We start from the raw sequence: 57671 nt of genomic DNA, 5'->3' as shown, positions 1-57671 counted from the left end.
TGGCAGAAGTGGTAGAAAATTGGTCAGTGAAACATCGTAAAAATATATTTGGCGAACCAGTCAAGGTTGTAAATATGCAATCAGAAGCAGGAGCAGCAGGAGCGGTACATGGGTCGCTAAAGGCTGGAACATTAACCTCAACGTATACAGCATCTCAAGGATTATTGTTAATGATACCAAATATGTATAAAATAGCTGGCGAGTTGTTACCGACAGTGTTTCACGTGGCATCTCGAGCAGTTACAACAAACGCGTTAAGTATTTTTGGTGATCATGGAGATGTGATGGCAGCAAGACAAACCGGTTTCTGTATGCTAGCTGAGAGCTCTGTTCAAGAAGTGATGGATTTATCTGCGGTAGCTCACTTAGCTTCCATCGAAGCAAGTTTACCATTTATGAATTTCTTTGATGGATTTAGAACAAGTCATGAAATTCAAAAAATAGATGTGATTCCTTATGAAATGCTGGGAGAACTAGTAAATCAAGATGCGTTAGCTACTTTTAGAGATCGTTCGATGAACCCAAATCATCCAAGTGTTTCAGGTTCTGCGCAAAACCCAGATATTCATTTTCAACAAAGAGAAACAATCAATCAATATTATGACCGAGTGCCAGACATTGTTCAAAAATACATGAACGATATTAATGCAACTCGTGGAACGAATTATGATTTGAGTACTTATTATGGTCATGAAGAAGCAACAGAAATTATCATTTCAATGGGGTCAGTTGCGCCAACTGTTAGACAAACAGTTGATTATCTAAATAATCAAGGTCGTAAAGTAGGGCATTTAAATATACATTTGTATCGCCCATTTCCAACTGAAAATATTTTAAAAAATATTCCAGGTACAGTAGAACGAATTGCTGTTTTAGATAGAACAAAAGAACCAGGGGCTGATGGCGAGCCACTTTTACTAGATATTCAAAGTGCGATGTATCGTCATAAAAATCGTCCAATCGTCATTGGTGGACGATATGGATTAGGTTCTAAAGATGTGCCACCGAACCAAATTAAAGCGATTTTTGATCATTTAAGTGGACCGGTGGATAAATTATTGTATCGTTTTACTGTTGGTATCAATGATGATGTCACACATTTGTCATTACCAGTGGGACCATTGCTTGATTTAACACCAAAAGATACTTACCAAGCAAAATTTTGGGGATTTGGATCTGACGGAACAGTTGGTGCTAATAAGCAAGCCATTAAAATCATTGGAAATCACACTGACCTATATGCACAAGGGTATTTTTCTTATGATTCAAAAAAATCTGGTGGGTTAACGACCTCTTATTTACGTTTTGGAAAAGAACCAATCAATTCCCCTTATTTAATTGAAACAGCAGACTTTATTGGCTGTCATAATGGGTCATACATTCATCAATACGATTTGTTGCGTGGACTTAAAAAAGGTGGGACATTCCTTTTAAATACGACGTGGGATAAAGATCGAGTGTTACGTTTATTGCCAAAACGTTTGAAAAAAGAATTAGCTAAAAAAGAAGCAAACTTTTATATCATTGATGCGATGTCCATAGCACAAGAAGTTGGTTTGGGTCGACGTATTAATCAAGTCATGTCGACAGCGTTTTTTGAGTTGAATCAACTTATGCCAAAAGATGAATACATTAAATATTTAAAAGAAGAAGTAGTCGCAAGTTATGGTAAAAAATCGCAAGCAATTGTGGATAAAAATCATGCAGCTATAGATTTGACACTCTCCGATTTGGTAAAAGTAGATATACCTAGTAATTGGTTAGATATTGAAATAGACAAAGCAGTCGTTGATATGACCAAACCAAAATATGTCAGAGAAATATTAGAACCTGTTAATGCACAACAAGGTGATTCATTGAGTGTTAAAACACTTATTGATAATAATATGACAGATGGTAGTGTACCAATGGGAACGGCCGCTTTTGAAAAACGCGGCATTGCGTTAGAAGTTCCAGAATGGATACCTGAAGCATGTACGATGTGTAATGAGTGTGCGTTTATCTGTCCACATGCCGCGATTCGTCCATTTTTAGCGGACGATGAGGAGATGGCAGAAGCACCTGAAGGATTTATTGTACGTGAAATGAAAGGTGCAGATGGCTTGAAATATCGTATTCAAGTGTCATTGGAAGATTGTACAGGTTGTGGATTGTGTGTGGATGTGTGTCCAGCAAAAGAAAAAGCGTTAGTCATGAAACCTTATGATGAGCAAAAAGAAGAAGCAATCAACTGGGCATTTGCTATGACGCTAAAACAAAAAGCAAATCCTGTGAAGAAAAAAGAATCAATAAAAGGGTCTCAATTTGAGCAACCTTTAATGGAATTTTCAGGTGCGTGTTCTGGTTGTGGTGAAACAACTTATATCAAGCTATTAACGCAACTTTATGGTGATCGTATGTTGATGGCTAATGCGACAGGTTGTTCTTCTATTTGGGGTGCATCAGCACCATCAACTCCTTATACAACCAATTCAGAAGGACAAGGTCCTGCTTGGAGCAATTCGTTATTCGAGGACAATGCTGAGTTTGGTTTGGGGATGTACCTTGCTAATCAAACACAACGAGATGGCGTACAACATTTACTAGAAGAAGTGATTAAACAGCAAGTTGGAACCGACTCATTAAGAGAGTTGATGGCTGATTGGATTGAACACAAGGACGAAGGAAAAGGATCAAGACAGAGGTCAACAAAACTAGAAGCAGCTTTGTTAGAAGAAATGGATGGCAATGAATTACTCGAAGATATCTATCGTAAAAGAGATTTGTTTGTCAAACCTAGCCAATGGATTATTGGTGGTGATGGTTGGGCTTATGATATTGGCTTTGGTGGGATTGATCACTGTTTAGCTAGTGGTGAAGACGTGAATATTTTTATCATGGACAATGAAGTGTACTCTAATACTGGAGGTCAAACATCAAAAGCAACGCCAACTGGAGCAATTGCAAAATTCTCATCCGAAGGTAAGAGAACACCTAAAAAAGATTTAGGATTAATTGCCATGACATATGGTGGGGTGTATGTCGCACAAATTGCGATTAATGCCAACCCTACCCAAGCAATCAAAGCAATTGCTGAAGCAGAAAATTATCCAGGTCCATCCCTTATTATTGGATATGTTCCTTGTATCAATCATGGGATTCAAGGTGGAATGAGCCATGCCGTTGAAGTAACTAAACGAGCTGTCGAGTCAGGTTACTGGCCGCTTTATCGTTATAATCCTGAGCTAGTGGATAAAGGAAAAGAGCCACTAAAAATAGATTATAAAAAAGCTAATTTTGATAATCTAACAGAATTCTTTAACTATCAAACTCGTTTTTCTGCATTGGAAAATGTATTAGAAGATGAAGCAGAAGTAGCAACATTACTTGAAAAATCAGCAGATGATGCTATAGAAAAAGCTCAGACCTACAAAAAACTGTCAGGCAAATAAGTAAAAAGCATAGCAACACAAGTGAAAACCATTTCTATTATGTATAGACATAATAGAAATGGTTTTTTTATTCTAAAAAGGCGTTTCAATATGAATCACAAATTATTTATTGTAGAAGATGATTCGATTATCAGTTAAGGATTAACAACATATTTATCTTATCGATGATTTTTTTGGTCAACGTCAATGTAATTATACAAATTTTATTAAAAAATGATGGAATGAATTCTTTACTAGGAGCAGATTCAGCAAAATTATTATCTGACTTTGGCTCAATCGTCATCTTAATCTTTACAACTATTTTTTCATTGTACACCAATAGTTTTTTGCTCAAACAAAGAAAAAAAGAACTAGGGTTATACAATATATTAGGGATGGGAAAACGTGAACTTGGCAAGATTTTATTTATCGAGACCATGTTAGTGTCATTGTTTTCAATAGTAATTGGATTATTTTCTCAAAATTATCGTTTCTAATTTTGAAAAAATAACAGGATTCGGTGAAGGATGTACTTATAATTTAACGATGACGAGCCTAGGTTATGTGTTAGTATGTTTTATCGGTATCTTTTTATTATTTTATGCGATTAATATGATTCAGTTAAAACTAGTCAATCTTTTAGAATTATTAAAAGGTACTCAAACAGGGGAAAAAGAACCAAAAGTAAAATGATTAACAGGTATATCAGGCATTGATTGTATTGGTGCTGGATATTATATGTCAGTCACTATCGAGTTTCCTTTAAAAAGCAATTAGCTTATTTTTATTGCGATTGTACTTGTGATTTTTGGAACGTATGCTTTATTTATGGCAAGTAGCATTATGTGGTTTCTTATTTTTAGGTATGATTTTAGGACTTAGTTTCACTTTAGCCACAGGGTTAATCATCTACTACAAACAAATATCAGAAGGTATGCAGGATGAACATCGCTATGATATTATGCAAAAGGTTGGCATGAGTCATCAAGAAGTGAAACAAAGTATTAGAGGACAAATCATTATGGTATTCTTTTTCCCGATTATCCTCGCGACACTTCACTTAGCTTTTGCGTTTCCTTTGATGAGTAATTTACTGATGTTATTTGGATTGAGTAATAAAGTATTATTTATGATAATTTGTATCATTATGGTAGTAATCTTTTTACTAATTTACCTTGTGATGTATGCTCAAACATCTAAAGTGTATTATCGATTAGTTGAGAGAAAAGTAGTATAAGAAAAAACAGCGACGCAGAATCAAACTGTGTCGCTGTTTTAATATGTTAGTTTATAATCCCTTTTTTCCAATAAAAGGAAAGAATTTTGAAGTATGTTGTGCATAAGATTGAAAATCTTTTCTAGTTTTATATTTATTTTCTAGTAAGGGAACACCTGACACAAATAATATTAAAAAGGTAATAGTAATAGGACCAATGATAATCCAAAGATTAGTCCAATGTGATAAAGATAAAAGAAAAATCCCCCACCAACTTGTGACTTCTCCAAAATAATTTGGGTGTCTAGTAATAGACCAAAGTCCAGTTGTTAATAATTTTCCTTTATTACTAGGATTTTCTTTAAATTTAGTCAATTGATAATCTCCAATGACTTCAAATAAAAATCCAATAATCCAAATGAATACACCAAGTATTTGCCACCAACGTAAAGTATTATATACTTGTTGATTGGTAAAAGTATGTGTAACAGGTAGTGCAACAATAAACAATAAGAGGCCTTGAAGAAGAAAAACATTGATAAATGCTTTTAAGTGAACAAATTGATTTCCCCAACGTTGTTTGATTTTAACGTATCGATAATCTTCAGGAGCATTCCAATTACGTAACCCTAAATGCCAAGCAAGACGACCTCCCCAAAGTGTAACAAAGAGTAGAACAAGTATCTGTTGAATGGTATGCGGAGAGGCCATTAAAAAGCCTACCCAAGCTACCACAACAAATCCTCCCCCCCAAGCAATATCAACTAAGGAATAGTTGGATTTAATAGTTGATATAATGAACCAAATAATAAAATAAGCAAATAATGCTAGAATAATTGTAAGATACATTTAACTTTCTCCTTTTTTTAAAATACCTGCAATGGCGATACTATTTTTTCCGGCGCTGATAGCAATAGATGTTGAACTGGCTACTGAATAGTCAATTTTATCAGTATAATCTTTTAAATAATATTTTAGTAATTCAACTTGATTTTCCGAGTAAACATATGCGATAGCTAAACGATCAATTTGATGATGTCGAAATAGTTTTTTTATTTTGTTTGCTATTTTTTTAATACTTTGTTTTTGACTAAATGAAAGAGTCATTAGTTTTCCTTCGCCAAATGAATCCAGACTAACAATTGGCAAGATGTGGCAATTTTGAGCCATTTTTCCAAGAGATAAAGGAATTCGACCAGACTGTAACATCGGCGATAAATCAGCGACAGCTACATAGATAAATAACCGATGAATGGTATCTTTTAGATTAGTTATAATGTCATTAAAGCTCAAGGATTTTTCTACTAATTCTGCTGCTTTCATAACTAATAGACCTTGCGCTACAGAGTTAGCTTTTGAATCAATAACTGTTATCCATTGAGATGCCAATTTTTTAGTTTGTATTCTTTGGTTGACTAGTTGATAAGTACCACTGAGTTTTGAAGAGACTGTAATAACAATCACATGGTCATATTTCCCTTGTAAAAAAGATAGGAGGTTATCAATTGATTGAATAGTAGGTTGCGATGTACTGCATTGACTCGTATTTATACCCTTTTCAAAAATAAGCTGTGAATCAATACTTAATTTATCGAGATAATTATTAGACTCGCTTTGAACAGGCATTGGAATGACATGTATTTGGTGTTTCAATAGTAAGTCACTTGGTATATCAGCAATAGAGTCTGTCACAATAGCGATAGATGATACAGGCTTGGTATTAACTTCATATTGAAGAAGCATATCATCTATTTTTTGATAAGATATACGACCGTAGTGGTTTAATAATGATAGAACGTCTTTAGGGTTATTAGTATGTATATGAACTTTTAACTGTTGTTTATTTCCAATAACAATAACAGAATCCCCTTTATTTAATAGTTTACCTTTCAATTTTTTATCGGAAATACTTGGTTGAGTCATAATAAACTCCGAGCAGTATCGATAAGAAGGCTTTTCAGATATGATATGATCAGATGATATCAAGTTAGATGGATAGTTAGTTATAGAAGAAGGGATGGTTTCTTCTATCAACTCTTGTGGTAAATTTTGAGAGAAGGCTTCAGTCAAACCAGTAATAAAATAATAAAAACCTTTTGCTCCAGCATCCACCAACTTATTTTCTTTAAAAATTGTCATTTGAAATTGTGTCTCTAAAACGGCTTTTTCTGCTATCATCTGTGCTTGTGATAAAGATTCTTCTAATGATTGTGTTTTTTTATAAGTATCAACAAGTTTTTCAGACCAAGAGGAGATAACTGTTAGTATGGTTCCTTCTTTTGGATCTAGCAACGAATCATATACTTTAACAAGAGCTGTTTTAAAAGAAAAAACGAGTTGTTCTGTTGATAAATCACTTTGAGCATAATCTTCTGCTAAGGCATTTAAATACTGTCCTAAAATCATTCCAGAGTTACCACGAGCTCCAAGTAAAGCGGCTGATGCTACGTTAGTTAATAGAGAATGTACCGTGTCGTGATAACTAACAAGATTATCCATAATTGATTGCATAAGAAAGGCCAAATTACTACCAGTATCACCATCTGCAACAGGAAAGACATTAATACGATTTAATTCATTTTTATTCTTTATAACTAAGTTAGCACCTGATTTGATACTGTTAGCTAACTTTTTAATATCAACTTCTTCCAAATTAAATTACCCCTTCAAAAAATTAAAATTAATAAAATAAACAATTGCTGATGTAATAGCAGTGACGGATGTTCCCCATACTAAGTCAATAATTGTCATCGTTACTGACCAATTTTTAATAGTGGCTAAATTGGTTAAATCATAGGTACTATAACAAATAAAACCAAATAGAGCCCCAGAAGAAATGGTGTAGAAAATACTTTGTTTGTCAATACCAGGGATTAGGACAAAAAATACAACCCCAACAAGGTAGACAAAATAAAAAATAATAGCGGGAGTTACCTTTACATCACCGAGTAACTCTCCTATGAAAGTTTGGTACAAATTTTTTGATACAACTAATAGCCAAAATAGATCAAACATTAAAAAGATAACAGCACTTATACCAAACAATTTTAAAAACTGATTCATAATTACTCCTCCATTCTGATTAAATAAATAGTATCATGAAAAAAATTTTTATTAAAAGGATTTACCTTGATTAGCAAAAAATATACTTTAAAAAAGTATTTTTACCACTATTAACTAAAAGTGTATAGTTTATTATAAGATAGTTGATAGGAATGAAAATATAGGAGGAAAAGATGAAGAAGAAAATGAAAAAGTGGGCGTTATCTGCTCTGTTATTGACAGGGTTAATAACTTTTGGAGGATGTGTTGCTGATAAAACAGTGGAAACAAGTGATACATCAGTTTCATCAAGTGTTATAAAAGAAAGTACAGTAGATACATCAAGTAAAGAAAAAGAAGAATTAGCTAAAAGAGAAGCAGAAGAAAAAGCAAAACAGGATGAAATAGAAAAGAAGAAAAAAGAAGAGCAAGCCTCACAATTAAAAAATCAAGTTAGTGATTTGGCAAACTTAGAATACGAAGGAACTCAAACGATAAAGGTTAATGATGATGTACCAAGTTTTAGCGATGAAGAGCTATCTTTGAGTAATGGCGCTTGGGAAATTTATGGTGATTTAGATGGGTTAAATAGAGCAACAAGTGCAAATGCTATGCTAAATCAATCATTAATGCCAACTGGAAAAAGAGAAAGTATTTCGTCTGTTACACCAACAGGTTGGAAAAATAAAAAGATTGAAGGTGGGTATTTATTTAATCGATCACACTTAATTGGTTGGGCATTAGCTGGTGAAAATGCGAATTGGAAAAATTTAATTACAGGAACAAGACAATTAAACAGTCCAGAGATGTTACGTCATGAGATGGATGTTAAACATTATCTTGAACAAAATTCAGATAATTATGTAAGATATCGTGTGACACCAGTTTTTAGAGGGGAAGAGTTACTGGCGCGTGGCGTTCAAATGGAAGCACAATCTATTGGAAATGATACCATAAAATTTAATGTTTACATCTTTAATATTCAGGATGGGATTGACTTGAATTATGCAGATGGTAGCAGTTCAATAGGAGAGAGAGCTCAAGAAAATGAACCATCACAAGAAGAACACAATATCACGAATCATGAATCATTGGCTAATGATAATGATTCATCTGATGATATGAATCAAGTATTTGTTACACCTACTGGAAAAAAATATCATACTCATGCTCATGGGCGCGGTAATTTCACTCCTTCTACATTGGGTGAAGCCAAAAAGAAAGGGTTAGAACCATGTAACATTTGTTATTAAGTTAAAATAAAAAAGAAACGACTTTTTTGTCAGTTTCTTTTTTTGTATTTAGGGATGACTTTTTAGAAATAAAATCTAAAGATATAACAAAACATTGGAATATTTTTCTAAACTAATTGTTGAATTAGCTGACGAGTTAAGTTTTTTATCACGAAAAAAACACGTTGGTTACATGGTAAGATATTAGTTGATTATCAATATAAGAAATTAAAAAAATATGACTATGATAATTCATTCATTTACTTATATTTACATTCATTATCGAAAATTTAATTAATGATAGTTGTAGAAAAGAAGAAGTTATTACGATTAAATTAATTTTGTTGACAAGATTAAAGCCTGATGATAAAGTTGTTAAAAACCATGAACAGAAAAAGTAACTTAAATGACGTTTTATAGAGAGCCTTTGGTTGGTGGAAAAAGGTAGACGTGTTAAGTGAATCACATCTGGGAGTTAACTTTTTGAAATTGTTAGTAGAAAAGTTCGTTTGAGAAACGTTATGAGCTCGAAGTTATAAACTTCATGAGGTTATTGTTGTGAAACAATAACAAATAAAGGTGGAACCGCGAATTTTCGTCCTTTGGCTTTTATAAGCCAAGGGACTTTTTTTATACCAAACAATCAATGACTAGACAAGTAGTGTATTAAGTCCATTTTGACAGAGAATTTTTCAATAGGCTGAGAGAAAAATCAACATGCTTTTACATGAACACAACTAGAAAGATGTATTTCTGAACAACAAAGTAGGGAATAACGTTTTATCCGCGTTAAGGATGAGTGTTTAAAATATTAGTTTAAACATCATGAGATTGTTATTGTGAAATAGCAATAAATTGAGGTGGAATCACGGTTTATCGTCCTCTTGGGTTATACCAAGGGGATTTTTTGTACCAACAATTAAAAATAAACGATAGGTAAATAAAAAATTATCTTGTTTAATAATTGAAAATGGAGGGATTTACCATGGAATACATAATGAAAATTTTACCATCACTTATTGATGGGGCAGGTATGACGTTAAAAGTTTTTTTCTTTACACTATTAGGATCTATCCCACTAGGAGTACTCGTTGCGTTTGGTTTACGTGTGACATTTAAACCATTGACCTTTATATTAAATCTTTATATTTGGTTAATGCGAGGGACACCGCTATTATTACAACTTATCTTTATCTTTTTTGGTTTACCAGCAATAGGTATTGTCTTTGAACGATATGATGCTGTGATGATTGCCTTTATTCTAAATTATGGAGCTTACTTCGCTGAGATATTTAGAGGAGGGTTACAGGCTATACCAAAAGGTCAAATTGAGAGTGCACAAGTGCTTGGTTTAACACCGTTTCAAACAGCATATAAAATCGTTTTGCCACAAGTGATAAAAATTATTTTACCATCCATTGGGAACGAGGTGATTAACTTAGTAAAAGACACTTCGCTGATGTATGTGTTGGGATTAGGTGACTTGTTACGAGCAGGTAAAATCGCGACAAATCGTGATGTAACACTTGTACCACTCGTTATGGTTGGGGTGATTTATCTCTTTTTCACCGCCGTTTTAACTGGTTTAATGAAATACCTTGAAAAACGATTTAGCTATTATAAATAAGGAGTGATGAGAATGCTTGAGATAAAAAATGTATCCAAAAGTTTCGGAGAAAAGAAAATTTTAGATGAGGTATCTTACACGTTTCCAATGGGAGAAATTACTGTTATCCTCGGCCCTTCAGGTGGAGGAAAAACCACTTTATTGAGATGTATTAGTGGGTTAGAAACATTCGATGGTGGCACACTACTACTTGATGAGGAAGATTTAACAAAGAAATCTCATCAAGCTATTAATGGAAAAATTGGTGTGGTATTTCAAGATTTTCAGTTGTTTCCTCATTTAAATGTATTAGAAAATATTGTATTAGCACCGACAATGGTCTTAAAACAATCCAAAGAAGAGGCTGAAAAAACCGCTAGAACATTATTAATAACTTTAGGATTAGAGGATAAAGAAAAAGCTTATCCTTTTGAATTATCTGGTGGACAAAAACAACGTGTGGCAATTGCACGTGCATTAGCTATGAAGCCACGTGTATTATGTTATGATGAGCCAACAAGTGCTTTAGATCCAGGTCTTAGTGGTGATGTAGCAGAAGTCATTTTAAATTTAAAATCGCCAGATGTGACACAAATTGTGGTCACACATGATCCAACTTTTGCAGAACGTATTGCCGATAACACTATTAGAGTAGAACCAATAAAATAAAAGGATGGGATGACAATGAAAAAAAGACATATATTAATCGTGGTGTTAGGAATTATGTTATTAGCTGTATCAGCTTGTGGAAGTAAAAAAAGCAGTAATGACTCTAGCAGGACTAATAAAGATAAATGGAGCGAGATAGAAAAAAACAAAAAAGTTGTGATAGGGTTGGATGATACGTTTGTGCCAATGGGATTTCGAGATGAATCAGATAATATTGTGGGATTTGATATTGATTTGGCTAAAGCAGTATTTGCAGAATATGGAATTGATCCTGAATTTCAATCAATAGATTGGTCAATGAAAGAAAATGAATTAAACAATGGGACAATTGATTTAATTTGGAATGGGTATAATATTACGGATGAAAGAAAGGAAAAAGTCGCCTTTAGTGATCCTTATATTACTAGTCGTCAAGAATTAGTCGTGATGAAAGATAATGGTATAACATCATATAAAGACATGAAAGGCAAAATCTTAGGAGCTCAAAATGCGTCAACAGGACAAGATATGATTGATAAAAATCCTGAAGTATTTACAGATGTGATCGCCGATAATGAGCCAGTTTTGTTTGATACTTTTAATGAAGCGTTTATTGATTTAAAAGCCAAACGAATTGATGGATTAATTGTAGATAATGTGTATGCTAATTATTATATAGCGCAACAAAAAAATCCAAATGACTACGCCATTGTTGAAACACCATTTGAAAGTGCAGATTTTGCTGTAGGTATTCGTAAAAGTGATAAAGAGTTAAAAATAAAAATTGATGAAGCTTTTAAAAAATTAAAAGATGATGGAAAAATGAAGAAAATTAGTGAAAAATGGTTTGGAAATGACCAAGCGATTCAATAAAAAAGAGCCTATAATCGGGCTCTTTTTGCTTGTTTAATGGTCAGATAACTTGTATTGATTAATGAGAAGAGTTTCGTTGTATCATGCAGAGAGGATAAGTCAATGCTAATCCATTGTTCTTTATTCATGTGATAGGCTTTATAAAACCCTTCTTTTTGAATAAGGAACTCCGATTAATTCGGTGTCTAATTTAACATCAATGATGATTGTATCTGATGATTCATCTAATCATAATTAGGAGTATTGATATTAGTATCAGAAGATAATAGAAATATCTTTATTTTTTGGCACTTGGAAGATGATGTCAATACATGATGTGACGAATATTTACGTGATAAATAAAAAGGATTAAACACTGAGTTTCTTGAAAAGTATGCTTATTTTTATGATAAAAGATTTAAGCAAATATGGCGTTTAGAAGCAAGTGTGTTCTTTCAAAATTGAATCAATGGTATTTATCAACAAACGCCATATGATTGGATTTTATAATATAAGGTTTTTTCTGAAAATAGTAAGTAAATTAACATGTAAAGTTGTTTGCTTTCCCATAAGTATGATAAAATGTGCTATGTTTTAAATTTATCATTCGTTAATTCATAATGAACAGTTACTATAGATGAATTAACTTAAAAGGAGAGAAGTATGTCAAATCAAGAGGAAATTATAGTTGAAGATAGCAATCAGTTAAATCGAACGATGACGTTCTTTCCTGCTTTATCTACCGTTATGGGGACTGTTATAGGTGGAGGAGTGTTTTTCAAAGCAGCTAGTGTGACGCAATCAACTGGATCAGCTAGTCTAACGCTAATGTCATGGTTTTTAGGCGGTGTGATTAGTATCTGTGCAGGATTAACAGCAGCAGAACTATCGGCTGCTATCCCAGAAACAGGTGGAATGGTGAGATATATTGAACGGGCGTATGGTAAGTTATGGAGCTTTTTATTAGGATGGGCATTAATCATTATTTATTTTCCAGCCAACGTCGCAGCTCTTTCTATTATATTCGGTACCCAGTTTAAAAACTTATTTGGTTTATCCAACTCAGTGATTGTACCAATAGCTATTTTAGTTGGTGGTTCCATTATGTTGATTAATTTTTTAGGAGCCAGAGCTAGTGGAATATTTCAATCGATTACATTGGTTTGTAAGTTAATACCACTTGCCTTAATTGTGATTTTTGGATTACTGAGACAAGGTGACGTAAGCGTCAGTTTATTTCCAGTAACCGCAGGGGCACAAACATCTGGATTTTTCCCAGCGTTAGGAGCAGGATTACTTGCTACTATGTTTGCATATGATGGTTGGATTCATGTGGGAAATATATCAGGGGAGTTAAAAAATCCTGAGCGAGATTTACCAAGATCAATAGCCGGTGGATTGTTTGGTGTTATGGTGATTTATTTATTAGTTAACTTTGTTTATTTAAAAAGTTTACCCATCGAATCATTAGCAGGGAATGAAAATGCTGCGATGGATGTATCAAAACAAATATTTGGAGACTTTGGTGGGAAAATTGTTACAATCGGAATTCTAATTTCTGTATACGGTGCAATTAATGGCTATACAATGACTGGTATGAGAATCCCTTATACTATGGGATTAGATAAACAATTACCATACTCAAATCAATTAGCAAAATTAAATCGTAATAAAGTGCCTTTTATTGCAGGACTTTTTGAGTTAGCAGTAGCAGTTGTCATGATGTTATTAGGTGGATTTGATATTTTAACGGATATGTTAGTATTTGTTATTTGGATTTTTTACACATTGGTTTTTTGTGCTGTGATAAAACTTCGTAAGAAAGAACCTGATTTACCAAGGCCATATAAAGTTCCGTTATATCCATTTATCCCCATTATTTCCATCATTGGGGGAGTATTTATTCTATCCATGACGTTGATTAATCAATTATCTCTTGTCGTCACAGGTTTAGGACTAACAGCTTTAGGTATTCCATTTTATTTATATGCGAATAGAAAAAAAACTAGAAAGTGAGAGGCTTTCTAGTTTTTTGATTAATAAGAGTAACTTATAGTGGGGATTTATTTTTTTAATATCTATCTGGATATGTTATGGATAACTTGATTATTTTATGATAAACTATTTTTAGGTAACGGTTTCATAAAAATAGGAGGTCTGATAGATGGAAACAATAAAAGTAGGTATCGTTGGATTAGGGAGATTAGGTAAGGTTCACGCTCACAATTTAAAAGATAAAGTAGCTAATGCCACATTGTATGCTGCATGTAGTCCCGTTTCAGAAGAGCTAGAGTATGCTAAAAATAACTTAGGTGTACAAGTTACCTATACTGATTATGAAGAGATGGTTAAAGATGAACAACTTGATGCGATTTTTATTGTGTCACCATCAGGGTTACATTGTTCTCAAATACAACTTGGATTAAAATATGGAAAACATGTTTTTTCTGAAAAACCAATCGGACTTAATATTGAAGAAATTAATGAAACGATTCAAGTTGTTAATCAATACCCAAACCAAAAATTTATGCTTGGATTTATGCGACGCTTTGATACGGATTATATGTATGCGAAAGAACTTGTTGATAATGGTGAACTGGGTGACGTAACATTAATTCGTTGTTATGGAATTGATCCAAGTGAAGGTTTAGAAAGTTTTGTTAAATTTGCTGGAGCAAGTAATAGTGGTGGTTTGTTTGCTGATATGTCAATTCATGATATTGATTTAGTTCGTTGGTTTACAGGTCAAGAAGTAAGTAAAGTTTGGGCAATCGGAAAAAATGCTGCTTATAAAGAACTTGATGAAGTGGGAGAACTTGAAACAGGAGCCGCCATGCTTCAGTTAGCTGATAATACTATGGGAATATTAGTAGCTGGTAGAAATTGTCATCATGGGTATCATGTTGAAACAGAATTAATTGGAACAAAAGGCATGCTGCGTATAGCACAAGTACCAGAAAAAAATCTAGTCACTATTATGAATGAACATGGCGTTGTTCGGCCAACCTCACAAAATTTCCCAGAACGTTTTTCTCAAGCCTTTATTAATGAAGCAAATGAGTTTATTGAGTGTATTCTAACTGATAGACAGCCTAGTATTAATGCAATTGACGGATTAGAATCGACAAAAGTAGCACTTGCTTGTAAAGAATCATACGAAAAAAATCAACTAGTTACAATATAAATACAACAAAACAACGCCCTTGAAACATAGTGTTTCAAGGGCATTGTTTTGTGATATCTCATTTACAATTCTCCTGTTAAAAACTGCGCTTTACCAAATGCAAAGCTCCAATCTTCATCATCATTAACAACTAAGTTAATCATAACGTCTTCTTTTCGAATGCCTAATTCATCATTTAAAGCAGCCACTAAATTGTGGTAAAATTGTTTTTTTTGTTCAGTTGTTCTGGGGCGAGTAATAAGACTAAATAGAAGCACATCTTTTGTTCGTTCAAATCCTAAACCAGTATCTAATATTTGCATTTCATATGGTTCGTGTTGGTTGACTATTTGGTATCTATCGCCCACAGGTGCATCAAAGGCTTCTAACATCACTCTATAGGAAATTTTTAGAATTTCTTCTATTTCTTCTTGTTGTCGTCCTTTTATCATATCAATTTTCATTAATGGCATTAAAAGATTCCTCCCATAACTTAGTGATTAAAGTATCTCAAATTTAACCAACATAATCAAATTAAATGCACTAGTTTAGTAAAAGTTAATCAAAAATATTTCTTTTATACTTAAAAATATATGGTTAGATATAAAAAAATATATATTATGATTTGACATAAATGTATAAAAGTAGTATGATTTTTCCATAGAATGTGAAAAGTTAAACAATAGATCGAAAGTAAGTGATGATAGTGAATATTGAACGTTTTATAGAAGCAAGGAGACAAAAAGGGTTTTCGCAAAATGACTTAGCAGAAAATATTTGCACGCAAGCAACGTTAAGTCGGTTTGAAAATAACTCTCAAGTTCCAAATTTAAAGATACTAATTAAACTGTGTGAAAGATTGGATTTACCTTTGAGTGAGTTGTTTCCTAAAGTTGGAATTCGATACACTGATGTAATTGAAATATTAAATCAAGCAGAATTTTTATTAATAACCAGCGAATATCAAAAAGCAAAGAATTTAATGGAAACAATTGATATTTGCAAAATCGAAGACAATGATATTTTGTTAAGGTATCATTATTTGACAGGTTTTTTAATGGTTTTTCAACATGCTAAAATTACCGATATTTTGTTTAATTTTGATCAAATTTTATTAGACAATGGAGAAACTGAAGATATCTATCATCTACTGGCTTACACTGGAATTGGGATGGTATTTGCCAGAGAGAATGATGTGGAAAAAGCAGAGTTTTATTTTAATAAAGTGTTGGAAAAAATCTATCGTTATCCTATAAAAAAAGTAGAAGATACTTGGCGAGTATTAAATATTGTCTATCAATGTGGTGAGTTTTATGCTAGCATTCATGAGCTCGAGGCTAGTAATGTTTTATTAAATTATGCGATAAAAATATGCTCAGATAATCACGTGACGTATTATTTAGCTCGTGCTGCGGCACAGCTTGCACAAAATGCAATAGAAGAAAAGAAAGATAAAAATGACATTTTAGAATTAATTTACGATGCGAGAGCTTATGCCAAAATTAATCGTAATGAGATTAAGTTAAAAGAGTTAAAGCAATTAGAAATTGCTGTTAAGAAAGGATTGTAGGCCATGCAAAATAAAGTGGTCAAACAATTACATTTGATGGGAACAGTAATAGATATTACTGTAGTAGGAAATAAAGCGGAAGAAGTAGTTGAGAAGACAGTTAGAATGCTAGAGTATTATGAAAAAATGTTTAGTGCTAATGACGATACTTCAGAATTAATGAAAATAAACTTTAATGCTGGAAAAACAGATACCATGGTTTCCCCTGAGCTATACAATCTTATTTCCCTAGGCAAGTATCATAGTATTCAGGATGATAGTTTTTTAAATATAGCGATTGGCCCTTTAATAAAAGAGTGGAAAATTGGGTTTGAAGGAGCGTTAGTTCCATCAAAAGAAGTCATTGAAAGTCTATTAAGAAAAACCAATCCAGAAAAAATTATTTTAAGTCCTAATACACATAGTATTCATTTAGAGGATAAACAAATGGAGATTGATCTAGGTGCATTAGCAAAAGGATTCATTGCTGATAAAGTAGTTGAGTATTATAAACAACAGGATATAACGTCGGCTATTTTAAATCTTGGTGGTAATGTGGTGGTCTATGGAGAAAGTCATCATCCAGATGGTTATTTTAGAGTAGGAATCCAACATCCAACAGAACCACGCTCTCATTGTTTAGTAACTATTCAAGCTAAAAATGAATCGATTGTGACGTCTGGTATTTACGAAAGAACGCTAACAGTTGGAAAAACAATCTATCATCACATAATTAATCCAAAGACAGGATATCCAATCGAAACAGATGTCGCTAGTTTGACGATTATTTCTAAACGATCAGTTGATGGAGAAATATGGACAACACGTCTATTTGGTAAAAATACTAAAGATATTATTAGTACTGTGAATCAACTTGATGCTATTGAGTGTGTTGTTATAGATAAAACAAATAAAGTATTTACTTCAGAGATGATTAAAACAAAACTAATGTAAAGAGAGGAAGATTTTTATGGATAAGTATATAGCGATAGTAGGGACAAATTCTGATCAGTCAACAAATCGAAAATTATTGTACTTTATTAGAGATTACTTTAAAAACGAGGCAGATATTGAAATAATCGAAATCAAAGAGTTCCCTATGTTCAATAAACCTGACGATGGAAATTTACCAAGTATTGTAAAAGAAGTAGCGCAAAAAATAGAAGAGGCAGACGGTGTCATTATCAGTACACCGGAATATAATCATGCCGTTCCAGCAGCATTAATGAATGCATTGAATTGGTTATCTTACAATATTTACCCATTTGTGGATAAACCAGTTATGATTACAGGAGCTTCATATGGTACGTTAGGTTCATCAAGAGCACAAAGTCATTTAAAACAAATGCTTGATTCACCTGAGTTAAAGGCTAGAACAATGCCGAGTTCGGAATTTCTATTAAGTCACTCACTTCAAGCTTTCGATGAAAGTGGAAAATTAGTAGATGAGGATCAAATTCAAAAATTACATAGTCTATTTTTAGACTTTAAGCATTTTGTCTATATGACCAATCAATTAATGAGTGCTCACAAACAAAATAAAAAAGAAGCAGAAAACTTTTCATGGGAAAATATTTAAGGAGGAAGTCAAATGAAACTAGTAGGAATTGTAGGATCAAATGCTGATAAATCATATAATCGTACGTTGTTACAATACATAAAAAAACACTTTTCTGATAAATTTGATTTAGAATTAATCGAAATTAAAGATGTTCCATTGTTTAATCAAAGTAATGATCAAACAAATACGCCAGTGATTCAGTCAATAAACCGTAAGATTTTAAATGCAGATGGGGTTATTATTGCAACACCTGAACATAACCATACAATACCAGCCAGTTTAAAGAGTGTATTAGAGTGGTTATCATTTAAAATACATCCACTAGAAAACAAACCAGTAATGATTATTGGTGCTTCATACTATGACCAAGGTTCTTCACGAGCTCAATTACATTTACGACAAATACTTGATGCACCAGGTGTTCATGCTTTAGTCATGCCAGGAAATGAATTTTTACTTGGAAAAGTACGCGAAGCTTTTGATGACAATAATAACCTAAAAGACGCTAAAACTGTTGAGTTTTTAAGTAATGTATTAGATAAATTTTTACGATATGTTGAAGTAATATCTGAGTTAGAAGGAACGAAAAAGCCTGAACTGGAAAAAGAAGATTTATATTGCGAAGGGTCAATCGATACCACAATTGATGGAGTTGACAAGGGAGCTGATGACTGGGTTGAACAAGCATCAGAAAAAGTTCAAGCAGTAGAAGGTGATACTTATGTCAAATTAAATCGTGGTATATTAACGGTTAATCAGTTAAATCATTTCTTTGCCTCAATGCCTATGGAATTAACCTATGCAGATAATAATAATCAATTTTTATATTATAATTACACAAAAGAAGATAAAGATATGTTAGCCTCACGTCATCCAAGTCAAGTAGGGAACCCTCTAGCCTATTGTCATCCAGAAAAAGCATTAAACGGTGTGAATTGGGTTGTTCAGCAGTTACGATCTGGAGCTCAAGATTGCGTAAGAGTACATGTTCCAACGCATGGACCAGATAAATTTGTTGTACATAATTATCAAGCAATTCATGATGATGAAGGAAATTATGCTGGCATAAACGAATACATATTAGATTTTAAACCAATTGTTGATTGGTATTTAAAACAAACAGGTCAAACTTTAACACCAGGAACAGATACAGTCAGTGGAGCTTCAGAATCTTCCAAACATACTGCTTCATCTGATGCGGATGCAGTTTCAAGTGCGTCAAAAACAGAATAATAACTAGACAGTAAAAGACTAAGATGTCCTATCTTGGTCTTTTTTTTGTTCGCAAATAGTAAAGTTACTAGTATAAATTAGTTTATCCTATTGAAAATGAGAAAAAAGTTTATCATAATGAGAAAAACTTAATAAATAATAAACAATATTTTAATCTTATTGTTGTTATTAAATAATCAAAGGGGTAGGTAAATGAAAAAGTCGGTTGTTAAAAAATCTGCAGTACTTATGAGTAGCTTATTATTGTTGTCCACGCCAATTTTAGATGCAACAATTGTATTGGCACAAGAAAATGAGAAAACTAGCGACAAGCAAACAGGGAAAAAGCAGATAGAAGAGAGTTTGAAGAAGTATTTATTGGAGGAAAATGCTTCTGCAAATAAAGCGTATTCTAAAGACTTTTACGCTAGAGTCAACGAACAATTAAAAAAAGATGGGTTAATACAGGAAAAATCATCAGAAACAAAAGTTGATAATAGTCAGCGTATTAGAGTACTAATTCAACTTGATAAAGAAGTGGCTATTGATCATGTTGATTTACCAACAGGCTCTAAGTCTTCTGTTCAATCAATTGAAAAAGCGACAGAAAAAGTAGTAAAAAAACAATCGTCTTTAAAAACTAAAATTGAAAAAATATCCGGCTCACAAGCTAAACGATCATTTGGTTATTTATTAAATGGTTTTTCAATTGATGTCAAAGTAGGCGATATTGAAAAAATTGAAGCGTTACAAGGTGTCATTTCAGTCACACCAGCACAAGTTTTTTATCCAACAGATACGCATGCGAATGCTATTGCTGAAGTTCAAAAGGTTTGGGAAGAAAGAAAACTTCATGGTGAGGGAATGGTCATTTCAATCATTGATAGTGGAATTGATCCGAGTCATAAAGATTTATTTTTATCTAATCCAGAGAGTCGCGTGTTAACAAAGGATAGTATTAACAAAATGGATAAGGGTTCTTATTTTAGTGAAAAAGTCCCATTTGGTTATAACTACGCAGATGGTAGTGATGATATCGTCGATGTGGGTGATGCTGGGATGCATGGACAACACGTTGCAGGAATTGCAGCATCAAATGGTGATGTAAAAGGAGTGGCTCCAGAAGCACAATTACTTGCAATGAAAGTTTTTTCAAATAATAAAAACATTCGTGGGTGTTATAGTGATGATGTCATTGCTGCGATTGAGGATTCTGTCAAATTAGGAGCAGACGTTATTAACATGAGTTTGGGTTCTGTTAGTGCTAACACTGATCCAGAAGATCCACAAAATCAAGCGATTAAACGAGCGAGTGATGCGGGGGTTATTTCAGTTATTTCTGCCGGGAATAACAGTGTTAGTGGAACAAATGACATGCATGATACACCAAAAAATTTACTTGATACTTCAGATATGAGTACTGTTGGAAGTCCTGGTGTAACGACAGAGGCTTTAACAGTTGCTTCATCTGAAAATTCGATTGTGACAATGGAAACGCTACAGGATAAATTAGGACATGCTGTTTTCAATTCAGTACCTGAACTAACAGATGGATCTACCACTATTTTTAGTAAAGTAGAAACAAATTATGATGTATTAAATAGTGAGCGTCAATTAGTTGACGTAGGTCTTGGACGAAAAGAAGACTACACAGACGATATTAAGAAAGCACTTAAAGGAAATATCGCTTTAATTAAACGTGGGGAAATTTCTTTTACCAATAAAGCAAGATTAGCTAAAGAAAATGGAGCTGTTGCTGCTTTTATCTATAATAATACAGATGGTGTCGTTCAAATGTCTCTAGAAGATACTGAATATCCAACGATTGGTCTATCTGATGTAGATGGAGAAGTATTGCTTCAAATCGCTAAAGATAAAAAGCCTGTTGCTTTTACGCTTGGGAAGGCAGAAGTTGATAACAAAATGTATGGTAAAATGTCTGATTTTAGCTCATGGGGACCAACACCTGAATTGAATTTTAAACCAGAAATTTCAGCACCTGGTGGAAATATCTACTCATTAGCTAATGGTAATAAATATCAAACAATGAGTGGGACGAGTATGGCATCACCATTTGTTGCAGGGTCACAGGCATTGATTTTACAAGCAATTAAAGAGAAAAAATTAAATTTAAGTGGAAAAGAATTAGTAAAATTTGCAAAAGACTCAGCTATCAGTACTTCTGTGCCACTGCTTGATGTGTCACATACGAAGGAAATTATTTCACCTAGACGTCAAGGTGCTGGTGAAATAAACGTGGCTTCAGCTATTGAAAATGAAGTAAGTCTTCATTACACACCAACTAAAGATTCAACCATTGCCTTAAAAGAAATTGGTCGCTCGACAACTATCAATGTCACATTAACCAATCATGGAGAAAAAGAAAAAGAGTTTACTGTTAATGATTTTGGTGGGGTATACACTCAAGCAACAGACGCTAATAAAGAAATCTACGATACGAAGATTGAAAAAGCATCTCTGTCAACAGAGAATCAAACCATTAAACTTGCAGCTGGAGAAAGTAAAGAAGTAGTATTCCAGTTAAGTTTGCCTTACTCTTTTGAAGAGCAACAATTTGTTGAAGGATTTATTGGTTTTGATGGCGTGGATACGCCAAATCTTGTGATACCTTATATGGGATTTTTTGGTAAATATTCAACTGGAAACACAATTGATCCATTAATTTACCAAGATGGACATAGTGCTCCTACGGCGTCAGGTTTTTTAGCAAGTAATAATAACTTTATTTTAGGAATGCTTAAAGATGATCAAGGTCAATCAGTTGTTTCTCCTGATGCGATGGCCATCTCTCCTCAAAATAAAGATAACATTCAAGATTATAGTATTCCTTATTTATTTTTCAATCGTAATTTTGCTAAAGCGACTTATGATATTGTAGATGATAAAGGGGAGACGATAAAAGAGTTATATATTGCTAAAAACGGACGAAAAGATTTTTACAATACAAGTTCTGGAAAATGGACAACTCATGTCGTATCTCAAGCAAAATGGTCAGGAACTCAATACGATAAAAAATCAGGAAAAGAAGTATTAGTTCCAGATGGTCGTTACCAATATAAAGTTACGGTGTCATCACAAAGTGATAATTCCGATCAAGTAACGTATATCCCAGTCACAGTCGATAATACAAAACCTAAGATAGAAAAAGTTGAGGTAACAAAGTCTGGGAAACTATTAGTAGATGCAAGTGATAAGTTATCGGGGATTAAGCAAGACGTTGTAGCATTAAGCGTCAATGGCAAGAATTACAAAGTAGCACTTAGACAGATACCACAAGGTGAGGAAAATGCAGGAAAATATGAAACGGTTCAAAAAATTTCAAGTGTCTTTTCACCAGGGAAAAATCAAATCATTCTTGCATTGAGTGATCATGCAGGTAACGTTGAATTTTCTTCAACAATCGAAGAACAAGGGAACCAAGATAATTTATTAATTTACAACGTGTCTCCAAATCAAACCATTAGCCAAAATACAGCAGGGTATAACAAAGAGGACAGCACATTTACTTTAATAGGAAGTTATGCAAAAGATACGTTACTTTATGTGGATGGTATAGAGGTTAAAACATCAAATAAAGGATTATTTGAAGTGAAGGTTCCAATTACTAAAGACAAGACGGATTTTAATTTTACTTTAGACAAAGAAGGAAATGAACCTTTAGGAACATTATCTGTAAAAGTAGATATCGAAGCACCAATTATTCAAGTGCAGGACTTGACAGATGGTGTCATTAATACAACAAAAAATAATTATACAGTAACTGGACAGATAACAGATGCAAAAGAAGCTGTCATATATGATCCAAAAGAAGATGTTTCAACGCCACTGACATTAGATAATGGGGCATTTTCATATGATTTATCGCTTGTTTACGGGGATAATTTATACTTTGTTATTGCGGCTGACGATGCTGGTAATGAATCCGTTCAACAAGTTGTCATTCACTCATCTGGCACGACAAAATTAGATGATACTTTCATTAAATTTGATAATATCGAATCAAGTTTATCTATTATTAATACAGAGAGTCCTGGCTATGATAAGGAAAATAAAGTATTAACCATAACAGGTAAATTAGCTTATCCAGTTAAACAATTTACATTAAATGGAGAGAAAGTTGATTATGATCCAACGACATTAGCGTTTAGCTACCAAATGAAAAATATTTCAACAGGTTCTTATCGATTAACTGCTTATGCACAAGATGATGATTTAAATAATGGTCGACCTGTTGTTAATTATGGCTATACGATTTGGGTAGATGACAAATTACCAACATTAACGTTAGACAATGTAGAACAAGATGAGTCAGGAAAACTTGTAGGCTTTACTAATCATAATCCATATGTAGTAAAAGCAACGATTACAGATAACTTAGCCGGGTATAACTTAAGTATCAATCATAATCACGTTCACACTGATTCAGATTATGATGTGTTTAATGAAGCATTTTTTGCTAATCGACCTGCTGTTGATGTAGCGTATAAAGTAAAAATATTACCTGAAGAAACATCAAAAATGACAGCAACGCTAACAGATTTGGTTGGGAATAAACAACAGTTAGATTTTGATATTCATCATCATAAAGATGAGGCTATTAGTGCGCCAGAGATTACGTCCAATGAAACCTCATTAACCAATAAACCAATTGTTCTAACACCAAAAAATAAAGAGTCTGTCATTAAACACGCAGGGAAATTCAGTGCACCAGAGTTATATTATTCAACTGATCAAAACACTTGGACACTTGTGCCAGATACGATAACGGTCAGTGAAAATGGTGATTATTTCTTTAAATACAGTGACAAATATGGCAATGAATCTCCAGTGACTCATACAGCAATTCAAACTATTCGTTCTGAAGTTAAAGCTCTTCCAACGGTCTCATTAAGCTCATATGGAGGAAAAGAAAAGCAAGTAACAGTTACTTTAGGTATGACGGCAAAGGATGAGCATACAAGTATTAAGTATAGTTTGGACGAAGGGAAAACATGGGAAGATTATAAAGATGCCTTTGTTGTAACAAAAAATAGTGTGCTACAAGTGAAAACGGTTGATACAGCATCTAATGAAAGTCCAGTATTTTCTGAAAATATTATGGTAAAACCATCATCTGTTGAAACGACTGATAGTGGTACACAAACAGATTTACCAACTAAAAAGGAAGATGAATTAACGAAGGATAACGATAAAAAAGGAACAGACTCTGATGATAAATCAAAAGAGGGAAATCCACCTTTTGAAAAAAACAAAGATAACTCAGAAAAAGATAAAGAAGATAAAAAATCCGAAAATAGCGTGATATCGCAAGCACCTATTGGATTTATTGATGGAAATATAAATAAATATAGCGCTACATCAAATCAATCATCAACACAACATACGCAACAAGGCTCTAAAATAACCAAAGCGTTACCTAAAACTGGAGAAGTAGAGAATAAAAAAGTATTTATTTTAGGATTGTTAATGTTGTCATTACTTTCTATTAGTTGGTTTGGTAAACATAAAAAAAATAAAAAAAATAGTTAATACATGAAAAAGAAGAAGGATGGGAAGCCCTTCTTCTTTTTTAATACTTTTCAAATAATCTAGCATAAAATGAGAGTCTTATTTGTTATTGTGGTATAGTTATATCATAAATACTATAAAAGTGGGGAAGATGTCTTTATGATAAAAGCAGTTGTCAAACAAATTGGCGAGCATTCAATGGATGCAAAAGATGAAATGATTATTTTATTTGGAGAAAAAGTAACAAATGAATTAGAAAAATTTTCTGTTATTCAAACAATTGAAACAGATGAACCGTTTAACATTGAAGTTGGTGGGACTATTTCTTTTGATGATCAAGAGTACCATGTTGTAAAAATTGGTCCTATAGCTAATAGACAATTAGACTCTATGGGCCATGTGTCATTAATGTTTAAAAGTCCAGAAGGAATGGACGAATTATCTAACGCTATCTATTTAGAACCATATACATTCCCTGTCATTAATGAAGGGACTATTATTACATATCGTTAGGGGGAAAGTAGTTGAAAGTAAAAAAAGAAGGAAATACCAAATCTTTATTTTATCGTTTATTTTTAAATAATAAACTTATTACTGGGTTAATGGTTATATTGCTCGTATTATTAATATTATTAGTGTTTACACAAGTATCACACTTATTTACACCAGTTGCACAATTTTTAGGTATTGTTGGTGTGCCAATCATTATATCTGGATTATTATATTATTTATTAAATCCAGTCGTAAATTTTTTTGAGAGACGTGGTATTAAGCGTGTGTATACGATAAGTGCTCTTTTTATTACCATTCTAGGTTTAATTATTTGGGGAATTGTCATCTTGATTCCTAAAATTGAATATCAGACCAAAAGTTTTGTCACAGAATGGCCTCATTATTGGGATATTATTGAACAAAAGACGACAGAATTTTTGGCTCTCCCAGCTTTAAGTGAGTTTAGTGAACCATTTGAAAAATATTTTAATGAATTAATCACATCCATTAGTAGTTTAGCTAGTTCTGTTTCAAAAACAACGTTTAATAGTCTAGGTAATATTGTGGGAGCTGTTGCGAATGTTGTTGTTACTACAATTACTGTTCCATTTATTTTATTTTATTTATTAAAAGATGGAAAACAACTTGTACCATATATTACCCCCGTAATACCTACTAAAATGAGAAAACCAACGCTGAAAGTGTTGGAAGATATCAATAAGCAATTATCTTCTTATGTTAGAGGTCAAGTGACAGTTGCCTTTGCAGTAGCTGTTATGTTTATGATTGGTTTTAGTGTAATAGGATTGGAATACAGTGTGACGTTAGGTATCTTGGCTGGTGTACTAAATCTCATTCCTTATATTGGTTCAGCTTTAGCAACTATCCCAGCAATTGTTTTAGCGTTGGTAAATGGTCCTAAGATGTTAATAGCTGTGATTATTGTTTTTGTTTTGGAACAAACCATTGAAGGTAGAGTCGTATCGCCACTTGTTTTAGGTAGTCAATTAGATATTCATCCTATTACCATTATTTTTGTATTATTATCAGCTGGTAAACTATTCGGTGTACTGGGCGTTATCTTAGGGATTCCTGGATATGCGGCCATTAAAGTTATCGTAATACATTTATTTACTTGGTACAAGGAAGTGTCAGGATTATACGAAGAAGAAAAAGAGGATACAACGTTAGTGTAATAAAAAAGTCACCAATTAATGATATTGGTGGCTTTTTTCTATTGTTAAAGAGATTTTAATATTTATGATAGCATTTTTCACATTTAGTTACAAAAAGAGTCATAAATAAATGATTTAATAAGAGTGCTCTTAGCTAAGAAATATTTTAAAGAATTTTTAAACGTAATATGTCATTCATCAAATTTATATGAGTTGTTTTTTTAATTTTAATTTGTTGTTACACTAATCAAAAAGTATTTTTTAAATGATTAAATATAATTAAAATGATAAAAATTCGGTCATAATGTGTGGAAAATATCGATGTTTTAGATAAATCCATTTATAAGAATAATGTAACTTTGGATGGGTAAGTTTATGGACATGAATACTTTTGGGCAATTCACTAAGTAAAAATTCTGGAACAAAACTGATACATTGTTTAGTCTTTATAAGTTGTAAAAGTAATTTAACATCTGTACAGCTTGTTATTTGTTTTTTACTATTAGTAGTAAGATTTAACCAAATAACAAGATCCCTATAAAGTTCTTCTTCTTTATGCAATGGTAAAATGATATCTTTTGATTGATTAAGAATTTCATTCATTGTCCAATGTTTGTCATAGTTTTCAGAGTAAACGAGGTAAACAGGAACCGTTTCTTTGTGAGCTATAGTATATTCTTTTTGATCAAGAGTGTAGTGAGTCAAAGCTACATCAATTTGTCTTTCATCTAGCCTTTCTTTTAATGTGAATTGATCATTTTGAAAAAAATTGAGTTTAATATCAGGATATTTTTTTACATAGTCTTTAATATTTGTATATAATACTGTGGATAAGAGTGAATCCACTCCGATGTTAAGGGAGCCTAGAGTTCCTACTGTACTATCGTGAATACGTTGTTTCGCTAAGTTGATTTGCGCAATAATAGATAACGCCTCGTTATACATAATACGACCACTAGGGGTAAGATGATGTTGTTTTTTGTGACGTTCAACTAAAATGGTCCCTAATTCAGTTTCTAATTGTTTTAGCATTTGACTTAATGCTGATTGAGCAATATTTAATTTTTTAGCAGCGTCGGAAATCGTATTTGCTTCGGCAATTGCAACAAAATAAGTTAGCTGTCTTATGTCCATGTGATTTCCTCCTTCCTGATTATAAAATAATTAAAAAATGAGATTATTCTAATGATATCAAAAAAAGAGATAAACGTCATTACTAAATTAAATAGAAAATAAATTTCTTTGTCATTGTACAATGAATAAATAATAATGGAGTGTTTAAAATGGAAATAAAAGAAAAAAAAGAAGAAAAAATTATTCATAATATTGTAAAGAGTATAGAAAAAATGGATAAGCATTTAGATGATATAAAACAAGAAGGAAAATTGACACAAACAAGGTTAAAGGAATGGTTTTTTGAAAAAGAAGTATTATATGATATTAGACATATACTACATGAAATTGATAAATATGATGGCTACAATCTAAACAGAATTCAACCAATCGATGAAAATTTTTTGGAACTTGGTTTAGATTCAGAAACGGCTTCTTTTATGAAGGATTACTTTGGTTAAAATAAAAAAGGTGAACTTGATGATGTAATCAAGTTCACCTTTTTTATTTTAATAATTCTTTTTCTCTATACCACTGATCAGGTTCCCAAACCCATGAACGTCCATCGTTTTCAAGTAAGTCGAAGGCTTCTTTAGGTCCCATCGTCCTAGCAGGATACGTTGGAATGTTGGAAGTATCCTTGTCCCATACATGTTTAATAACGTCAACAATTTTCCATGATGCAGCTACTTCATCCCAATGAGTGAAGTTAGTGGCATCTCCTTTTAGACAGTCTAAAAGTAATTTTTCATATGCTTCAGGACTGTTTTCTAATGTTTCACTTGAGTGACGATAATTTAGTTTAACAGGATCCATTGCAAAGCCTGATCCGATTTCTTTGCCATTTAACGTTAAAGAAAATCCTTCAGTAGGTTGGATATAAATGGTTAAGATATTTTCAGGAATATCTTCTGTTTGATCTGCTGAACGGAATACGTTAATTGGTGTTGTTTTAAAGACAATATTAATACGTGTTCCTTTTTCAGTCAGACGTTTCCCAGTACGAATATAAAAAGGAACACCTGCCCAACGAAACGTATCAATCATTAATTTTCCGGCCACAAATGTTTCAGTTGAAGAGGTAGGGTCGACATCTTTTTCTTCATGATACCCTGGGAATTGATTACTACCAAGATGACCTTTAGAATATTGTCCTCGTACAACATTTTCTTTGACTTCTTTTTCGTTGTAGATACGAATAGATTCTAATGCACTAATCTTTTCAGTTCGAATGGCATGATCAGAAAAGATGGTTGGTGGTTCCATAGCTAAAAGTGCGACTATTTGTAGAATATGATTTTGTACCATATCCTTTAATGCACCACTCTTATCATAATACCCTCCGCGCTCTTCTACACCTAAAGATTCTGCCAACGTGATTTGAACATTATCAATATAGTAGTGATTCCATAACGATTCAAAAATATTATTTCCAAAACGAATGGCAGAAATATTTTGAACCATCTCTTTTCCTAAGTAATGATCAATACGGAAAATCTGATCTTCAGTAAATGCGGCAGAAATAGAATCATTTAATTCTTTTGCTGTTTGATAATCTGTTCCAAATGGTTTTTCGATAATTAAGCGGTTGAAACCATTCTCACTTAAAATATGCTCAGATTTAATGTGTTGAGCAATTGTTCCAAAGAAACTTGGTGCCATAGCTAGGTAAAATACACGATTACCATTCAATTGGTAAGTATTATCTAGTTCACTAGCAAGTTTTTCAAGAGTAACGTACTCTTGTGTATTGGTAACATTATGTGCTTGATAATAAAAATGTGATGTGAAAGAATCAAGCTCTTTTGGGGTAGGGTTTAATTCTTGAATACTGTCTGTTATGACTTCTCTGAAGTGTTCATTTGTCCATTCACGACGAGCTGTTCCTATAACAGCAAAATGTTTGTTGATAGCTCCTTTACGGAATAAACGAAAAAGAGACGGATAAAGTTTTCTTTTAGCTAAATCTCCAGTTCCCCCAAAGATGATAAATAATGCTTTGTTGTCTTGTGTCATCTTATTTCCTACTTTCCTAACAATATATCTAAATAATCTTATTATTGGTCTTATTTTACTTGTAAAAGACGGACAAATCAATAAATTAGAGTTTTATGAGAATCTTTTTTACTTAATCGCCATGATAAGATAAACACTATTTTTATGATATAATTGATTAAAAACATATGAGAGGTTGATAATATGACAAATACGTTTACTGAAAAGTACACAATTCCTTATTATGATTGTGATGCTGAAGGGTTATTAAAAGTTCCAACACTGATAAAGATGATGATACGAACTTCTGCTAATCAAAGTGATTCTTTAGGTGTTAATGAGACGTTACTTCAAAGTTTTAATATCAATTGGATTATTACTGAACATGATTTAACCATACATTCTTTACCAGTTTCTGGAGATGATGTTTTTATAACGACTCAAGCTGAAAGTTATAATAAATATTTTTGTTATCGAAAATTTTGGTTACATGATAAAAAAAACAATGAATTGGCTTTTATGGAGTCAACCTTCGCACTAATGGATAATACCACCAGAAAAGTTCATGCCGTTCCAGATGAAGTTATTTTACCTTTTCAATCTGAGAAAACAAAACGAATAAAACGTGGAGAAAAAATTCCAACATTACAATCAGAATCGATCAATCGCTCGTTTGGTGTGAGTTTTTGGGACATTGATGATAATCATCATGTTAATAATGCCACCTATCCTGCTTGGATGATGGATAGTATGTCTTATGATTTTTTGATTAGTCATGTTCCAAGTCGAGTGATCATTAAATTTAATAAAGAAATTCGCTATGGGGAAACAGTGGATAGCTATATTGAGGAAATAGATGATAATAAAACACTTCATCAAATAAAATCTGGTACAGATATATGTGCAGATGGTTTGATAAAGTGGGAAATACGATAGTTTTATGATCAGGATAAATGAAATTTGCATATTGAGTTAAAATCGTTCACACTTAAATAAACTAAATAAAAAGGAGTTGCAAAATTTTGATTGAATTTCAAAATGTATCGAAAATTTATAAAGGAAATAAAAAGGCAGTATCTGACATAAATTTATCATTTGGGGATGGTGAATTTATTTGTTTTATCGGAACAAGTGGTAGCGGTAAAACAACTGCAATGCGTATGGTTAATCGTATGATTGAACCAACATCAGGAAAGATTTTAATTGATGGAAAAGATATCACAAAAGAAAATCCTGTTGATTTAAGACGTAGTATTGGATATGTCATCCAAAATATTGGTTTATTACCTCATATGACAATTCGAGAAAATATTACATTGGTACCGAAATTACTAAAATGGCCTGAAGAAGAACGCAATGAAATAGCAGAAAGATTGATTAAGCTAGTTGAGCTTCCTAAAGAAATGCTTGATCGCTATCCAAATGAATTATCTGGTGGACAACAACAACGTATCGGTGTGATTCGTGCGTTGGCTGCTGATCAAAATATTATTTTGATGGATGAGCCTTTTGGAGCATTAGATCCTATTACTCGCGATTCATTACAAGATTTTGTTAAAGAATTGCAAGAAAAAATGGGGAAAACGATTGTATTTGTTACACATGATATGGATGAAGCACTAAAATTAGCAACGAAAATTGTAGTCATGAGTCATGGAAAAGTGGTTCAATGTGACACGCCTGAAAATATTTTACGTAATCCAGCGAATGATTTTGTCCGCGAATTAATCGGAGAAGAACGTTTGATGCATAGTCAGCAAGATTTTATTACAGTAGGTGAAGTCATGATGAAACGTGCTATTTCGATTACACCAGAAAAATCATTGTCTCAAGCGATTCGTTTAATGCGTGAAAAACGAGTGGATACGTTACTTGTTGTCGATGGAAATAATGTCTTAAAAGGCTTTATTGATGTTGAGTCTATTAATGATAAGCGTGGGTACTCGACAAGTGTTGGGGACATCATGGAACTTGATGTATTCTATATAAAACAAACAGCCCTTTTAAGAGATGCCATTCAACGTATCTTAAAACGTGGTTTGAAATATGTGCCAGTAGTTGATGACAATAAAAAACTAGTCGGAATTTTAACTCGTTCATCTCTTGTAGACATGGTTTATGATACGATTTGGGGAGAAGAGGATTCATCATCTGAAGATGAAACACCAGTAGAGAAGGAGGAAGTATAATGAATACCTTCTTATTGGAAAATGGAAATGAATTAGTTGTCAAAACATTTGAACATATATATATTTCAGTCATCGCTTTACTACTTGGTGTGATTGTAGCGGTACCTTTAGGCATTGCATTGACTCGCACAAATAAATTAGCAAACATTATCATTGGACTTGCTAGTGTATTACAAACTATTCCTTCTTTAGCTTTATTAACAATGTTTATACCTTTTTTTGGGGTCGGGAAAATGACCGCAGTTGTCGCGTTGTTCATCTATTCGCTTCTACCTATTTTAAGAAATACATATTTGGGTATTAAAGGAGTAGATCCTAATATGGTAGATGCAGCTAAAGGAATGGGTATGACCGACTATGAACAAATTCGTTTGGTAGAAGTTCCACTTGCCTTGCCTACAATTATGCGTGGTATTCGTTTAGGAACGGTTTACGTTATTGCTTGGGCAACTTTAGCCTCGTATATTGGTGGTGGTGGTTTAGGTGATTTAATTTTTAGTGGATTGAACCTATACAAACCAGAATTAATTATTGGAGGAACTATTCCAGTGGTGCTACTAGCTTTAATAAGTGATTTTTTGTTAGGACTATTAGAAAAAAGACTATCTCCTAAAATGAAGGAGGCTAATAGTTAATGAGAACAAAACAAAACAAATTATTATTCATTTTAATGATAGGGCTTCTCTTTTTAACAGGTTGCGAATTACCTGGATTAGGTGGTGGAAAAGGAGATACTCAAACCATTCGTGTCGGATCTTTGGCCACAACGGAAAATCAGATATTAGCCAATTTAGTTAAAGGGATGATTGAACATTATACAGATGATAAAGTCGTTCTTATCAATAATTTGGGAACAAGTACAGTAGCACACAATGCAATGGTTAATGGAGATATTGATATTTCTGCTGGTCGTTATACAGGGACGGACTTAAGTGGGACACTAAATTTACCTGCTGAAAAAGATCCAGAAAAAGCGTTTGATATTGTTTCAGAAGAATTTAACAAGCGATATCATCAAACATGGTTACCTTCTTATGGATTCGCTAATACTTATGCTTTTATGGTATCAAAGGAAACAGCTGAAAAATATAATTTGAAAAAAATTAGTGATTTGAAAAATGTTGCCGATCAACTAACAGCTGGTGTTGATACATCTTGGATGAAACGTGATGGAGATGGGTATCAAGCATTCTCAGACACATATGACGTCGATTTTAAAAAGGTTTATCCTATGCAAATAGGTCTTGTATATGATGCGGTTGCTGCTGGAAAAATGGATGTTGTTTTAGGGTATTCAACAGATGGACGTATTGCAAGTTATGATTTAGTTGTGTTAGAAGATGATTTGAGATTTTTCCCACCTTATGATGGTAGTATTGTGATTGATAATGATGTGATGAATAAAAATCTAAAATTAAAAGAAGCATTACTTAAATTGTCTGGGAAAATAGATACAAAAACCATGCAACGACTTAATTACGAAGCAGATAATAATCTATTAGAACCCGAAACAGTCGCCAAAAAATTCTTAAGAGAAAATAACTTTTTTGAGGGGGAAAAATAATGCAAGATATGAATATAATGCAACAGTTCTTTTATTATTTACAAAACAATAGTGGCTATGTCCTCTCCCAATTTGTTAGACATTTTCTTATTTCAATCTACGGGGTATTTTTTGCAGCTATTGTGGGAATTCCTATTGGAATTTTTATTGCAAAAAAGAAGCATTTAGTAGATTGGGTGATTGGAGCTGCCAATGTTATTCAAACTGTTCCATCGCTGGCAATGGTATCTCTATTAATGCTTGCCTTTGGTTTAGGGGTGAATACGGTTATTATTACGGTATTTTTATATTCTCTCTTACCAATTATTTCTAATACTTATACAGGTATGACACAAGTCGATAAAGACATACTTGATGCAGGAAAAGGAATGGGAATGACGTCTTTCCAACGTTTATGGATGATTGAATTGCCATTGTCTATTTCTGTTCTGATGGCAGGAATTAGAAATGCCCTTGTCGTAGCAATAGGCATTACAGCAATTGGATCATTTGTTGGAGCTGGTGGGTTAGGAGATATTATTATCCGTGGAACAAACGCGACTGATGGAACGGCTATTATTTTAGTTGGAGCATTACCCACTGCACTGATGGCGATTGTAACAGATTGGGTACTAGGATTGGTGGAAAAACGACTGGATCCAGCTGGAAAACTAGTTGGTGCGTCAACGGCAGTAGAAGGAAAAGACACACCATAAATAATTTAAAGAAAAATTAACTTGTCTTTCATTGTTTATAGGTGTAATTTAGAAAAAAATGAAGCGAGTTTTTTATTAGGGGGAAAGTTAGTGAGACAATTTAAAAAATCATCCAAATTAGATTATGTTAGCTATGATGTAAGAGGTCCTGTATTAGAAGAGGCAGATAGAATGACAGCTAGAGGGGTTGATGTATTAAAATTAAATACTGGAAACCCTGCTGCGTTTGGCTTTAAAGCCCCTGATGAAATTATTCATGATTTAATAACGAATGCTAGAGAATCTGAAGGTTATTCAGATTCAAAAGGAATTTTTTCGGCGCGAAAAGCGATTCAGCAATACTGCCAATTAAAGAAAATGCCAAATGTTACGATTAATGACATCTATACTGGAAATGGTGTTAGCGAATTAATTACATTATCTATGCAGGCACTAATTGATAATGATGATGAAGTACTTGTTCCTATGCCAGATTATCCTTTATGGACAGCAGCGATTACACTATCAGGTGGTCGTGCGGTTCATTATGTGTGTGATGAGGAGGCGGATTGGTATCCTGATATTGATGATATTAAAAGTAAAATCACATCAAAAACTAAAGGGATTGTGTTGATTAACCCCAATAATCCAACAGGTGCTTTATATTCAAAAGAGTTATTATTGGAAATTGTGAAGATTGCAAGAGAGCATGAACTAATTATATATTCAGATGAAATTTACGATCGATTAGTAATGGATGGTTTGGAACATGTATCAATTGCTAGTTTAGCCCCTGATTTATGCGTGGTAACGTTTAATGGGTTATCCAAATCTCATCGTGTAGCAGGATTTCGTTGTGGTTGGATGGTTATTAGTGGAGAAAAGAAACACGTTAAAGGTTACATTGAAGGAATTAATATGTTAGCTTCTATGCGATTATGTTCAAACGTATTGTCGCAGCAAATTATCCAAACAGCTTTAGGTGGGCATCAAAGTGTGGATGAATTACTTTTACCAGGTGGACGAATTTATGAGCAACGTGAATACATAACCAATGCTTTAAATGCGATTCCTGGTGTAACAGTGAAAAAACCACAAGCAGCCTTTTACATTTTTCCAAAACTAGATATAGAGAAATTTAATATCCGAGATGATGAAAAATTTGTGTTAGATTTTTTACATGAACACCAAATTTTATTGGTTCATGGAAAAGGATTTAATATGTCTACTCCAGATCATTTTAGAATTGTTTATTTACCGGAAATGGAAGAACTAAAAAAAGCCACATTAAGTTTAGAAACATTTTTATCTACATATAGACAGAAATAAAAGTAGCTAGCCTAACAGGCTAACTACTTTTTTAATCATTATTTCTTTTTAATCTCTTTTTTACTCACGACGATTCGACTTAAATATTTATCTTTTAATTCATCATCGGGATTATTGACTTCAATTAAAACAGAATTCTCATATTCTTTTTCAATGATGCCTTCATAGCGTCCACCTTGCCATTTAAAGAACACTTTTTCTTTAGTATCCATACTAATCTCTCCCATATCATCCAAAAATAAAAAGCATAGTAATAATATTTCTGTATTATAACATTAAACTTTCTAAATGTGGAATAAAAACCCTTTTATTTTTCTTCTATTATTCATAAAAAAATATACAGTACATTAACAAACGAAGCGTTTATGAAATATCTAGACCAATTATTGACTAATGAATTAAATAATGATAATTTTAAGATATACAAGAAAAGAAAGAAGTGTTAGCAATGAAAAAAGTAATTTACGCTGATAAATTTTTTTTGGCAAGTGGAGAAGTTGGACCGGGCTATTTGGAAATAAATGACGATATTTTTGGAAACGTTACACATGAGATACCTAATGAGTATGATGAATTAATTGATTTATCTGGCAAATGGGTAGCACCAGGACTGGTAGATACTCATATTCATGGTTTTAAGAACCATGATGTCATGGATAACGATGCTGACGGATTAAAAGTCATGTCAGAAGCCCTTTTATCATGTGGAGTGACTTCTTTTTTACCCACAACATTGACGTCTGATCACAAGAGACTGAAAGAAGTGGCGACAACAATTGGTAAAGTAAAAAATCAAGTCAATGGAGCTAAAATCCAAGGGATTTATTTTGAAGGTCCGTTTTTCACGGAAGAACATAAAGGAGCTCAAAATCCTGGTTACTTTTCAGACCCAAGTATTGAAGTATTTCATGAATGGCAAGACGCTTCTGGTGGCATGATTAAAAAAATAGCATTGGCTCCTGAAAGAGAAGGCGTAAAAGAATTTGTTCAACAAGTGACAAATGAAGGAGTTGTTGTGTCTCTTGGTCACAGTAATGCCACACTTGCTCAAGCGAAAGAAGTAGTTGAGTCAGGTGCAAGTGTCTTTGTTCATACTTATAATGGGATGCGTGGTTTAAATCACCGAGAGCCAGGAATGGTAGGAGCAGCACTTAGTTTGGAACATGTTTTTTCAGAATTAATTTGTGATGGTCATCATGTTCATCCTACAGCTGCTGAAATTTTAATGGATTCAACTGGTCGAGATCATGTGGCACTAATTACTGATTGTATGATGGCTGGGGGGATGCCTGATGGAGAATATATGTTGGGTGAATTTAAAGTAACGGTTAAAGATGGCACTGCCAGAATGCAAGAGGGAAATCTAGCCGGTAGTATTTTGAAATTAAAAGAAGCTGTTAAAAACGTGGTAGAGTGGGGGATTGCGACACCTGCTGAAGCCATTATGATGGCAAGTTATGTTCCCGCCATTAGTTGTAAAATAGATGACGTATGTGGCATGATTAAGCCAGGTCGTGCGGCTGACTTTATTGTTCTAGACAAATCATTAAATTTAGAAGCAACTTACCTAGACGGTGAATGCCGTTATGAAGTACAATAAAATAAGTGAAACGGTAGAGTTTTCTACCGTTTTTTTATTCAAGAAAAAGGAGACGAAGTTTAATGAATAAAGAACGAATGAACCGTGTATTACAAGAGATGAAACGACAACAGTTACCTCAATTAATCGTATCGGATCAGGCATCAATTGCCTACTTGACAGGACAATCCATTGATCCGGGAGAACGTTTAGTTGCTTTAATTATTAAAGAAGATGGCCACCACGTAGCTGTGATAAATCGATTGTTTCCTGTTTCTGAAGAATCATTAGGAATGCCAATTATTTTTGTTGATGATACTGATAAAGGAATGGGTGTTTTAACATTAGCTAAAGAACTAGATCGTAACAAACCAATAGCAGTTGAAAAAAATTGGGCAGCCCATTTTTTATTAGATATTATGAAAGAATTAGATGCACCTATTAGTCAATATACGTTAAGTTCCAATGTCATTGATAAAGTGAGAGCAGTTAAAACTGAAGAAGAAATAGAAAAAATGTTAGAAGCCTCTCATGATAATGATTTGGCGATGAATCAATTAATCGGTTTAATCCCAGAAGAATTAACTGAATTAAACATGACGGAACGATTAGAAAAAATTTATCATAAATTAGGTAATGATGGCTTCTCATTCGAACCAATTGTCGCTTATGGTGCTAATGGAGCTGATCCGCATCATATGAATGACGATTCAAAGGTAAAACCTGGTGATAGTATTATTTTAGATATCGGTGGTGTGAAAAATGGGTATTGTTCTGATATGACGCGAACTGTTTTTTATAAAGAGGTATCTGATAAAAGCCGTGATGTATACGAAACGGTACTCGAAGCAAATAAGCGAGCAATTGAAACAGTTAAACCTGGCGTTCGTTTATGTGATATTGACGCAGCGGCAAGAGATTATATTGACTCAAAAGGATATGGAGAGTACTTTACTCATAGGACAGGACATTTTATCGGCACAGAGGTACATGAGGCTGGAGATGTATCAGCAAGTAATACAGATATAGTTGAAGAAGGAATGATTTTCTCAATTGAACCCGGTATTTATATTTCTGGAGAAGTTGGTGTTCGAATTGAAGATTTAGTTGTCGTAACAAAAGATGGCTGTCAGATTTTAAATGAGTATCCAAAAGAATTAATTGTAATAGATTAAATGTGATTAAAACTATGAATTGGAGGAATAAGCTTCAGTTCATAGTTTTTATTATGATGATTAGGTGAATTGATTAGATAACGATACATTTTTTAAGACATAAACATGTTATTAGTTTCATTAGTTTTTCTAATGTCATTATTTTTCCGTTTATTTAATATAATATAAAAAAGTGAGTATCGTTTTTTTGAAAAACTTTAAGTAAGATTGTTATGAAGGATAAGTATATAGTCATAAAAGGATTGTATCAGGGAGAACAGGGTGGAAAAAAAGCAAAAAATATATAATAGCATACCTCAATTGAAACGCGTTATATCATTTTTAATAAAAATTTTTTTGTTTCTTAATAGTGTTTAGCATTTCATGATTTATATGGGGTATTTACAATACCATCATATTAGTATCATTGTATTGTTGGTTTTTGGTCATTCACTTTTTGGTTTGGGGTTATTAAAAGATTTAAAAACACATCAATTAAACGACTGTCTTTTTTTACTTTAATTTATGTTATGATTTATTTTGTTGAGTATGTCACTGTAAACGGAAAATTTAGTAAATGAAAGTATAGAGTGATATTGTTAACATATAGTATTTTTAATGTAAAAAATAGACTAGCAGGAACCTATCCTCTAGTCTATTTTGGCGATGATTTTTGAGTGTAGTTCATTATCCTCAACAAGTGAAAAAAAGGTGAAGACAGATACATCAAATGATTCACTATCAGATTGATAGCAAGAATAAGGGATAACTAGTGTTTGTTCATCTGTTGCGACAATATAATCATTGTCAATGGTTTGTGCAATAAAGGTGTAGTCTGTTAAGTCTTCTTTTGTCCAAATCCCATCATCTGCTAAAAAGTCCAATGCTTGATAAAATTGTTGGCTATTTTTGTCATTGTTAAAAATAAAATAGTCTGTCATCTCTTGCAGATTTTTTTCTTTAATGAGAGTTAAAAAATGTGCAGGTGAAGTATTTGTTGTCATTAGTGCTAGTTGTTTAAACGTCTCCATTAACCTCAACTCCATTATTGTTTGTTTTCAATTGTGACATAAAAATCAATGTTTGATTGTTTACTTAAACCTTTACCTTCTATATCGACTGCAATAGGCATAGGTTCTTTTCCATTATACACCGGCTTCACTCGATATCGAATTGTTTCCCCATCATCAGCAGCTTTTCGAACCATATTTTCATATTTTGTCATGAAGGGAGTGTTAACTGGATTTTGATATAGCGTGACCAAGTTTTCTAACTTGTCGCCCGTTCCGCCAAGTTGTCTTCCAATCAAATGGCCACGCGAATGGTTATGAGGTTCTAAACCAGAAATAAAACCAGGAGGACGAATACTTTGGTTAGCAGATGTGCCTGTATTGACCATATTGGGTTTAATAAGGGCATTGGCAGTAGTTGGTCTACCAAGTTTATCTAATTTGCCATATTCTATCCATCCTTTTGAACTATTTCTCAATTCTTCTGCTGTAAACTTTGCTTTACCATGTTCAACTGGACCTGGATTATCCTTTTGAATTGAGCTATTAGTGTGTTCATTTTTTGTGACAGAATGATTTTGCTCAAATGGTAAAAACGCCATTAATGTTTCAGGTGATTTTACACCTGCTACTACCAATATAATACAAATCACTAACCCAATGATATATTGAATAGGTGATGATTTTTTATTCTTGTTTTTCTTAGTCATGTTGTACTCCTTTTTTGTAGTTGCTTGTCATTATATGATATTACCATAAAAAGAAAAAGCGTTCTGTTTTTTTATGTTATGAATGTTTAAATAATCCATCTTTTGTTACAATAATAAGTGAGAAAAAAGGAGGGATTAGATGAGTTATGTGGAATTAAAGAATGTGTATAAACGTTATAAAATGGGAGATAGTATCATTGTTGCGAATAATGATATTAATTTTTCAATTGAGAAAGGTGAGTTTGTTGTAATACTAGGACCAAGTGGCGCAGGAAAATCAACTGTTTTAAATATTTTAGGTGGTATGGATAGTTGTAATGAAGGTCAAGTTATTGTGGATGAAACAGATATTGCAACATTCAATGCAAAGGAATTGACAAAGTATCGTCGTGTAGATGTAGGATTTGTTTTTCAATTTTATAATTTGGTACCTAACTTAACGGCTAAAGAAAATGTTGAGTTAGCATCACAAGTCTCACCAAAGGCATTAGATGTCGATAGTGTGATTGAGATGGTTCAATTGGATCATCGTAAAGATAATTTTCCTGCTCAATTATCTGGAGGTGAACAGCAACGTGTAGCCATTGCTAGAGCACTAGCTAAAAATCCTAAATTATTGTTATGTGATGAACCTACTGGAGCTTTGGATTTTGAAACAGGTAAGCATATATTGGCTATTTTGGAAGAAACTTGCCGAAAATATGGTACAACTGTGATTGTGATTACACACAATTCAGAAATTGCAAAAATGGCCGATCGCGTTATTAGAATCAATGATGCAAAAGTAAGAAGTATTGAAAAAAATGACCATCCAGTAAAAGCCAGCGAGTTAGAATGGTAAAGGGAGGTTCAGCTAAATGAAAAAGAAAAAAGCATTATGGACATCTACTTTTCGAGAAATGTATCAATCTAAGGCGAGATTTATCTCAATCCTATTAATTATTATGTTAGGTGTTGGATTTTACGCAGGTATTAAAGCAACAGGCCCTGACATGTTAAATACAGCAGATAATTATTATAAAGACTATAAATTAATGGATACAAAACTTGTGTCAACAACAGGATTAGAAGACAAAGACATTGAATTAATCAAGGAAGACAAGACTGTCCAAACAGTTGAACCGTCATATAGTTTAGATGTTCTTACAAAAGAAAATAATCATGTCTTAAAATTAATGTCCTATGAATCTAGAAAAAATGAACTTAACAAACCAGTCCTTGTAAAAGGAAAATTACCAGAAAAAGATAATGAAATGGCACTTGATACTCAAGTACAAGACAATCAATTTTATAAAATCGGTGATACGTTAACAATTCAGTTAGATGATAGCAAAAGTGTCTCACAAACTAGTTTTAAAGTTGTTGGATTTGTGAATAGTCCTATGTATATAGATAAAGTTTCCAGAGGCTATACAACAGTTGGTAAAGGAACCATTGATTATTTTGGTTATATAAAAGAAGAGGTATTTACGTTACCCGTTTACACAGAAGCGTATATTAAATATGTTAATACTGAAAAGACAGCAAGTTATAGTAAAGCTTATAATAACTACTATGATACAGATGTCAAAAATTTAAAAAATACTTTGAAAAATCGCCCATCAGAACAACTAGAAGCAATGAAAAAAGAAGCAAATGAGTCATTAGCTAAAGCTAAAACACAGATAACTGATGGCGAGACACAATTAACAAATGGAAAAAAACAATTAGCTGAAAAAGAAAAAGAATTAAATGATAATAAACAGTTAATCGAAACAGCAAAACAGCAAGGATTACCTGTAGATGAAGTACAGGAAAAAACACTAGAAGAAGCTAGTAATACATTAAATGAAGAAAAGAAAAAAATAGAACAAGAAGAACAAAAATTAGTAGAGTCAAAAGAAGAATTAGCAAAAAATCAACAAACCATTGATGACTTAAAAGCACCAACTTATCATTATTTTTCAAGAGAAGATAATCCTTCTTATGCAGAATTTCAAGATAATGCTGATCGGATTTCTTCCATCGCCACAGTATTTCCAGTATTTTTCTTTATGATAGCTGCTCTTATTTCTTTAACAACTATGACACGTATGGTGGATGAAAAGCGTGGAGAGATAGGAACACTAAAAGCCTTAGGTTATACAAATTGGGAAATTTCACAAAAATATATTGTTTACTCTACAACAGCCAGTATTATTGGAAGTTTAATTGGACTGGCAATAGGTTATTATTTATTTCCAACTGTCATTTTTGATGCATATGGTAGTATGTATAATTTGCCATCTGTGATTATTACTCATTATCCAAGTTACACCATTCAATCAATTATAGTAGCTTTACTTTGTACGTTATTAGCATCACTTCTTGTATTAAGAGTTGATTTATTGAGTACTCCAGCTACATTGATGAGACCCAAAGCACCTAAACCAGGTAAACGTATTTTATTAGAAAGAATATCTTGGTTATGGTCTAAATTTAGTTTTAATCAAAAAGTAACAGCTAGAAATCTATTTCGTTATAAACAACGTATGTTGATGACAGTCTTAGGGATAGCAGGCTGTACAGCAATGATTTTAACTGGATTTGGATTGAAAGATTCAATCGGTGATATTGTTAATCTTCAGTTTAATAAAATATGGCATTATGATGCGACAGTAACCATTAATGAAGATAGTACGACTCAAGAAAAAGAAAATTATGAGAAAATAAAAGCAGATGATAGTCAGATTAAAACAAGTTTGACTCTATCTCAACACAATATGACCGTTGTCAAAAAAGGATACATAAGTCGAGAAGTGACAGTGGATGTTCCGCAGCAAGAGAAGAGGTTAGCAGAATTTATTACATTCAATAACCGAAAATCTGGTGACACATACACGTTATCTAATGATGGAGTCATTATCAATGAAAAGTTAGCAAACTTCTTTGATGTAAAATCTGGAGATGAATTAACTATCAGAGATACAGACAATAAAGATATGACGGTAAAAGTTCAAGAGGTTGTTGAAAACTATGCCATGCATTTTGTGTACATGACACCAAGTTATTTTGAAAAAACGTTTAATAAACAGCCTGAATATAATGTGGAATTGCTGAAATTTGATAAGTCATTAAGTGACAAACAAGAAGATAATTTAGCTGATAAATTAATGAAAAGTAATTACGCTGCAAATGTCTCCTTTACCAGTCAAATAGGTAAAACGATGGATGATACGATGTCTAGTTTAAATATCGTAGTATGGGTATTAATTATTTCAGCAGCGTTACTTGCGTTTGTCGTGTTGTATAATCTAACCAATATTAATATATCTGAACGTATACGTGAATTATCTACTATTAAAGTATTAGGATTTTACGATAGAGAAGTGACCATGTATGTGTATAGAGAAAATAATATCTTAACCGTTTTAGGGATTTTACTAGGATTTGTATTAGGGGTCCTTTTACATGGTTATGTTCTTAAAACAGCAGAAATTGATATGATGATGTTTCCAACAACCGTTCATCCAATTAGTTATGTGTATTCAGCATTACTAACGATTCTATTTTCATTTATTGTCATGTTAATTATGCATCGAAAATTAAAACATGTGGATATGATTGAAGCACTAAAATCAACTGAATAATCTTTTTAGACAAAGGAGGAAAGTCCTTTGTCTTTTTTATACCATTTTCGAATATCGGTTGGAAAATATACGATTTTTCTGTTGTTTTGATTGAAATATTGGTAAACTAATAATAATAAGGTGGGAAGGAGAGTGGGAGAGATGTTTGGAATACAATCAATTGAACAAGTGTACTTTTATATTTTAATATTTTGTACTATTTTATCTGTTGTTTTATTTTTAGTTGGTGACATCTTACAGTTTGATGGGCCAATTGATCCAGTATTAATTGTACCTTGGATTGCATTTGTTTCGCTTTTTGGCTATCTAGGGGAAACGCTATTATCATTAGGTAGTGGCTGGGTATTAATTATCGCCATTCTACTATCATCAGTTATTGTATTTTTATTAAACTTTTACATATTAATTCCTCTAAAAAATTCTGAATCAACCCTATCTGTGTCAGAAAAAACATTAGAAGGAAGAGTGGCAACTGTCATTACGCCAATACCTGTTAAGGGAATGGGAGAGATTACCATTAGCAATGTTACAGGTACGATGAGTCGTCCTGCGGCATTTTATAAGGAACAGGAAACACCAATTAATAAGGGTGAAGAAGTTCTTATTATCGAAATTAGGGAAAGAGTATGCTATGTGGTGCCATATGTTGAAAATTTTTAAAATAAAAGGAGAAATGTAAATGAATTTAGGGATTATTGCGATTGGGCTTGTGGTGTTTATACTAATCATGCTATTGATTGTATTTGTTTCAAAATATCAAACAGCTAAACCAGATGAGGCATTGATTATTAGTGGGAGCTATTTAGGAAATAAAAATGTCCATGCTGACAATGAAGGAAATCGTGTCAAAATTGTACGTGGTGGTGGAGCATTTGTTTTACCAGTGTTTCAACGAAGCAATCGTTTAAGTCTTTTATCAAGTAAATTAGATGTATCAACACCAGATGTTTATACTGAACAAGGTGTACCAGTTATGGCTGATGGGACATCCATTATTAAAATTGGCTCATCAGTTGAAGAAATCGCAACTGCAGCGGAACAATTTTTAGGAAAAACACGTGAAGAATTAGAAAATGAAGCCAGAGAAGTGTTAGAAGGACATTTACGTTCGATATTAGGTTCAATGACAGTAGAAGAAATTTATCAAAACCGAGATAAGTTCTCTCAAAGTGTGCAAGAAGTAGCCAGTGTAGATTTAGCTAAAATGGGACTTGTGATTGTGTCGTTTACTATTAAAGAAGTACGAGATAAAAATGGTTACCTTGATTCATTAGGAAAACCTCGTATTGCTCAAGTAAAACGTGATGCTGAAATTGCTGAAGCTGAAGCAAGCAAAGAAACACGTATTAAAAAAGCACAAGCGGAAAAAGAATCTCAAGAAGCAGAATTACAACGTCAGACAGAAATTGCTGAAGCAACGAAAGAAAAAGAATTAAAATTAGCTGCTTATAAGCAAGAACAAGATATTGCTAAAGCCAAAGCCGATCAAGCCTATAATTTAGAAAGTGCCAAAGCACAACAACACGTTATCGAACAAGAGATGGAAGTTAAAGTTATTGAGCGTCAAAAACAGATTGAATTAGAAGAAAAAGAAATTCAACGTCGTGAACGACAATATGATTCTGAAGTGAAGAAAAAAGCGGACGCAGATCGCTATGCTAAAGAACAAGAAGCCTTAGCAGAAAAAGCAACTGAAGTAGCTGAAGCCGAAGCACAACAATTTAAAGTGGAAGCAATGGCTAAAGCAAATGCTACTCAACTTAGAATGGAAGGGCAAGCTGAAGCGGATGCTATTCTAGCGATTGGTGAAGCCGAAGCCAAAGCGAAAGAACAAATTGCCGAAGCCTTTAAACAATACGGGGAAGCGGCTGTTATGAGTATGATTATTGAAATCTTACCTGAATTAGTGAAACAAGCAGCACAACCATTAGGAAATATCGAGAAAATTTCTGTTGTAGATACTGGTCAAGGTGGAGACAATAGTGGAGCGAATCGTGTCACAAATTATGCTACGAACCTTTTAGCTTCTACTCAAGAAACACTAAAAGAAACAACAGGGTTAAATGTTAAGGATATGTTAGAATCATTTGTTGCAAAAAAAAGTGAATAAAGAAAGAACACCTGTAGGTATTTTACTAAGGGCATTCTGACGGTAGACAAAGTATTGATAAATTTCGATGCTTTGTCTTTTTTTGGTAAAATAGAGAAAAGGCGTGACTGTTAATGTTGGAATAGATAAAGAAAAATGCACATGAAAAATTGGATAACTGTTGCATGTCTTAATATAAAAAAGATAACCCGATACGCTTAATGAGTAATTAGTTTGTCTTCGCTCTGAGACAAGGGTATTTTCTTTTGCCTTTTTAAAATTTTATGAAATAAAATCTATTGTTTGAGATTTTATGTTATACTAGAGCGTGAATTTCTACTAAATTAGTAATATAAATACATAGAAAATTAAGAGGAGTCTATATATGGGATTTGATCAACAAAAAGAAGTCGATAGAAGAAGAACATTTGCTATTATTTCGCATCCGGATGCTGGTAAAACAACAATTACGGAACAGTTACTATTGTTTGGTGGTGCAATTAGAAATGCGGGAACTGTAAAAGGTAAAAAAACGGGAAACTATGCAAAATCAGACTGGATGGATATTGAAAAACAACGTGGGATTTCGGTAACAAGTTCCGTGATGCAATTTGATTTTCAAGGCAAACGCGTGAATATTTTAGATACACCAGGACATGAGGATTTCTCGGAAGATACTTATCGTACATTGATGGCAGTCGATAGTGCTGTCATGGTCATTGATAGTGCTAAAGGGATTGAAGCACAAACGAAAAAACTTTTCCAAGTATGTCGTATGCGTGGTATTCCTATTTTTACATTCATTAACAAACTAGATAGAGATGGTCGTGAGCCACTTGATTTACTAGAAGAATTAGAAGAAGTGTTAGAAATTGATTCTTATCCAATGAACTGGCCAATCGGTATGGGAAAAGGATTTGAAGGGTTATATGATATTTACAATAATCGTATCGAAATTCATCGTCCTGATCGATTTGATGGTGAAAGGTTTTTACCTCTAAATGACGAAAGAGAATTAGAAATGGATCACCCATTAAAACAACAATCTATTTTTTCACAAGTAATGGAAGAAGTTGAGTTGTTACTTGAAGCTGGAAATGAATTTTCAGAAGAAAAAATTGCTAAAGGTGAATTAACCCCAGTATTCTTTGGTTCTGCTTTGACAAACTTTGGTGTGGAAACATTTTTAGAAACATTTTTACAATTTGCACCAAAACCGAGTGAGCATGAAACAAAAGATGGTGGCGAAGTTAGTCCTTATGACAAAGACTTTTCTGGATTTGTCTTTAAAATTCAAGCAAATATGAACCCAGCTCATAGAGATAGAATTGCATTTGTTCGTATCTGTTCAGGAAGTTTTGAAAAAGGCATGGAAGTTAAGTTAGCTCGCGAATCGAAAAAAATAAAATTAAATAACTCAACCCAGTTTATGGCTGATTCTCGTGAAATCGTAGAAGAAGCAGTGGCTGGTGATATTATCGGGCTATATGATACAGGAACCTATCAAATTGGGGACACTTTGTTCACTGGTAAAGATAAGATTGAATTTGAAGATTTACCACAATTTACGCCAGAGTTATTTATGAAAGTTACGGCGAAAAACGTGATGAAACAAAAATCGTTCCACAAAGGACTTTATCAACTAGTACAAGAAGGAGCTATTCAATTATATAAAACTTATTTAACTGAGGATTATATTATTGGAGCTGTTGGACAGTTGCAGTTTGAGGTATTCAAACATCGTATGTTGAATGAGTACAATACTGAGTTAATCATGGAACCAATGGGAACAAAAATTGCTCGTTGGATTGACCCATCTCAGTTAGATGAAAAAATGAGTTCAAGTCGAAATATCTTAGCAAAAGATCGATTTGACCAACCATTATTCTTATTTGAAAACCAATTCGCGATGCGTTGGTTTGCAGATAAGTATCCAGAAGTAGAATTGAAAACATTGTTGTAAAAATGATTTATTAGAGATTTTTCCTGTAATTTAGGAAAAATCTCTTTTTGTATGTTAAAAAGTGTCACATATTAGTTTCTTGAAACGTTATATATTATGAAGGTAGCTATGAGAGGAGTTTATCATGAAAAATCACAAATCAGATAAAGAATTTTTTGAATATTTATATGAGATTTATGAACAGAAAATATTTTATCAAGCTTTATCAGTATTGAATAATAAAGAGCAAGCAGAAGATATTACTCAAGAAGTTTTTGAACAATTATATTCAGATTTGGAAAGTATAAAAAAATTTGATGATCTACATTTAAAAAAATTTATTATCAAAATAACAAAGAATAAATCGATTGATTTGTATCGTAAAAACAATACTCAGATAAAATATCTTGAAAATTATAAAACTAAAAAGGATAAACATGAAGAAGATAATAATGTGAATGATTATGTGGATAAAATGATATCTGAACAGGAAATATTAGATATTAGTAAGCAATTAAAAGAACCATATCTTCATGTCTTTTTGTATAGAGTTTACTATGGATTATCAAATAAAGAGATAGCAAAAATAATGGATTCAAAAGAAGCAACTATACGAAAACAATTTGAGAGAGCTATAAGTATGGTGAAAAATGTGATTGGAGGGAAGAAATATGGGAAAGAATGAAAAATTTGAAAGGAAAACAATAGAAGAAATAGCAAATAGATTAGCTGAAGAAGAGTTTGATAAAGAACAAGAGATACATCATTTTTCTTCAACCTATCAATTAAATAAACAAAATTTTTTAAAAAAGGTGTCAACAAAAAAATCAAAAACCAAATTTGGATTAAAACGTGTGTTGATGATAGCCATTATATCAATAGTTTTGATTCCAACGACTATTTATGCCTCAAAAGAAATTTATCAATGGATAGTAAATAAAAATAATTATGAATTAAATATTTCTTTATCAGATAGAAAAAAATATAATCATGATCATTTTTATAAATTGAAATTCGACTATATTCCAAGAGATATGGTAGAAGATAACGACTCTAATAAGTTTAGTTATAAGAACAACATAAACAGTGGAGGAATAAGTTTCGTTTTATGGCAATTATCTGGAAAAGAAGACTTTAAAGAACTTTACACAAAAGACTATGAAGAATTAACACTTAATAATCATCCTAGTATTGTCATTAAAAAAAATATGATGAATTCCGGAGATATTCAATTTGATAAGATTGTTTATCTATTTTTTGAGAAGGAAGGTTATGTTTTACAAGCCTATATTTCAAATGATGTTAAGGAATCAGAATGGAAAAAAATGTTAGAAAAAGTATCTTTAGAAGAAACCAATGAAAAGGATGCTACTCATTATGGTATTTTAAGTAAAGACTTATTCAAAGGTAAACAACCAGAAAAAAATTACTATTTATCTAAAAATAGTTCTAATATCCATAAGATAGGTGATGCAGTAAATACTAAAGTTTATGACATGCAAGAGGTTTTATTTACCGTTAAAAGTGCCACCGTTATGGATAATATAAAATTATTAGATAAAAATAATTTTAATAGTAATTCATATGAACAGCTTAAAGACAAACAGTTAATAGCAAATGATGGTGAATTATTACCATTTAATCAAAAAATAATCAAAAAAGGAGATGGTATACAAACACTTGATGAAGTAGTAGGAGAAAGAAAAGTAAAAACTAAATTTGTTTATTTGACAGCTACGATAGAAAATAAAAGTAAAAAAACCATTAAAGACTTATATTTTCAAAATAGACTTTATCTTTTAGAAGATAGTAAAAAAGGGTTGAGTGCTACTAAAGAAGAAGTTGATTTTACTCCGTATTCTGGAGAAGTAGATTATTTAGATAGCCATGGTGAAGGAAAAAGTTTTTATAAAATGCCAGATATTAAACCTGGAGAAAAAAGGGAAATAAAATTTGGTTATTTTGTTGATGATACACAAATTAGTAAGATGTTTTTACCAGTTTTGTATTATGGTGATATTGAAAAATTAAACGCAAAGGGATTAGAATGGATAGATATTAGACAATAAATAAAAAGTCTCCTCAAACGATTTTGGATTCTTTGAGGAGACTATACTATTCATTCTAATATTTTCTCCATATCCAATGGCACGACATAATTCACAACAGTCAACCCTTTTTTATCTCTGAAACGTTGCGTACCAGATTCAAAAATAGTGTAGAGTTTGTTACCTGATACGGAAATTTGTTCTAAGTAGGGTGGTGCTAATATCATTTTTATGGCATCTTTTTCAAGGAATAAATCATTGTCATCTAATTCGTAGACAAGTATTTTCGAGTTTTTATCCCCGTAAGAACGTGATAAAAGCATATAATTTTTATAAAAAGTAATACCCTGAATTTGTGTTCCAACATGTAATTTTTCTTCAGGAGAAAGAGTTGTATCATCATCTATCAGTTCTTTTTTTCCTTTTAATGTTGTATCAAATACACCTTTTCCATTAAATAAATATTTTTCTAAAATGGCTTTATGATCAATTGAGAAATAACCAACATAAAGGGCTTTATCATGATAAGTGACGTAAGATGACCGTTTAATACCATCTAATGTGATTTCTTGGTCATAGACAATGGGTTCATAATGTTCTTCCATGTTGTATGCTTTTAATTTATCCATTGAAAAAGCCACGAGTTCAGCTTTATTAGAATCTGTTGAAGAACATACCCAAATATTTTTTGCAATAGGATCATAGGTAATACCTCCTACATGAGGATGTCCTTTTAAAATAATGGTTTTAATGTATTTGTGAGTGTTTTTATCTAGGACATAGACAACAGAGTGGTGAGTATCATCATGACTATAAGATGAAATTAATAAATAATCCTCTGCAATCGTTACACCTTGTGGATCCATAGATTGACTGACACTTTTTTTACCAGGTTTATCAAGTAATGGAACAATCGTTTCCTTGAGTCCAGGTACTGGATAGGTATCACCATTTGGTATATTAGGGAAATAACTTAAGTTATAAAAATCGGTATAGTTTTCTTTTAGCTCTTCGGCTTGTCTAGCGACACCTTTTTGTTCTGATTCTTTAGAAGATTGGCAAGCACTAATAAAAAATAATGAAATCGTTAGGATAGTTAAGGATAGTTTGTTCATTAAATATCGTCCTTTTTTATATGATATCCTTAGCATAATGGATAGGTATTTGAAACACAATGTATTTTATAGATAAATAAAAAGGACTGAATTGATTATCAATCCTTTTATTTTACTAATCCAAATTATTTATTTTTAAATTCGTAGATAGCATCGCATGTTTCTGCAACATCTTGTTCATGAATCACAATCATAATACATTAACCATCTATTATTTAAGTGCTAAAGGGCGTATTATTTTCTATTATCGACTTGTGTTTGGCAGATACTCATAGCGGTTAAAACCTTATCTAAGGCAATAAATTGTACGATTGAAAAATGGTCGATCCATCATTTTTCGATCGTATTTTATTTATCTTATCCAATCAATTTTAATCCGATTGCTGATAATAGAATAATAAAGATACACAATAGACGTTTCCAATCTTTTGATTCGCCAAAAAACAGCATACCAATCACCGACCCACCAACAACACCAATACCAGTCCAAATGGCGTATCCAGTACCCATAGGAATCGTCTTCAATGCGATACTAAGTAATATTAAACTCACACCAAATCCTAAAATAATAAGTAATCCAGTAGAGAATATGCGCTGTACAGACAAACGATTGATCATTGTGACCCCAAACATTTCAAATAAACCTGCTACAATCAAAATAATCCAGTCCATGTTATTTTTTCTCCTTTGTATTGTTTTCTGGTGTTAATAGTTTTAAACCAATAACACCACTAATAAGTAATAAAATGAGTATCAGTTTTAATAAAGTAAGTGTCGCACCAAAAAATAAGGCATCTGATAGCACAATTCCAACTGTACCAAGACCTACAAATACAGCATAGACCGTTCCAGTTGGTAGCTTACTTGTGGCTGAAACCATTAAGTAATTACTGGCAACAATAAGAAAAATAGTGAGTGTCCATTGGAATAAGTTGTTTGAGTGCGTCAAACCAATCACCCAAAAAACTTCTAGTATTGCTGCTAAGATAACTTTCGTCCATTCTTTGTTCATTGATATTCCTCCTTTTAAAATAAAAAAGCCTGAAAGACACTGTAAAAAAACAGTATCTCCCAGGCTTTTGTCCTTCCGTGACATAGATAAATTCTCTATGAGTTTTCTCTTGGACCAGACTAATACAGCGATATTACGGAACCCTAGAAAACTTAGTGTATGTAATTGGTTGTCATTTTATCAAACTATGAATCACTCGTCAACTCAGGTTAAAGTAATAGAATGTATCGTTTGTTTTCTTCATTCATGGTAATATGGATTAAAAAGGTATGAGAGTATGAAAGATTTTTTACAAACTGATCGGCTAGAGATATTATTTTCTTATCAAGAAGCAGTGGATTTGCATCCTAATATGTATCAATTTTTAGAGGATAGCTCATATAATGAGGAGATGTTTTTTCTTACATATACAACATTAAAAAGTATCTTAACTGATTTATTTTTTAAAGATGATAAGGTAATTCTTTTAATAAATAAATATCCGCTACATAACAAAAATAAAACAGATAAAATTCTCCATAAAATAGTGAAAAATATAAGAGAAATCACCTTATCTGAACAAACATTTGATTATCTTAATGATGATATAGATACTTATCTGCGATTGCAAATTGAAACAACTTACTCCAATATAAAGTGGAAGCAGTTGATACTTAGTCTGATTAATCAAGATTTTCCAGATAGACAACCGCAGTTTAAGACAAAGAATTCTTTTAAAACACCTGACATATATATCATTAGCCCGACAACTGATACGATGATACATATATATGATGATAGGGGATATATCATTTATAGTGACGACAAAATGAAAATAAAGCAACTAATTAAATAATGAGGTGACACTTTTGAAGAAAAAAATAATGTTAGTATTTGGGACACGCCCAGAAGCCATAAAGATGTGCCCACTTGTTAACGAATTAGAAAAACAGGATGAATTTGAAACGGTCGTCTGTGTGACAGGACAACATAGGGAAATGCTGGATCAAGTATTGAGTGTGTTTCATGTAGTACCCAAATATGACTTGGATATTATGAAATCACAACAAGATCTATTTGATGTCACGACAAATATTTTAGAAAAAATCAAACCTATTTTAATAAAAGAAACACCTGATATGGTACTGGTTCATGGTGATACGAGTACGTCTTATGCATCAGCTTTAGCTGCGTTTTATCTTCAAATACCAGTAGGGCATGTTGAAGCAGGCCTGCGTACGCATAATATTTCGTCACCATTTCCTGAAGAATTTAACAGGCAGTCAATTAGTTTGATGTCATCACTTGATTTTGCGCCAACTAATCAAGTAAAAGAAACCTTGCTTAATGAAGGAAAAAAAGAAGACACAGTATTTGTCACAGGCAATACAGCGATTGATGCGCTAAAAACAACGGTTAAAAATGAATACACTAGTGAGATATTAGAGTGGGTAGGAGATAGCCGACTAATTGTATTAACAGCTCATAGACGAGAAAACCAAGGAAAACCGATGAAAGAAATGTTTCAAGCTGTCAAACGAGTGGTAGATACACATGAAGACGTTAAAGTAGTGTACCCGATTCATATGAATCCTTCCATTCAGACACTTGCCAAAGAAGTATTCGGTCAGACGAATCGAGTTAAATTAATTCCACCCATGGATGTGATAGATTTCCATAACTTACTTGCTAAAAGTTATTTGATTATAACCGATAGTGGTGGAATACAAGAAGAAGCCCCTTCGCTTGGTAAACCTGTGTTAGTCATGCGTGACACAACAGAAAGACCTGAGGGAATAAAAGCAGGGACATTAAAACTAGTTGGAACAAAAGAAGACATCATTTATGAAGCACTAGACAACTTACTAACAAATGAAGCGACGTATCTTGAGATGTCGACTGCTAGTAATCCCTATGGTGATGGGACAGCTTCACAACAAATTGCGACTATTTTAAAGAAGAAACTATAACAAATAAAAGTTTTAGAGATTTCTCTAGAACTTTTTTTATGCATTTAAGGAATTTCGAAAAAATCATTGTACTGTAAGTGAGAATCATAGAGGAGGGATAATATGACAGATGAAGAGTACTTGACTAGCTTGCTTAATAAAGATGAAGAAGCATTGAGTCAATTGATGGATACATACACGAAGCTATTGTGGGCAGTTGGTTCAAAATATTTAAATCATCAGCAAGGCATGGAGATTCAAGATATTGATGAGTTAGTCAGTGATGTGTTTATTAGACTATGGAAAAATCCAAAGGGGTTTGATCCAAGCAAAGGCACACTAAAAACGTATCTATGCATGATGACGCGAAGTATGGCATTAAATAAGCTTAAACAAGTAGCCAAAGATGTGACTGTAGAGCTCGATGATAGTATCACAGCGACATTGACAAAAGAAGAAAATAACATGGATTGGCAAGCTTTTTATCAAGCGGTTATGACACTTGAAGAACCCATGAGAGAAATTATTATTAAACGTTATTTCTATGAAATGAAACCAAAAGACATTCAAGAAAAGACAGGTTATGACTCAAAATTAATTGATAATAAATTGTATCAAGGTAAGAAACAATTACAAAAACAGTTTAAAGAATTAGGAGGAGAATTGGGATGAATAAATATCAAAAAGAACCATTTGAAGAATTAACAGATGAGCAATTAGATGAATTGTTGGCGCAAATGAATCAAGAGATGCCTAATGAGTCAAAAGAAAAAATAAAACAATCAGTATTTGAAGATATCAATAAAGAAGCAGAGAAAGTCAAACCACTAAAACCTAAAAAGAAAAAATGGGCGGCTATTCTTGGGGCAGTGGCAGTGCTTAGTTTGATGGTTGGGTATACGCAGTTAGATACGATAAAAGTAACTTATACCAAAGCTTTTGGTACAGAAGCAGATAAGATATTAGTAGATGCAGAAAAACTTGATTATTCAGTAGAAGATCGAGGATTAAAACTAACGGCTAAAAATACATTCAAAGATGGTAATACTACCTATGTTTTAATGGAGTTACAAGATTTAACTGGGGATAGATTGTCTGAAGATACCATTATTGAGGATTGGTCCATGTTAAATGGTGGGAACACGCAAGTGATTAACTATGATAAAAAAACAAAGACAGCGACGTTATTAGTCAGTTCAGTAGCATGGGAAGAACATAAAGATACTGGGTTTATACTAACAGGTTTTGGTTCTCATACCAAAGAAATGGAAAATATTGTATCAGTTGATTGGAAAAAAGATTTGGCGACAAATGTTAAATGGAAAAAATATGATGGAAAAAGTGGAGTAGGAGGTGGAAGTGTTGAGGATTCAATTCTAGAGAAATTGAATGTCAACTATGAGGCGTTGTATAGTGAATACTTACCGAACAAACGATTATCGATTCCATTAATTCCTGATGAAGATTATTTTATTGAAAATATGGCTTATAAAGACGGCTTATTACATATTTTGGTGAAATGGCCCAATATAAAAGGGTACAATTTCTTAAACTTAGACTTTCAACCTAAAAATTCTAGTGAAAAAAAAACAGAAAGAAATGGTAATAAGTTATGGCCATACATTGCTTCTTATTCAGCTTATAATAATGAAACACATAAAAACGAAACAGGAAAAAGTGATTATGAGGAATTTGTTTTTGATATCAAAGAATCAGAGTTACAAAATTATGATTTAAAAGTAGAATCTGCAAAAACTCAAACGGTTGTTTTGGGTAATTGGGCAATAAAATTAAAAGAACCAAAAGAAATAGAAAGAAAAGCATTAAAAGATATCATACTTAAAAAAGAAAACTTAGCATTATCTAATATAAATCTATCCGGTTTATCTTTAAGTTTTGATGTAAAAGATTCTTCTCCAGAAAAAATGAAGGAATTGAATTTAGATGTAAAACTAGTTAAAAAAGATGGGGAGATAATTGATTTAACAAAAGATGGTGACGGTAATATATACACTGAAAACGGAGAAAGCCATGTATCCTTGATATATGATTACACTGAATTAAGTGACATTGACTCTGTTATCATTAATGGACAAACACTCAAAGTAGAATAAAAAATAAAACCATTCCTGTGCAAACGACAATTAAAGCATAGGAATGGTTTTATTTAACTAATTTTTTTTGTTTTTTTCGGTTTGACAGGAATTTCAACTTCTATAACACCGTGTGTTCGAATGATTTCTAACTCTGGATTATCCACTGTGGTATGTAATAGTTCTTCTAATACAGCATTTAGTTCTAAATCTTTAATATCACGTGTCTTATTCACTAAAACAACATCGATATGAGTGTCTGCTGTACTGTGAATCACTAATGTTTTACCTAATGAATAGACACTGACAAATCTAGCATCTGTGTTTTCCAATTGTTTAGAAACCAAAGTAGCATAACTATTTGTAACGTCAATCAATTTCATTAATATCACCCCAATTTAGTTGTATCCTTTTCTATAGATTAATTATACCACAATGATTAAAAATTAAGGAGAAAACCTTCCCATATAATAGGAAGAATTTTCTCCTTAAAACATGTATTAGTTCATTTGTTCAGTTATTGTGATAGTATCATCTACTAAATCAGCAGATAATCTTTTTGCAGAAGGGTTATCTAAATAACAATCAGCAATCCCATCTTCAATATATTCTTGAATGGTACGTCTAAGAGGTCTTGCACCCATAGCCTGATCATAACCAAGTTCAACTAATTTTTCTTTTGTTTCTTCAGTCGTATCAATATGAATACCTTGTTCTTGTAATTTTATGTTTATCTCATCAAGCATTAATGACACAATAGACAACAGATTTTCTTTACTCAATGGTTTAAATTCGATAATTCCATCAAATCGGTTTAGAAATTCTGGCTTAAAGTAATGGGTTAATTGATTTAGAACTGATTGAGTCGTCCCTTCTTTGATAGCACCAAATCCAACACTTGCTTCAACATGTTGAGTTCCAGCATTGCTTGTCATGATTATCAAAGTATCTTTAAAACTGACAGTTCTTCCTTTCGCATCTGTCAATCGTCCATCTTCAAGAATTTGAAGGAATAGATGTAAAACATCTGGATGAGCTTTTTCGACTTCATCTAATAGAATTAAACTATACGGATTTCTTCTCACTCTTTCAGTTAATTGACCTGCTTCGTTGTACCCAACATAGCCAGGTGGTGAGCCAATTAATTTAGACACGCTATGTTTTTCCATGTATTCACTCATATCAAAACGAACCATGTTAGATTCATGCCCAAATAACTCTGTCGCTAGTTGTTTTGCTAGTTCAGTTTTACCAACACCAGTCGGTCCAACAAAAAGAAATGAGCCAATTGGACGATTTTTATTTCCTAAACCAATTCGATTTCGTCTAATGGCACGTGATACTTTATCAATGGCATCATCTTGCCCAATGACATGTTTTTTCAAATCACTTGCTAAATGTTTCATTTGTTGCTGCTCTGTTTCTTTTAATTTACCAACCGGAATTCCTGTCATGGTTTCCACGGTTTCTTCCATATCATTTATTGTCACAGTAGGCATACTGTCTTCAGATACTTGATGAATTTTCAAGTCTTCCAATTTTTTGATTTGATCACGGTAATAAGCCGCTTTTTCAAAATCTTCTTCTTCTGAAGCAATTTGTTTATTAGCTTCAGCCCGTGCAATTCTAGAATTTAAAATTTTGGGATCAATAGAAGGAATGGTTAAATTTTTCTTAGAACCTGTTTCATCTAGTAAGTCGATAGCTTTATCAGGTAAATGTCTGTCTTGTATAAAACGACTAGACAAGTGTACAGCCCCCTCGATGGCTTCATCTGTGTATTTCACATGATGGTAATTTTCATATTTTTCTTGGATCCCTTTTAAAATATG

General features: G+C 32.6%; 50 protein-coding genes, 1 riboswitch and 1 other annotated feature (2 of these 52 cut by a window edge). Of the genes, 36 read left to right on the top strand and 14 right to left on the bottom strand.

The genetic code is table 11. The annotated features are described in order from the left end of the window. The 3 genes from nifJ to AC37UB_RS04220 all read left to right on the top strand — a co-directional run. Nucleotides 1-3431 carry the 3' portion of a pyruvate:ferredoxin (flavodoxin) oxidoreductase gene (nifJ, locus tag AC37UB_RS04230; RefSeq protein WP_490685363.1) on the top strand. 103 nt of this gene lie to the left of the window's left edge, so only the last 3431 of its 3534 coding nucleotides appear in the window; its start codon lies beyond the left edge, outside the window; it ends in the stop codon at nt 3429-3431. A gap of 221 nt (nt 3432-3652) precedes the next feature. Next, nucleotides 3653-3907 carry an FtsX-like permease family protein gene (locus tag AC37UB_RS04225; protein WP_241699209.1) on the top strand — a complete coding sequence of 85 codons (255 nt, stop codon included), beginning with the start codon at nt 3653-3655 and terminating at the stop codon, nt 3905-3907. A gap of 320 nt (nt 3908-4227) precedes the next feature. Further along, nucleotides 4228-4647, top strand: coding sequence for a hypothetical protein (locus tag AC37UB_RS04220; protein WP_490685362.1), 420 nt, complete (start codon nt 4228-4230; stop codon nt 4645-4647). 51 nt (nt 4648-4698) lie between these two features. Here the strand turns inward: AC37UB_RS04220 and AC37UB_RS04215 are convergent, their stop codons facing one another. The 3 genes from AC37UB_RS04215 to AC37UB_RS04205 are packed head-to-tail and all read right to left on the bottom strand — an operon-like array spanning nt 4699 to nt 7689. Then, complete coding sequence (locus tag AC37UB_RS04215) at nt 4699-5475, bottom strand: DUF1295 domain-containing protein (protein WP_117973172.1); 777 nt, start codon at nt 5473-5475, stop codon at nt 4699-4701. Further along, on the bottom strand, nt 5476-7278 hold the full coding sequence (locus AC37UB_RS04210; RefSeq protein WP_241699207.1) for a DegV family protein: 1803 nt from the start codon (nt 7276-7278) through the stop codon (nt 5476-5478). Nucleotides 7279-7284: 6 nt separating this feature from the next. Next, on the bottom strand, nt 7285-7689 hold the full coding sequence (locus tag AC37UB_RS04205; RefSeq protein ID WP_242093708.1) for a DUF2177 family protein: 405 nt from the start codon (nt 7687-7689) through the stop codon (nt 7285-7287). 173 nt (nt 7690-7862) lie between these two features. Here AC37UB_RS04205 and AC37UB_RS04200 point away from each other — a divergent pair, with 173 nt between their 5' ends. The 6 genes from AC37UB_RS04200 (at nt 7863) to iolG (ending at nt 15190) form a co-directional block, all read left to right on the top strand. Next, nucleotides 7863-8921 (top strand): DNA/RNA non-specific endonuclease, encoded by a 1059-nt coding sequence (locus AC37UB_RS04200; RefSeq protein WP_242093706.1) that lies wholly within the window; start codon nt 7863-7865, stop codon nt 8919-8921. Nucleotides 8922-9275: 354 nt separating this feature from the next. Further along, nucleotides 9276-9506 (top strand) — a binding site (T-box leader). Between the two features lie 379 nt (nt 9507-9885). Then, complete coding sequence (locus AC37UB_RS04195) at nt 9886-10527, top strand: amino acid ABC transporter permease (RefSeq protein ID WP_117973168.1); 642 nt, start codon at nt 9886-9888, stop codon at nt 10525-10527. A gap of 12 nt (nt 10528-10539) precedes the next feature. Continuing rightward, on the top strand, nt 10540-11175 hold the full coding sequence (locus AC37UB_RS04190) for an amino acid ABC transporter ATP-binding protein (RefSeq protein ID WP_117973167.1): 636 nt from the start codon (nt 10540-10542) through the stop codon (nt 11173-11175). A gap of 9 nt (nt 11176-11184) precedes the next feature. After that, nucleotides 11185-12027 carry an amino acid ABC transporter substrate-binding protein gene (locus AC37UB_RS04185; protein ID WP_241699204.1) on the top strand — a complete coding sequence of 281 codons (843 nt, stop codon included), beginning with the start codon at nt 11185-11187 and terminating at the stop codon, nt 12025-12027. Between the two features lie 642 nt (nt 12028-12669). Further along, nucleotides 12670-14022, top strand: coding sequence for an APC family permease (locus AC37UB_RS04180; RefSeq protein WP_117973165.1), 1353 nt, complete (start codon nt 12670-12672; stop codon nt 14020-14022). A gap of 148 nt (nt 14023-14170) precedes the next feature. Beyond that, nucleotides 14171-15190 (top strand): inositol 2-dehydrogenase, encoded by a 1020-nt coding sequence (gene iolG / locus AC37UB_RS04175; RefSeq protein ID WP_117973164.1) that lies wholly within the window; start codon nt 14171-14173, stop codon nt 15188-15190. Nucleotides 15191-15252: 62 nt separating this feature from the next. Here the strand turns inward: iolG and AC37UB_RS04170 are convergent, their stop codons facing one another. Beyond that, a complete protein-coding gene (locus AC37UB_RS04170) occupies nt 15253-15642 on the bottom strand; it encodes a tautomerase family protein (protein WP_117973163.1) in 390 nt (129 codons plus the stop codon). 227 nt (nt 15643-15869) lie between these two features. On the opposite strand from AC37UB_RS04170, the gene AC37UB_RS04165 reads away from it, so the two are divergent. From AC37UB_RS04165 to AC37UB_RS04135, 7 genes are all read left to right on the top strand, one after another. Then, nucleotides 15870-16739 carry a helix-turn-helix domain-containing protein gene (locus AC37UB_RS04165; RefSeq protein WP_117973162.1) on the top strand — a complete coding sequence of 290 codons (870 nt, stop codon included), beginning with the start codon at nt 15870-15872 and terminating at the stop codon, nt 16737-16739. A gap of 3 nt (nt 16740-16742) precedes the next feature. Then, nucleotides 16743-17672 carry an FAD:protein FMN transferase gene (locus AC37UB_RS04160; protein ID WP_490685361.1) on the top strand — a complete coding sequence of 310 codons (930 nt, stop codon included), beginning with the start codon at nt 16743-16745 and terminating at the stop codon, nt 17670-17672. Nucleotides 17673-17688: 16 nt separating this feature from the next. After that, complete coding sequence (locus AC37UB_RS04155; RefSeq protein ID WP_117973161.1) at nt 17689-18297, top strand: NADPH-dependent FMN reductase; 609 nt, start codon at nt 17689-17691, stop codon at nt 18295-18297. Nucleotides 18298-18309: 12 nt separating this feature from the next. After that, complete coding sequence (locus tag AC37UB_RS04150; RefSeq protein ID WP_490685360.1) at nt 18310-19512, top strand: NAD(P)H-dependent oxidoreductase; 1203 nt, start codon at nt 18310-18312, stop codon at nt 19510-19512. A gap of 192 nt (nt 19513-19704) precedes the next feature. After that, nucleotides 19705-25041 (top strand): S8 family serine peptidase, encoded by a 5337-nt coding sequence (locus tag AC37UB_RS04145; protein ID WP_490685359.1) that lies wholly within the window; start codon nt 19705-19707, stop codon nt 25039-25041. A 138-nt stretch (nt 25042-25179) separates the two neighbouring features. Beyond that, on the top strand, nt 25180-25533 hold the full coding sequence (locus tag AC37UB_RS04140; RefSeq protein ID WP_117973158.1) for a PTS glucitol/sorbitol transporter subunit IIA: 354 nt from the start codon (nt 25180-25182) through the stop codon (nt 25531-25533). A gap of 11 nt (nt 25534-25544) precedes the next feature. Continuing rightward, nucleotides 25545-26708 carry an AI-2E family transporter gene (locus tag AC37UB_RS04135; protein WP_233519178.1) on the top strand — a complete coding sequence of 388 codons (1164 nt, stop codon included), beginning with the start codon at nt 25545-25547 and terminating at the stop codon, nt 26706-26708. 258 nt (nt 26709-26966) lie between these two features. On the opposite strand, the gene AC37UB_RS04130 is transcribed toward AC37UB_RS04135, so the two are convergent. Further along, complete coding sequence (locus AC37UB_RS04130; RefSeq protein WP_117973157.1) at nt 26967-27821, bottom strand: LysR family transcriptional regulator; 855 nt, start codon at nt 27819-27821, stop codon at nt 26967-26969. A gap of 149 nt (nt 27822-27970) precedes the next feature. Here AC37UB_RS04130 and AC37UB_RS04125 point away from each other — a divergent pair, with 149 nt between their 5' ends. Next, a complete protein-coding gene (locus AC37UB_RS04125; protein WP_117973156.1) occupies nt 27971-28261 on the top strand; it encodes a hypothetical protein in 291 nt (96 codons plus the stop codon). A gap of 43 nt (nt 28262-28304) precedes the next feature. Here AC37UB_RS04125 and zwf read toward each other — a convergent pair whose 3' ends face one another. Next, the gene (zwf, locus tag AC37UB_RS04120; RefSeq protein WP_117973155.1) at nt 28305-29816 is read right to left on the bottom strand and encodes a glucose-6-phosphate dehydrogenase; all 1512 of its coding nucleotides are present in this window, start codon (nt 29814-29816) and stop codon (nt 28305-28307) included. Between the two features lie 183 nt (nt 29817-29999). Between zwf and AC37UB_RS04115 the strand changes: the two genes are divergently transcribed. The 6 genes from AC37UB_RS04115 (at nt 30000) to AC37UB_RS04090 (ending at nt 35551) form a co-directional block, all read left to right on the top strand. Next, complete coding sequence (locus AC37UB_RS04115; RefSeq protein ID WP_117973154.1) at nt 30000-30731, top strand: acyl-[acyl-carrier-protein] thioesterase; 732 nt, start codon at nt 30000-30002, stop codon at nt 30729-30731. Between the two features lie 86 nt (nt 30732-30817). After that, nucleotides 30818-31984 (top strand): betaine/proline/choline family ABC transporter ATP-binding protein, encoded by a 1167-nt coding sequence (locus AC37UB_RS04110; protein ID WP_241699199.1) that lies wholly within the window; start codon nt 30818-30820, stop codon nt 31982-31984. After that, a complete protein-coding gene (locus AC37UB_RS04105) occupies nt 31984-32619 on the top strand; it encodes an ABC transporter permease (protein WP_117973152.1) in 636 nt (211 codons plus the stop codon). Before AC37UB_RS04110 ends, AC37UB_RS04105 begins: the two co-directional genes overlap by 1 nt. Further along, nucleotides 32619-33548, top strand: coding sequence for an osmoprotectant ABC transporter substrate-binding protein (locus tag AC37UB_RS04100; protein ID WP_117973151.1), 930 nt, complete (start codon nt 32619-32621; stop codon nt 33546-33548). The genes AC37UB_RS04105 and AC37UB_RS04100 overlap by 1 nt, the downstream gene beginning before the upstream one ends. Continuing rightward, nucleotides 33548-34243, top strand: coding sequence for an ABC transporter permease (locus AC37UB_RS04095; RefSeq protein WP_117973150.1), 696 nt, complete (start codon nt 33548-33550; stop codon nt 34241-34243). The genes AC37UB_RS04100 and AC37UB_RS04095 overlap by 1 nt, the downstream gene beginning before the upstream one ends. A gap of 90 nt (nt 34244-34333) precedes the next feature. Then, the gene (locus tag AC37UB_RS04090) at nt 34334-35551 is read left to right on the top strand and encodes a pyridoxal phosphate-dependent aminotransferase (RefSeq protein ID WP_490685358.1); all 1218 of its coding nucleotides are present in this window, start codon (nt 34334-34336) and stop codon (nt 35549-35551) included. Nucleotides 35552-35589: 38 nt separating this feature from the next. Here the strand turns inward: AC37UB_RS04090 and AC37UB_RS04085 are convergent, their stop codons facing one another. Next, entirely contained in the window at nt 35590-35763 is a 174-nt protein-coding gene (locus AC37UB_RS04085; RefSeq protein WP_117973148.1) for a DUF2187 domain-containing protein, read from the bottom strand. Between the two features lie 236 nt (nt 35764-35999). Here AC37UB_RS04085 and nagA point away from each other — a divergent pair, with 236 nt between their 5' ends. Together nagA and AC37UB_RS04075 are read left to right on the top strand one after the other, a co-directional pair. Further along, nucleotides 36000-37151, top strand: a complete 1152-nt coding sequence (gene nagA, locus AC37UB_RS04080) for an N-acetylglucosamine-6-phosphate deacetylase (protein WP_241699198.1) — start codon at nt 36000-36002, stop codon at nt 37149-37151. A gap of 62 nt (nt 37152-37213) precedes the next feature. Then, nucleotides 37214-38305: a M24 family metallopeptidase gene (locus AC37UB_RS04075; protein ID WP_241699197.1), complete on the top strand. Its 1092-nt coding sequence runs from the start codon at nt 37214-37216 to the stop codon at nt 38303-38305. Nucleotides 38306-38934: 629 nt separating this feature from the next. Here the strand turns inward: AC37UB_RS04075 and AC37UB_RS04070 are convergent. Further along, a complete protein-coding gene (locus AC37UB_RS04070; RefSeq protein ID WP_117973145.1) occupies nt 38935-39315 on the bottom strand; it encodes a hypothetical protein in 381 nt (126 codons plus the stop codon). Nucleotides 39316-39329: 14 nt separating this feature from the next. Then, entirely contained in the window at nt 39330-40004 is a 675-nt protein-coding gene (locus tag AC37UB_RS04065) for a DNA/RNA non-specific endonuclease (protein ID WP_117973144.1), read from the bottom strand. A gap of 139 nt (nt 40005-40143) precedes the next feature. Here AC37UB_RS04065 and AC37UB_RS04060 point away from each other — a divergent pair, with 139 nt between their 5' ends. From AC37UB_RS04060 to AC37UB_RS04030, 7 genes are all read left to right on the top strand, one after another. Then, nucleotides 40144-40845, top strand: coding sequence for an ABC transporter ATP-binding protein (locus tag AC37UB_RS04060; RefSeq protein ID WP_117973143.1), 702 nt, complete (start codon nt 40144-40146; stop codon nt 40843-40845). 16 nt (nt 40846-40861) lie between these two features. Continuing rightward, entirely contained in the window at nt 40862-43612 is a 2751-nt protein-coding gene (locus AC37UB_RS04055; protein ID WP_490685357.1) for an FtsX-like permease family protein, read from the top strand. Nucleotides 43613-43753: 141 nt separating this feature from the next. Next, nucleotides 43754-44272, top strand: a complete 519-nt coding sequence (locus AC37UB_RS04050; protein WP_490685356.1) for an NfeD family membrane protein — start codon at nt 43754-43756, stop codon at nt 44270-44272. 19 nt (nt 44273-44291) lie between these two features. Continuing rightward, entirely contained in the window at nt 44292-45722 is a 1431-nt protein-coding gene (gene floT, locus AC37UB_RS04045) for a flotillin lipid rafts scaffold protein FloT (protein ID WP_117973140.1), read from the top strand. Nucleotides 45723-46086: 364 nt separating this feature from the next. Beyond that, the gene (locus tag AC37UB_RS04040; protein WP_117973139.1) at nt 46087-47664 is read left to right on the top strand and encodes a peptide chain release factor 3; all 1578 of its coding nucleotides are present in this window, start codon (nt 46087-46089) and stop codon (nt 47662-47664) included. A 124-nt stretch (nt 47665-47788) separates the two neighbouring features. Further along, nucleotides 47789-48328: a sigma-70 family RNA polymerase sigma factor gene (locus AC37UB_RS04035; RefSeq protein ID WP_117973138.1), complete on the top strand. Its 540-nt coding sequence runs from the start codon at nt 47789-47791 to the stop codon at nt 48326-48328. Beyond that, entirely contained in the window at nt 48315-49712 is a 1398-nt protein-coding gene (locus AC37UB_RS04030) for a hypothetical protein (protein ID WP_117973137.1), read from the top strand. The genes AC37UB_RS04035 and AC37UB_RS04030 overlap by 14 nt, the downstream gene beginning before the upstream one ends. Nucleotides 49713-49762: 50 nt before the next feature. On the opposite strand, the gene AC37UB_RS04025 is transcribed toward AC37UB_RS04030, so the two are convergent. The 3 genes from AC37UB_RS04025 to AC37UB_RS04015 all read right to left on the bottom strand — a co-directional run bounded on the left by AC37UB_RS04025 (nt 49763) and on the right by AC37UB_RS04015 (nt 51818). Continuing rightward, complete coding sequence (locus AC37UB_RS04025; RefSeq protein WP_117973136.1) at nt 49763-50806, bottom strand: YncE family protein; 1044 nt, start codon at nt 50804-50806, stop codon at nt 49763-49765. A 357-nt stretch (nt 50807-51163) separates the two neighbouring features. Next, nucleotides 51164-51478, bottom strand: a complete 315-nt coding sequence (locus AC37UB_RS04020) for a DMT family transporter (RefSeq protein ID WP_242093695.1) — start codon at nt 51476-51478, stop codon at nt 51164-51166. A gap of 1 nt (nt 51479) precedes the next feature. Then, on the bottom strand, nt 51480-51818 hold the full coding sequence (locus tag AC37UB_RS04015) for a DMT family transporter (protein ID WP_117973134.1): 339 nt from the start codon (nt 51816-51818) through the stop codon (nt 51480-51482). A 54-nt stretch (nt 51819-51872) separates the two neighbouring features. After that, nucleotides 51873-51976: riboswitch (guanidine-I (ykkC/yxkD leader) on the bottom strand. Between the two features lie 119 nt (nt 51977-52095). Between AC37UB_RS04015 and AC37UB_RS04010 the strand changes: the two genes are divergently transcribed. From AC37UB_RS04010 to AC37UB_RS03995, 4 genes are all read left to right on the top strand, one after another. Beyond that, complete coding sequence (locus AC37UB_RS04010; protein ID WP_117973133.1) at nt 52096-52653, top strand: DUF3885 domain-containing protein; 558 nt, start codon at nt 52096-52098, stop codon at nt 52651-52653. A gap of 28 nt (nt 52654-52681) precedes the next feature. Next, nucleotides 52682-53767 (top strand): non-hydrolyzing UDP-N-acetylglucosamine 2-epimerase, encoded by a 1086-nt coding sequence (wecB, locus tag AC37UB_RS04005; RefSeq protein WP_490685378.1) that lies wholly within the window; start codon nt 52682-52684, stop codon nt 53765-53767. Between the two features lie 102 nt (nt 53768-53869). Then, on the top strand, nt 53870-54418 hold the full coding sequence (locus tag AC37UB_RS04000; RefSeq protein ID WP_117973132.1) for a sigma-70 family RNA polymerase sigma factor: 549 nt from the start codon (nt 53870-53872) through the stop codon (nt 54416-54418). Beyond that, entirely contained in the window at nt 54415-55860 is a 1446-nt protein-coding gene (locus AC37UB_RS03995; RefSeq protein WP_241699193.1) for a hypothetical protein, read from the top strand. Before AC37UB_RS04000 ends, AC37UB_RS03995 begins: the two co-directional genes overlap by 4 nt. A 53-nt stretch (nt 55861-55913) precedes the next feature. Here AC37UB_RS03995 and AC37UB_RS03990 read toward each other — a convergent pair whose 3' ends face one another. After that, nucleotides 55914-56222 carry a DUF1827 family protein gene (locus AC37UB_RS03990; protein ID WP_071456472.1) on the bottom strand — a complete coding sequence of 103 codons (309 nt, stop codon included), beginning with the start codon at nt 56220-56222 and terminating at the stop codon, nt 55914-55916. Nucleotides 56223-56339: 117 nt separating this feature from the next. Beyond that, on the bottom strand, nt 56340-57671 hold the 3' portion of the coding sequence (locus AC37UB_RS03985; RefSeq protein ID WP_117973130.1) for an ATP-dependent Clp protease ATP-binding subunit. 831 nt of this gene lie beyond the right edge of the window; only the last 1332 of its 2163 coding nucleotides appear in the window; its start codon lies beyond the right edge, outside the window; the stop codon is at nt 56340-56342.

The organism is Vagococcus changpingensis, from assembly GCF_058211775.1.
This window is presented reverse-complemented; position numbering and strand designations above follow the sequence as displayed.

What these genes read in the sequence shown, in the direction of transcription:
- AC37UB_RS04225 (WP_241699209.1), top strand. Translation starts at nt 3,653, where the DNA reads ATGAATTCTTTACTAGGAGCAGATTCAGCAAAATTATTATCTGACTTT.
- AC37UB_RS04220 (WP_490685362.1), top strand. Translation starts at nt 4,228, where the DNA reads ATGCTTTATTTATGGCAAGTAGCATTATGTGGTTTCTTATTTTTAGGT.
- AC37UB_RS04215 (WP_117973172.1), bottom strand. Translation starts at nt 5,475, where the DNA reads ATGTATCTTACAATTATTCTAGCATTATTTGCTTATTTTATTATTTGG.
- AC37UB_RS04205 (WP_242093708.1), bottom strand. Translation starts at nt 7,689, where the DNA reads ATGAATCAGTTTTTAAAATTGTTTGGTATAAGTGCTGTTATCTTTTTA.
- AC37UB_RS04200 (WP_242093706.1), top strand. Translation starts at nt 7,863, where the DNA reads ATGAAGAAGAAAATGAAAAAGTGGGCGTTATCTGCTCTGTTATTGACA.
- AC37UB_RS04195 (WP_117973168.1), top strand. Translation starts at nt 9,886, where the DNA reads ATGGAATACATAATGAAAATTTTACCATCACTTATTGATGGGGCAGGT.
- AC37UB_RS04190 (WP_117973167.1), top strand. Translation starts at nt 10,540, where the DNA reads ATGCTTGAGATAAAAAATGTATCCAAAAGTTTCGGAGAAAAGAAAATT.
- AC37UB_RS04185 (WP_241699204.1), top strand. Translation starts at nt 11,185, where the DNA reads ATGACAATGAAAAAAAGACATATATTAATCGTGGTGTTAGGAATTATG.
- AC37UB_RS04180 (WP_117973165.1), top strand. Translation starts at nt 12,670, where the DNA reads ATGTCAAATCAAGAGGAAATTATAGTTGAAGATAGCAATCAGTTAAAT.
- iolG (WP_117973164.1), top strand. Translation starts at nt 14,171, where the DNA reads ATGGAAACAATAAAAGTAGGTATCGTTGGATTAGGGAGATTAGGTAAG.
- AC37UB_RS04170 (WP_117973163.1), bottom strand. Translation starts at nt 15,642, where the DNA reads ATGCCATTAATGAAAATTGATATGATAAAAGGACGACAACAAGAAGAA.
- AC37UB_RS04165 (WP_117973162.1), top strand. Translation starts at nt 15,870, where the DNA reads ATGATAGTGAATATTGAACGTTTTATAGAAGCAAGGAGACAAAAAGGG.
- AC37UB_RS04160 (WP_490685361.1), top strand. Translation starts at nt 16,743, where the DNA reads ATGCAAAATAAAGTGGTCAAACAATTACATTTGATGGGAACAGTAATA.
- AC37UB_RS04155 (WP_117973161.1), top strand. Translation starts at nt 17,689, where the DNA reads ATGGATAAGTATATAGCGATAGTAGGGACAAATTCTGATCAGTCAACA.
- AC37UB_RS04150 (WP_490685360.1), top strand. Translation starts at nt 18,310, where the DNA reads ATGAAACTAGTAGGAATTGTAGGATCAAATGCTGATAAATCATATAAT.
- AC37UB_RS04145 (WP_490685359.1), top strand. Translation starts at nt 19,705, where the DNA reads ATGAAAAAGTCGGTTGTTAAAAAATCTGCAGTACTTATGAGTAGCTTA.
- AC37UB_RS04140 (WP_117973158.1), top strand. Translation starts at nt 25,180, where the DNA reads ATGATAAAAGCAGTTGTCAAACAAATTGGCGAGCATTCAATGGATGCA.
- AC37UB_RS04130 (WP_117973157.1), bottom strand. Translation starts at nt 27,821, where the DNA reads ATGGACATAAGACAGCTAACTTATTTTGTTGCAATTGCCGAAGCAAAT.
- AC37UB_RS04125 (WP_117973156.1), top strand. Translation starts at nt 27,971, where the DNA reads ATGGAAATAAAAGAAAAAAAAGAAGAAAAAATTATTCATAATATTGTA.
- zwf (WP_117973155.1), bottom strand. Translation starts at nt 29,816, where the DNA reads ATGACACAAGACAACAAAGCATTATTTATCATCTTTGGGGGAACTGGA.
- AC37UB_RS04115 (WP_117973154.1), top strand. Translation starts at nt 30,000, where the DNA reads ATGACAAATACGTTTACTGAAAAGTACACAATTCCTTATTATGATTGT.
- AC37UB_RS04105 (WP_117973152.1), top strand. Translation starts at nt 31,984, where the DNA reads ATGAATACCTTCTTATTGGAAAATGGAAATGAATTAGTTGTCAAAACA.
- AC37UB_RS04100 (WP_117973151.1), top strand. Translation starts at nt 32,619, where the DNA reads ATGAGAACAAAACAAAACAAATTATTATTCATTTTAATGATAGGGCTT.
- AC37UB_RS04095 (WP_117973150.1), top strand. Translation starts at nt 33,548, where the DNA reads ATGCAAGATATGAATATAATGCAACAGTTCTTTTATTATTTACAAAAC.
- AC37UB_RS04085 (WP_117973148.1), bottom strand. Translation starts at nt 35,763, where the DNA reads ATGGATACTAAAGAAAAAGTGTTCTTTAAATGGCAAGGTGGACGCTAT.
- nagA (WP_241699198.1), top strand. Translation starts at nt 36,000, where the DNA reads ATGAAAAAAGTAATTTACGCTGATAAATTTTTTTTGGCAAGTGGAGAA.
- AC37UB_RS04075 (WP_241699197.1), top strand. Translation starts at nt 37,214, where the DNA reads ATGAATAAAGAACGAATGAACCGTGTATTACAAGAGATGAAACGACAA.
- AC37UB_RS04070 (WP_117973145.1), bottom strand. Translation starts at nt 39,315, where the DNA reads ATGGAGACGTTTAAACAACTAGCACTAATGACAACAAATACTTCACCT.
- AC37UB_RS04065 (WP_117973144.1), bottom strand. Translation starts at nt 40,004, where the DNA reads ATGACTAAGAAAAACAAGAATAAAAAATCATCACCTATTCAATATATC.
- AC37UB_RS04060 (WP_117973143.1), top strand. Translation starts at nt 40,144, where the DNA reads ATGAGTTATGTGGAATTAAAGAATGTGTATAAACGTTATAAAATGGGA.
- AC37UB_RS04055 (WP_490685357.1), top strand. Translation starts at nt 40,862, where the DNA reads ATGAAAAAGAAAAAAGCATTATGGACATCTACTTTTCGAGAAATGTAT.
- AC37UB_RS04050 (WP_490685356.1), top strand. Translation starts at nt 43,754, where the DNA reads ATGTTTGGAATACAATCAATTGAACAAGTGTACTTTTATATTTTAATA.
- floT (WP_117973140.1), top strand. Translation starts at nt 44,292, where the DNA reads ATGAATTTAGGGATTATTGCGATTGGGCTTGTGGTGTTTATACTAATC.
- AC37UB_RS04040 (WP_117973139.1), top strand. Translation starts at nt 46,087, where the DNA reads ATGGGATTTGATCAACAAAAAGAAGTCGATAGAAGAAGAACATTTGCT.
- AC37UB_RS04035 (WP_117973138.1), top strand. Translation starts at nt 47,789, where the DNA reads ATGAAAAATCACAAATCAGATAAAGAATTTTTTGAATATTTATATGAG.
- AC37UB_RS04030 (WP_117973137.1), top strand. Translation starts at nt 48,315, where the DNA reads ATGGGAAAGAATGAAAAATTTGAAAGGAAAACAATAGAAGAAATAGCA.
- AC37UB_RS04025 (WP_117973136.1), bottom strand. Translation starts at nt 50,806, where the DNA reads ATGAACAAACTATCCTTAACTATCCTAACGATTTCATTATTTTTTATT.
- AC37UB_RS04020 (WP_242093695.1), bottom strand. Translation starts at nt 51,478, where the DNA reads ATGGACTGGATTATTTTGATTGTAGCAGGTTTATTTGAAATGTTTGGG.
- AC37UB_RS04015 (WP_117973134.1), bottom strand. Translation starts at nt 51,818, where the DNA reads ATGAACAAAGAATGGACGAAAGTTATCTTAGCAGCAATACTAGAAGTT.
- AC37UB_RS04010 (WP_117973133.1), top strand. Translation starts at nt 52,096, where the DNA reads ATGAAAGATTTTTTACAAACTGATCGGCTAGAGATATTATTTTCTTAT.
- wecB (WP_490685378.1), top strand. Translation starts at nt 52,682, where the DNA reads ATGTTAGTATTTGGGACACGCCCAGAAGCCATAAAGATGTGCCCACTT.
- AC37UB_RS04000 (WP_117973132.1), top strand. Translation starts at nt 53,870, where the DNA reads ATGACAGATGAAGAGTACTTGACTAGCTTGCTTAATAAAGATGAAGAA.
- AC37UB_RS03995 (WP_241699193.1), top strand. Translation starts at nt 54,415, where the DNA reads ATGAATAAATATCAAAAAGAACCATTTGAAGAATTAACAGATGAGCAA.
- AC37UB_RS03990 (WP_071456472.1), bottom strand. Translation starts at nt 56,222, where the DNA reads ATGAAATTGATTGACGTTACAAATAGTTATGCTACTTTGGTTTCTAAA.